Source organism: Bradyrhizobium sp. MI1.11 (genome assembly GCF_055811255.1).
In genome coordinates this window covers 53,728-104,675 of sequence record NZ_JBVVPM010000029.1, presented here as the reverse complement: position 1 = coordinate 104,675, position 50,948 = coordinate 53,728, and the positions used below count along the sequence as shown (strand labels likewise).

The window sequence follows — 50,948 nt, the reverse complement described above, 5'->3', positions numbered from 1 at the left end:
CAAGCGCTGGTGCCGGCACCATCGTCTGCTCACCGAGGACGTGCTGCTCGATCTCGCGGTCGGCAAGGAGACCGCAGTCGTGTCCATCCGTGAACTGCGCGACCTTGGATCTCTACGCGAATTCTGCCTGGTCACCCTGCTTCGCTATGTTCTTGGCTTTTCCTGCTGGGCCGTGGATTCCAGGATCGCGCTCCGCGCCGCGGAATTCCCGTACGCCGAGCCCGGCCATGTCTCGGTCTATCCCACCATCTTTTGCCGAAACATCCGCTTCGATGCGGACCGTGCTTCCATCACCTTCGACAAGCATTATCTGTCGCTGCCGCTCACCCGTAGCGCGGCGGACCTCGACAACATGCTCAAGGGCGCGCTGCGGCTGACAGTGCTCCCCTATCGGCGCGACCGGCTGCTGGTCGAGCGCGTTCGCCGCGTGCTCCGCAATGCGCGCGGACGCAGTCTCGGAGCCGAGGATGTCGCAAGCGAGCTGGCACTCTCTACCCGCACCATGCATCGGCGCCTGAGCGAGGAGGCGACCTCATTGCGCGATCTCAAGGAAGAGGCAAAATTCGAGCTCGCCAAGCAGGAGCTGATGCGCGGTCGCAGCCCGATCAAGCGGATCGCGGAGATCGCCGGCTTCCGCAACGAAAAGAGCTTTTCCCGCGCCTTCCGCAGCTGGACCGGTACCTCGCCGCGCGAGTTCCGCGGCCGGTATCGCTGACGCGCGGGCTGTCGTGCCGTTGCGGCCTCCGAGATCCAACTCGGAGGCCGCAACATTTCGAAACCGGTCTCGATCAGTTCGAGTTGGTCTGCCCGCCCGGGCGCAGCTTGGTGCGCGAGTGCGTCTGCTTCGGCTGGAAGGCCAGCGCGTCTGTCGACGTCTTCGCGCCGCCGCTCTGCGAGCACGAGCCGCCGATGCCGCCGGCCGCCGCCCGGCAGGCCTCCATCGTCGGATATCCGCAGCCATGCGCGGCCTGGGCGCCATTGGTGATGCAGTAGTCTTCTGCCTGGGCAGCCGGCGCGGTCATCATGAGAAACGCAGATGCAAACAGCGTCGCAGCGGATGCGACGAACGTCTTCGAGATCGAGGTCATGTTGTCTTTTCCTGCTTCAGGGTCCCACAAAAGAGGCCTCGGCATGCGATGCAGGCTGAGGTTCACACCTCGCATGTAGGCCGGCGCCAGGAACCGGCAATCACGGCTCGGCGCATTGCAGGACTTCCCAAATCACATGTCACAGTTAGGTGAGTTACTTATCTTTTTATCCGCCTTATCCGAACTTCTATCCCAGCAAGGGAATAACCCCCGCGCCTTCAGACGTTTGGATGTCGTTGTGCGAGCTACGTTCTGGGACAGTTGCCGCCGAACTATCCTGCCGCCGCGATCTTCTGCAACGGCAGCGGCACGTCCTTCGCTACGCCCAGCACCGGGAAGCTGCGGACGTTCTTCACGTTCGGCATCGCGGCGAAATGCAGGAGCTGCTGGCGCATGCTCTCGACGCTCGGCGCCACGCATTTGAGAAGATAGTCGGTGTCGCCCGAAATCCGCCAGCACTGCTGGATGCGCGGGATCGCGGCGATCGAGCTCTCGAACGCCGCCAGCACCGGCTGGGCCTGGCTGCCGAGCTGGATCGAGACGAACGACACCACCTCGTAGCCGAGCAGCCGCTCGTCGATGACGGCGCGCACCGCCCGGATCACGCCGCGGCTGAACAGCGATTTCAACCGCCTGACGCAGTTGGGCCCGGACACCCCGACGCGCAGCGCCAGCTCATTGTTGCGAACCCGCCCGTCCTGCTGCAACTCGGAGAGTATTTTCAGATCGACGCCGTCGAGCTGGTCACGCCCGGCCATACCCCCACCTCGCCATGAGCCTGTCTTGCGCGGCAGCGAAGCACGGAGCGGAATGGCTGCCAAGGGCAGGACGATGGGAAGAACCCGCGTGGTTGCCCGGGCTTATTCCGGCCAGCCGCGGGCTTTCACGCGGGGCTAAAAACAAGGATGCCCGGGACCCGGCTCCACCAAGGCTTCGCAGGGCATTCGGTGTTGGGCCGGCGAAGCTTCAGCGAAGACGGCAAGCCCGGGCATGACCAGAGTCTCGACGCGTGGCCCGCCCTCAATGCGTCCAAGGCTCGCCGCGGCGGAACGAGAAATTGTCGGCATAGGCGACCGGACGGCGCACCGATTCCTTTGGCTCGATCACCTGGTAGGCGATGCCCTTGCGCTCGCAATAGGCGACCGCCTCTTCCTTGCTGTGGAAGTGCAGCGTGATCTGCTGCTTCATGTCGCCGGACGAGGTCCAGCCCATCAGCGGCTCGACCGCGCGCGGCTGCTCGGGCTCATAGTCGAGCTGCCATTCCTTGGTTTTGGACCGGCCGGATTGCATCGCGTTCTTGGCGGGCTTGAAAATGCGTGCGGTCATGGATGGTCCGGGCCTCTTGTTCGTCTTTTCGTTCGATTTCGATGCGGCACGGTAGCAGTTGGTGGAAACCGCGGGCATAGTATAGAGACACCTTTAGGGAACTGATCCGTGATTCCGGCCCTCGGGATGCCTCGCCGACGGGTATAATCATTATGCTGCATCGTGACAATTGCGTACCCGCCTTCCGCGCCGGGATCTCGCCCGGCGGCCCTGCTTCGTTGACGCCCACCTGTCCGTCCCCTCCGAAAGCTCCCGTCGCATGTCCTTCCTGAACATCAACGCCACGCTCCCCGAAAAGGGCCGTGACCTCAGGCTCGACCTGTTTCGCGGTATTGCGAACTGGGCCATCTTCCTCGACCATATCCCCGACAACGTGGTGAACTGGATCACCACCCGCAATTACGGCTTTTCCGACGCCGCCGATCTGTTCGTCTTCATCTCCGGCTACACCGCCTCCTTCGTCTATGCACGGATGATGCTCGAGCGCGGCTTCCTGGTCGGCGCCACGAGGCTGACCAAGCGGGTCTGGCAGCTCTACGTCGCCCATATCATCCTGTTCGTGATCTACATCGCCTCGATCAGCTATCTGGCGCTGCGCTTCGGCGATTCCGAGATGATCAACGAGTTCAACGTCGCCGGCCTGGTCGACAATGCCACCGAGACGCTGCGCCAGGGCCTGTTCCTGCGCTTCAAGCCGCTCAATCTCGACGTGCTGCCACTCTACATTGTGCTGATGGGGCTGTTTCCGCCGGTGCTGTGGTTCATGCTGCGCAAGCCGGACCTGACGATGGCATTGTCCATCGTGCTTTGGCTGACCGCGCGCCATTTCGGCTTGAACCTGAACGCCTATCCGGCCGGACAGTGGTACTTCAACCCGTATTGCTGGCAGGTGCTGTTCGTGTTCGGCGCCTGGTGCGCAATGGGCGGCGCGCGGCGCTCGATGGCGCTGATCAATGCGCCGGTCACGCTCTGGCTCTGTCTCGGTTACATGCTGTTTGCGCTGGTCATGACCATGGCTGGCCGTTTCCCGACCCTCGGCGGCATGTTCCCGGAATGGCTGTTCTCGGCGTTCAACCCGAACGACAAGACCAACCTTGCGCCCTACCGCTTCATCCACTTCGTCGTGATCGTGATCCTGGTGATCCGCTTCGTGCCGAAGGACTGGCCGGGCCTGGAATGGAAAGGGTTCGATCCCATCATCGTATGCGGCCAGCAGTCGCTCGCCGTGTTCTGCGTCGGCGTGTTCCTGTCCTTCGTCGGTCATTTCGAGCTGTCGATGAGCTCGGGCTCGCTGTTCGCGCAGATCTTCGTCAGCGTCGCCGGCATCGCGATCATGACGACAGTGGCCTATTACATCTCCTGGTCGAAGAGGCAGGACAAGCCGCTGAAGCCGCCGCCGCCCAAGCCTGCCGCGGCAAAGGCCGCTTGAGGGGGCAGCGATACCGCGCCGGACGACAGCGACGCCGCTTCAGGCTGCCGCTTCGCTGTCGTACTCGGTGAATTTCTTGTAGATCCAGTCGCGGCCGTCGTGGCGGCGCCAGACCTTGCCGTAAACCAGCTGCCCGTTGATCGAGCGGCGCGGCACGAACACGGTCCAGAGATGCCAGATCTCGGTCCAGCTCGCCTGCGGACCGATGGTTCGGACGTTGCGATCGAAAGACATGATGCAGAACTCACAGGATACGAGCACTGCGACGAACTGTGATATCATGTGAGCACGAATTTCAGGCAGCCGTCGCGAGCCGGACCGATCTGATAACAGTCACGAAGACGGCCGCAACAACCGCTCGTCCTTAACCTAACCGATCAACCTTACTTCCTGTGCGCGCGCGGCAAGACCGGTTGAAAGCGGTCGCCGATTTTCCTAGACTGTGTGTGATTTGAGAATGAGCGCGTCGTTTTGAGGACGTGCGGTTATTTCCAGGCTGACGCAAATTTTTGAAAACTATTAATGGGCGGGGGCCACCACGATGAATTTGCAATGTGCATGTCTGCGCTTGGCGCTGCGTTCGACGCCGCCTGCTCTGCCCGCGAAGACGCCGGAGCAAGACCCGCGGAAGGCCGCCAACGACAATCAGCTGGCCTGGCCGTTCCTGCCGTTTCCGTTCGGCTGGTACGCGACGAACTGATGGTCGGAAAAGCGTAACGCCGCGCAAGCGGAATATCATCGCTTGGCGGCGCCCGTTAGGCATTGGGCGCTGAAATCCCCCAACACCTATACGTGCATGGCGACGACAAAAGGTTCGACAAAGTTTTACGATTTCCGCACCGCCCGATCTGCCCAATGGCTTGAAAAATCGCGCAGAAGTCGCGTTGGGCAGGGAATGAGCGCCGAGGGTTTGGAGGGCTTTGGCAGCTCCGGGCATCGGCACTGAACGCGCACCATGCTCGGCTGCTGCGCTCTCGCCTGGATCGCCTGGCGCCTCGCCGACGGGCTGTTGTTCTCTGGTGCGGTTCCGACCCACCTCCGGACTGGTCGGGGCAGCTGGATTCGAACCAACGACCTGCAGTACCCAAAACTGCCGCGCTACCAGGCTGCGCTATACCCCGAATGTCCGGCGAGCCCCGTCGATACACGCTTCCCAAAGCGCCAGCAAGCCTTCCAACGGCACCAGCAAGCTTCCCAAAAGACCTCAGGACGGGGGCAATAGCCCTGCCAATAGCCCCTTGACCCGCCTACTTGCTGCCGAACAGCGGGTGGCCGACGCGGTCGCCGGCGCGGATGCCATATTTCTGCGCCGTCCCTGCCACCACCTCCAGAACAGCCCGCGCGGGCCCCCTGGATGAGATGATTTTTGTCGACATCGGCTCGGTATTTTCGGCGATGCGCAGGATTCGGCCGTCGGCGCGAATGAAGATCATGTCGAGCGAGACATAGGTGTTCTTCATCCACATCGACACCTCTTGCTCGGGATTGAAGTCGAACAGCATGCCTTTGCCGTCCGCCAGTTCCTTGCGGTACATCAGGCCGGTCTGCTTCTCCTCCTCGGTCGTCGCGATCTCGACCGAGAACACCTGCACGCCGTTTTTGGTGACGATCTCGAGCGGCTGGAAACTGGCGGCGCGGACGGGGGCGCTCGCGACGGCACAGCCGGCGATGACGAGGATGGCGGCGAGCCAGCCCTTCGCAACGGCGAAGACGGCCTTTCGATCGAAATTCATGGATGGCTCTCGAGGCGTGGGACTGGACCAGTCCTTACGTGGCGATCGCCGGAAAAGCCAGAGGCGCGCCGGTCAGCCAGCGCGCCTCTGCTCACGATCGCGGGAATAGAATTAGTGGGACGAGACCGGCGATCCCGTCTCGGGATGGATCTCTGCCGCCATCATGCCCTTGGAGCCGGGCCCGAAGCGGACCAGCACATACTGGCCGGGCCGCAACTCGGTCATGCCGAAGCGGCGCAGCGTCTCCATGTGCACGAAGATGTCGGGCGTGCCCTCGCCGCAGGTCAGGAAGCCGAAACCGCGCAGCCGGTTGAACCATTTGACCTGGGCTCGCTCCAGCCCGCTGGTCGCCGTCACCGTGACATGGGTGCGCGGCGGCAGCATCTGCGCCGGATGGATCGCAGTCGACTCGTCCATCGAGACGACGCGGAACGCCTGGTAGCCCTTGGCCCGCTGGATGCACTCGACGACGATGCGGGCGCCCTCGTAGGCGGTCTGGAAGCCATCGCGCCTAAGCACGGTAACGTGCAGGAGCACGTCGGGCCAGCCATTGTCGGGAACGATGAAGCCGTAGCCCTTTGAGGCGTCGAACCATTTGATGACGCCGTGAACCTCGACGAGGTTGGCGCTGCTCTCACCAAGTCCGGTGAATGGACTGAGAGCGCTGTCGCGACCGCCACCGCCGTGTTCACCCACCGCGGGAACTCCGACCTTCTTGGACTCAAATCCGTCGGACGACCCCATAACCCCGGACCCCACACATGCCATGCAACCCGCCTGAATGGCGGCGCCGAATCACGCGTCTTTAGAGAATCTTCTCAACTCGACGCGACGCGAATCTTTCGACTCAAAAGATAACACTCCCGGTTGCGACGCATAGACAAAAAAGAGATTCGCCGGAACCTATGAACAGCTTGCACAGCCGCGAATCAAATTGCTGCCTCAATTACCGACAAAGGGCCCGAGCGTTTCGCCGATGTCGTGGCGGATCACGAGATCGGCGACGTCGTCCTGCTCGGTGGACTCGCGATTGATGATTACCAGGCGTGCACCTGCTTCCTTCGCCATCATCGGAAAGCCCGCGGCCGGCCATACCACCAGCGAGGAACCGATCGCGATGAAGAGGTCGCAGTCTTGCGACAGCGCGGTGGCGCGCTGCATTTCATCCTCGGGCATCGTCTGGCCGAAGGAGATCGTGGCGGTCTTCACCGGCTCGTCGCACACGGGACAGTTGGGCGCGGCGCCCTCCTCGTCGAAGCGGCGCTTCACCCAATCAAGCGGATAGGCCTGCCCGCATCCGATGCAGCGCGCATACGTGGTGTTGCCGTGAAGTTCGATGACGTGGTCGCTCGCGACGCCGGAGGCCTGGTGCAGATTGTCGATGTTCTGGGTGATGATCGCGGGAACCTTGCCGGCGCGGTAGAGTGAGGCGAGCGCGCGATGGCCGCGGCCGGGCCTGGCCGCCGCAAAGACCTCCTCCATCGCGAAGCGCCGGCGCCAGGATTCGTCGCGCGCCTCCTGGCTGGCGACGAACTCGTCGAACGGGATCGGGCGGTTGCGCGTCCAAATTCCGCCCGGCGAGCGGAAGTCGGGGATGCCGCATTCGGTCGAGATGCCGGCGCCGGTGAACGGCACGATCCGTTTGGCTTCGGCGATCATGTCGCCGAGACGCTCGACGCCGCTGCGAAGATCCGATGCAATCAACGCGGCCTCCCGTTTTGCTTTGCCGATTGGTTTGGCCGATTGGTTCTGCTGATCGGTTGGTGATTTGTTTTTGCGCTAGCTGCAACATGCGCAAGCGACAAGATTATTGACGCTGTTATCCACTGCCGCGCAAGGCACGGTCGGCAATTTTTTCCGACCCTCGCTTATCACAATCCTGCAATGCCTCCTCCCCATTGACGCCCCAATCAGAAGCGCCAATGCATGTGTTGACGCGACTCAACGTGATTGCGGCGGCAGTGCTTGAGTTCAGTAGGACACATACTCACGTGCAGAGGGGATTTGACATGACCGAGGACGAACAACGCAAAATCCGCGAACGCGAAGAGATCGCCGCCCGTGTCGCCGCCTTCCGTGCCACGCAGGAAAAATTCAAGCGCGAACGTGAAGAGTATTTCGTGTCGACGCTCGACAACGCGCGCAAGGTGGAACGGCCCTCGCTCTGGCCGTAACGACACCAGATCACCGAGCATGAAAAAAGCCCGGAGCATTGCTCCGGGCTTTTCATTTGTTCAGGCGTTACCAGTGACGGTAATAATGGTGGCGGCGGTAGTACGGTCCATCGCCGTAATAGGCGTACGGACCGGGGCCGTAAGCATAGGCCGGGCCGCCATAGTAGCCATAACCCGGGCCGTAGCCGTAGCCATAGCCGTAAGGATGCGACGCGGCGACGGCGCCCGCGGTGATGGCGCCGGCGGCGAGGCCGAATGCGAGGCCCGGACCGATACCGCGGCCGCGCGCCTCGGCGGGCGCAGGCGCCGCAACCGCGGTCAGGCCGACGGCTGCAACGGTAGCCAGAACTGCCAGTGTCTTCCTCATCATGAATCTCCTCCTTCGTATCTCGGATGGACAACGCCGGCGCGTTGCGATGGTTGCGCGCAAGCTTGTGGAACCGAGCTCGGAATAAATCCGGCCACGCATGGAACAGGCGCGCGTTCCGCGAATTGTTTGTGCAAGTGCGGATGCCTCTGCCATCCGGTTGAGGCAACAGCACGAAGACCCCGTCAGCATCACCAATGCTGGCGGGGTTTTCAGTTTCACGGACAGCAAATTGGCAACGCAGCCCAATTGCTGCCAGCGGGGAGCGCCTAGGAGGCTAAAGTGCCGATATCCACGCTGCTGGCCCGTATCCGGAGGCTCGTTCCCAAATCCGGCGATCAGCATTACGACGAGATCGTCCGCAGTTTCGGTGTCGGCACGCTGCGCCCGCCATCGACGCCGATGAGCGACGGCGAACTGGCGCGGGCTATTGCCGAGTTCCTTAAGGAGCAGCCGTCGAGCGAGTCCGTAGGCGTCCTCGGCCGGCGGCTCGACCCCACCACCCCGCTTTGAGGCGCGGCGCCTTCTTGTCCGGGAACATGCGCTTCGCGCGCACGTTGGCGTAGCCTTCAGGGAGAAAAGAGGCCGACATGCCCGTTTGGCTCGAAGTCCTGCTCAACCTGTCCGGCTATGCCGGCTTCGTGGCGCTCGCCTCGCGGGGCACCGCCTGCCCAGGCAATTGCGCCGACCATCAGATCTCCGGCGAGGACCGTTAATTCGTGTGCGGTGGCTGGCCCGCCGTGCGCATCAGCCTGTCGGCTTTGACCGCGACACGCGTCTCCTCGAGCTGTGGCCGCAGCGAGACGCTGATCACCACGAAAGCCAGACAGAACAGCGTGCCGACGATGGCAACGCGCCGATAGGTGTGGCGGTCGCCCTGATAAAAGCTCGGTTCTGAAAAAGGTGTCATGAATTCGTTCTTGGCAAAATTGCTTGTTGGCAAAGTCGTTTCCAGACGTCGCCAGACACACCTATCCCAAGCAGCGGCAAGCGCAATGCGATCGCGCTTTTAACCTAACCGAATACGGTTATCGGCTTCGCGGCAAGCTTCCGTTAGGAGTGCGCGAAGCGTCTCCAGAAGTCGGCGAGCCGCCTCAAGCCCGCGCGAAAGCCGAGGCTGCGGAGCTTCTGGCGATCCGCCATCCGGCTTTGTTCCAGCTTCGCCCGCCTTTCGTTCTCGAAGAGCGAATCGGAATCGCAGAAATCGACGCGAAGCAAATCTTAACATTTCGTTTGCACACAAACGAGCGCAGTCGCCAACGATCGCGCACTCACATCGCGTCTTGGGATTTCGACCGCGGCGACACCTGCGGCACCGACGGCCTGCCTTTGCGCAAGCGCGGATGCCGATCATACCAAAACACTTTCGCGATCTCGGCGAACATCTCAAGAAACCAGCACGCATCCATGTCGCGTCTCCTTCGCCTGATCTCGTAGCGAGGACACGCGGGAGGGACCGTGCGAAGCATCACGCTGGCTTGGTTTGGAAGCGCGTGTCCCGCATCGACACAGAAGGCACGGCTTGTTCTGCATCCGACTCCATTTCGTTCGCAAGGAACGAATCGGAGTCGAGAAATCAGCGCAAAACGATTCCTAACGATCGGTGAAGGTGGGGGAAGATGGCCCGTTATCATCAACGTAGTGCGACGCTCATCACGCCGCTCGCTTCGCCGTGCCCTTCCCCGACAGATCTTTCTCCGAAAAGCATTCGAGGATCTGGATGCGGAGTTCTTCCGCGGCCGGGCCGTCGAGTTTCCTGAGTTGATTCCAGAGCCTGATCACTTCGCGTTGTTTCTCGACAGTCATGGGCACCTCCAAATCAATGTCGCTGCCAAAAGGGATGCCCCACTAGAACAAAATAAGAACAAAAAGTCCAGCCCCTCCCCGCAAAATTCGCCGGCCACATCGCCTCAGGCTTCCGCGCGCCGCCGCGGTTGCTTTTTGGGTTTTCAACCTTAAGTGCGAGAACGCGGCCGGCGGCCAGGCGCTGAAATCCCATCGTCGCCAGCCAAGAAGACCCCATGCGAAAGCGCGGGGTTTTTCTTTTGGGGAACGCGCCATCGCCCTCCCCGTTAGTCATTCCGGAGCGAGGGACCGTGACCAGAAAATTCTACGCCGTCGAGGTGGTGCGTCAGATCGAGGAGACCGTGGAGATCATGGTCGAAGCGCCGGACCGGACCGCCGCACATGATGCAGCGCTCGCGCACCTGAAGGCGCGCGGCTCCGAATATCAGTGGCTCAATCCCAAATGCGATCTCGTCGTCTGGCGCGAGCGCAAGGTCGATACGCCGGCGATCATCGACGTGTCCGTGTCGCCGGACTAGCGGCCGGAACGAATTTTCCCGTCTCACGTTATCAAGCCGAATTCAGTGGTGCTGGCGGCACGTCGCGACGCGGGCGGCCAGCTTGAAGAACCCCGGTCCCTAAGCCCGGGGTTTTTCTTTAAGGCGGTCGCCATCCAAGCGGTGGCCCGAACAGCAAAGCAGCCACCCGGGCGTTACGCCGGGTGGCTGCTTTGAGAACTGTCGACGCTCGCCTCTTAGACCATCGCAGTCAGACCGGCAGATTGTCGGTCATCCCAGGCGGCACTTCGCCTTGCTTGGTCCGCTCGGCGAGAAGCTCCTTTTCGGCCTCGTACCAGAAGGTGTCCATCGTGCCCGCAGGCTCGCCGGCCTCTTTCCAGAGGTGATAGGCCCGATTTCGAATCTCTACTTCGCTGAGACCAGTCATGTGATTTCTCCCTCTCGGAAGCAAAGCCTGACGATCGCCCAGAGTTCCTTATTGGTTCAGCACAAGCAAGCAGTCATTGCAGCACTCCGCGGCAGCACTCCGCAAAAAGGAGCCGCCGCAACGAAAATGCGAACCCTTAGCGAGCCCTTAGACGGAGTCCTTGGCCACCTTCAGCGGCGAGGCCTTCACCGACTTGCTCGCCGGTTTCGCCGCGAACTGCATCGGCTCCTTGGTGAAGGGATTGACGCCCATGCGGGCTTCTGTCGCCGGCTTGTTCACCACCGACATCTTCACGAAGCCGGGAATGACGAACTCGCCGGACTCGTTGAGCTCCTTGTAGCCAACGGTCGCCATGTACTCGATGACCGACTTCACGTCGTTCTTCGACAGCTGCGTGCCCTCGGCAATTGCATCAATCAACTGAGTCTTGGTCATCTTCGCCATGTCTGAATTTCCTTCTGTGCGCGCGAGCAGGCTTTGCTCAGGACGCGGTCCAACCGCGCAACGCGCTTCTGATTCATGCCAACTTTCATGAAGTGACGGGGCTTAGAACCCATCGACGCCCAAAACGCAAGCAGGGGTTCTGCGGGGGGCCGGACGCCGTGGGAACGATGCCGCAGCCTTCGCCGTTTTCGCGTTGAACCATTTTCTCCCGGAGGCGTCTAACTCTTTGAAGTCCCCAAGCTTCACCCCCATCGGAGAGCCCCGCTTCCCCCAGGCGGGGCTTTCGCCTTTTCGGGGACCTGGCCGCGCAAAGCCGATCAGGCTGGCCCCCGAGGTCTGCGCCCGGGCCACACCGGTGACCGTCACAAGGCAGGTTCTCTTTTCCGGCCATCTCCTGCATAATGCGGCATGGCAAAAACAAAAGTGACCTTCAAAACCGTCCGCATTGCAGACAACGACTGGAAAATCCTGGCGGATTACCCGGACAGCGAACAGCGCGAAATCAAGGGCTTCACCAGCAAGGCAGACGCCGACGACTGGATCAACGGCGACCGCAAGATCGCGTGGCTCCGCTCCCAGGGATACGCCAAGTAAAGCGCGCATAAGTCACGCGTGTATCGCGTGACGCCCGTATGGGTACGAGGCGCGCTTCGTCCCTCCCCGCTCCAGATGTCCTTCCCGTGCCGGCGCATCGCCGAGCAGGCGGCAACGCCCGCGCGTCTATCGGCCTGACGGGGGCGCCTGGTCGATAAACCTGTGGCTGGGCATAGGCCGTTGAGACTTCAGTAACCTAACGCCTCCAAGCTCCTCTCAGTATCGTTGCGTTGGAGTACCCCACAGTGTTGGATTTTAACGAGCTGCGTGAACTCGCGGCCGATGTTCGCGTGTTCGTCGAAATTGCCGAAGACAAGGCCGAAGCGCTTCGGGCCGTCATCACGGCTTATGACGTGGTGCTCGCGATCTTCCCGTCCGGAGAGGGCATGGGCCTCCACGTCATCAAGGGCGGCGAGATCCTGGACCGGATTGCAAACTCACGAACCCATGCGAGCTACAGCCACACGGCCATTGCGGTTCCCGACCTGGAGCACGCGGAAGTGCTCAAGCACCTGACGGGCCCGACCGACCAGCGGCTTGCGGCGTAGGGCGTTTTCAAGTTCGCGCGAAGAAAACGCGTCACAACAATCCGGAGCGGTTCTGAGTCAATCAGAACCGAAAGTACCCTCGTTGCAGACGAGAATTTTTGCACTCCGGAACACCTTGTTTTAGGAACACGGTTTCTGCGCTCCCGTTGGCCCACACAACCAACCAGGAGTTTGAGATGAAGAAGCTCGTCATTGCGACCGCCGCCCTCGGCCTCATGTGCGGCTCCGCCTTTGCGCAGAACCAGACCGGCCCCGCCGCGCAGACCGACAACATGCAGAAGCCCGGTATGACCAACACGGACAAGGGCACGATGAGGAGCGGCACCACCGGCATGAGCCATGACGGCATGGGCAAGGGCGGAATGGTGAGGCCCGACGCCTCCGGCCAAGGCGGCTCCGGCCCCGGCAGCGACCAGGGCGGCACCAGGACCCGCAGCAACATGAAGTAAGCCGGTTTCCTGTACGGCTTGCTTCCCGGCCGCGTCGCTTCCCACAAGGCGGCGCGGCCATTTCATGACCCATCATGACGCGGATCTTTTTGGAACCTGTCGCCAATGCACGCCTCACAATCGTGCGCGCACCGGAACGGTCAGGTCTCGCCGCGAGTTGCCCCATCTCCAGCAAGGGAGATCGTCATGAGCGTTGAAGGTAAAGTGAAGGAAGGCGCCGGATTCATCAAAGAAGAGATGAACGAACACGGCAAATCCCGCGAGAGCCAGAAGAAGGCCCAGGAAGGTCGCGACTTGCGCAACGAAGGCCGGATCGAAGACGGCAAGCCGCCAAAGACGACCAAGCCCGGCACCGGTCACTAGGGCGTCTCGCGCGAAGCGAATATCGGTCGCGATAATTCTCTGGCCAGATTTTCGAGAACCGCCTCCGGCAATCGGGGGCGGTTTTTCGATTCACGCGCCGTCGCGTGCGGGACTCTCGCACATGAAGAAACATGTGGCTGGAAGCTCGACTGCGGCCATCCTTCGAGACGCCCGCCTGCGGCGGGCCCTCAGGATGAGGAATGAGTAGGCGGCAGCACTTCAACGGAGACGGATGCAGCTGAGCCTCATCCTGAGGGGGCCGCGAAGCGGTCGTCTCGAAGGATGAGGCGCTTGCTCAGGCGCCGCTGAGAAGCACCCGCATAGCAGGGCAACGCCGTCAATGGTCGTGCCTTCGATGACAGGCTCAGCAAAATGTATCCGCCTTGAGATGCATGTCTCATCGCCAGCGCATCCAGCAGCCATTCTATCGCATCAGCGCAACTGTTCCTTAATGGGTTTCTCGCCTAGATTGCGTATCAATAAACGTGGCGGGGCTTGGTGCGGATCTTCGCGGGTATACAGGCGATGCGCGGGGTCGCTGCGCTGTCGGTGGTCTGCGGACACGCAATCAGTGCGCGACCCGATAGGGTCGGCCCCGAGCTCGCCGAGGGCGCGCTGACGATTCTCGCGAGCGGCGTCGACATCTTCTTCGTGATCTCCGGCTTCATCATCGCGACCACGGCGACGGCACAACACAACCCGCTGGATTTCGCTTTCAGACGGGCGCTCCGAATTTTTCCGCTCTATTGGCTGGTGTTGCTGGCGGCGTTTATCAGCTCTTCCTGGATCGCGCTGGCGCCGGGCGACCGCCCCGCTCTCGACCTCGGAACCATCTTCGCATGGACATATCCGAATTGGTACCTCGGGCCGGCGTGGTCGCTGGCTTTCGAACTGCACTTCTATGTCGCCGTCGCGGTCGTCTTGGCGATCAAGCCGGACCGGCTGTTCGAGATCTTGTTCGCTGGATTCGGCCTGGTCATTCTTGCTCTCGTCTTCGGCCTTGAGTTCGGGATCTACTTTCATCCGCTGGTGCTGGAATTCGGTGCCGGCGTTGTCATCGCCTATCTCCAGAGAAGCGGACGATTGCGCTTTTCGCGCCACTTCCCAGCCGTTTCCGCGGGCCTGTTCGTGGCCGGCTGGTACTGGATTTTCGTGCACGGCGCGATCGACGCGCAGTTCGCGCGCGTCCTGACCTATGGCGTAGGTGCGGGATTGCTGATCCATGCTGTGATCGCTGTCGAGACCGAAGGACGATCCTTCTCACCGATCCTGCAATGGCTCGGCAAGATTTCGTACGCGCTGTATATCGTCCATTATCTGGTGGTGAAATGGATCGCCAGCTTTGACGGACTGTGGCGTCTGTCGATCGTCGGGACAATCATCGCCGGCATCCTGCTCTCCATCGGTCTCGCCGCCGCCTTGCATGTCGCGGTTGAGGCACCGATCCTCGATTGGGGGCGCAAGGCAAGTCGCAAGATAGGTCTCATGCGCAGACGCCGATCGCTGCCGGCCGTTCCGTGATCATCTCCCGACGCTGAATCGGGGCAAGTGCGGCCCTTGCTGCGTCATGGGTCAGCCACGAACAAATAAGGAACAAAAGGCGTCAGCCGGCATTGAACCTGAAAAGGAGAGATCGCCGTGACTGACAACAAGATGGCGGACAACACCCAAAAGGATCCGAAGGATTGGGTCTCCGGCGACGACCCGATGACCGGTGCCCAGGAATCTTACCTCAAGACCCTCGCCGAGCAGGCCCACAAGGAGCTGCCCAAGAAGGATCTGACCAAGGCAGAGGCCTCAGAGCTAATCGATACGATGCGGCAGAAGGCCGGGCTCGAGAAGTAGATATCTGGCATCACCGTCATTGTCAGGTCACTTCGGCGAACCGCGAATTGCCAGCTTGACGACCGTGAGGACGACGAAGGCGGGCGCCCCGTAAACGATGGCATTCACGGCCCAAGTGATGGCGATGCCCAGGAAAACGGAACTGCCGACAGCTCCCCAGAAAAGATAAGCTGCGGATATGCCCGGCATCTCCCATGCCATCACAGCGATGGAGTAGTCGGTGAGCTGCTCCATGACGAGCAGCACCGTCGAGACGGGCGCCCCGATTGCCAGTGCGGGGATGAGAACGGATTTCATTGTCTTCAAAGGCCCAACAGCCCCATCAGTATCGGAATCATAAAAAAGGCTGCCAGGCCGAGGAGGCCTCCTACGGCAACCTTCACCCAACGCCGTTGGATTTTCGGCTCGAGCCATGTCGCCAGTTTGACCCAGAGCGCATACGCCCATCCAGCAACAATCGAGCGGATAAGTGCGAACAGAAGCTCGCCTAGAATATTGGCCATGGCGGTTAGTCGCGTCATCTCCGCGAGGAGTTCATCTGCCAACGGCTAAACAAGCCTGTCCACCCGTGAGTGAGGTGGCCAAATTCCGCGGTTTTGGATCACCGTTCTGAGGGCCCGGTTAGCGCTGTGGAGGTGCTTCGCGTGAAGGGGCTCGTCTTCTAGCGCTTGATCTTCTGCGCACTCCCGCTCTTGCACATAGCAAGACTATTCCAGCGGCGCGCAGAGGCATCGGCACCGTCACCGTTGAAACCGCCCTTCGCTTCCTCGGCTTTGCAGCAGGCTTGCGAGAAGCCAGCCTGCAGGCAGAGCGTCATGCTGCCCGCAGCCTTTGCCGTGTCCGGAGCCGCACACCACGGCGCCACGAGTGAAGCAACCAAAAGTGCCGTTCTAAAACGCATCAATATCTCCCGGGAGCTTGCAATTGAGTCCCCCTTCGGTCGACCGGCGCGACGCCCCGACCTCCAGCGACCTGAAGAGTCTCCAACGATCGACTATCTGGAAAGTTGAGCGTTCTGACAACAGCGCCTTGTAGCTTTGTTTACGGCGGCTATTGTACAGGCGCTTCATTGGGAGATTTCATGAAAACAATTATCGCTGTTTCCGCATTGCTGCTGTCAACAATCGGCGCCCACGCCGCCTCGAACAGCACCCCTCATGCGCTCGATTGCATGGCAAAGAACGGCTTCACGCGTGACATGTGGGTTGCGAAGCGAGCCGGGACCAACGCCCAGGTTCAGTCCTACATCGCCTGCCGCGACGGCATCTCGGTTGAGAAGGCCAGAGCTGTCGGTAAGAAGGACGGCAACTTCGATACCTGGACGCCCAAGCGTTGAGTCATCACGGGGCCCGTCTTCCTTGGAGGCTGGGCTTAGGCCTCGAACGAACTGGCGCGCTGCCCATGTGACTCTAAAATTGCGGTGACGGTGCAGTCCAGCCCTTTCACCGGGATCATCGTGTCTCACTTGAGGCGCAGTCCAGCATTGCCATCGCAATTCATGCCCGTAGTTCGCGCGCTCGGCACGGCATCGTGACTGCTGACATCAGGGTGGCAGCAGCGGTGTGCGACGAGCCCCGCGATGCCGCTCAAATCTGCGGTCAACCAAAGGACATGCCATGAAGTTCGCCTCCACTCGCCTGATCGCCTCCGACATCAACATCATGGTCTCGTTCTATGAAATGGTCACCGGAGTTTCCGCCGAATGGCTCGCGCCGGTGTTCGCCAAGATCGTAACGCCGGGCGCCAACCTGGCAATCGGCGCTGCCGAGACGGTCGCGCTCTGGCAAGAAAACAGTGCCGAGCCCGGCGCAAACCGCACCGCCGTGATCGAGTTTCAGGTTGAAGACATCGATGCGGAGTATGAGCGCCTGAAAGACAAGGTCACCCTGGTTCATGAGCTGAAAACGATGCCATGGGGCAACAAGACGTTCCAGTTTCGTGACCCCGAAGGCACCGCAGTATCGCTCTTCATGCCGCCGATCGAGCAGGCCGGAAAGCGCCTCGCGGCGCAATAGGCCGCGGCAGCAGACCGGCCCGCATACGTTGCCGGTGGCGCGTGTGCGGCACTGGATTTGCGGTGAAAGTGCATTGAAGTCGCCGGCTGATTTGCTTCATCAGCGGGCTTCACCCTCACGCACACGTGCACCCACCCTTTGCCCCTCCCCCCAATTTCCTGCTATCTCCTTCTCCGCCGTCTCGGCCCAAAGCAAAACCCCATCCGTTCAAGGGAGCAACAACCATGCGATACCTCCACACCATGCTGCGCGTGCGCAATCTCGATGTCGCGCTGAAGTTTTACCAGGATGCGTTGGGGCTCAAGGAGGTGCGGCGGATCGAGAACGACAAGGGGCGTTTCACGCTGGTGTTCCTGTGCTCGTCGGACGATCTCGAGGCGCTCAAGAAGCAGCCATCGAGCCGCGGCGCGCCGCTGGTCGAGCTCACCTGGAATTGGGACGAGGAAAAATATGGCGAGGATCGCTTCTTCGGCCATCTCGCCTATGAGGTCGACGACATCTACGCGACCTGCGAGAAGCTGATGAAGGCGGGCGTCACTATCAACCGCCCGCCGCGCGACGGCAACATGGCCTTCGTCCGCTCGCCGGATCTGCACTCGATCGAGCTGTTGCAGAAGGGCGACCCGAAGCCGCCGCAGGAGCCGTGGTCGTCGATGCCGAACACCGGCCATTGGTAGGCTCGCCGCTGGAACAAGCCCGTGCCAGCAGCGTTCTCTCTTCGACAATGCAATTGGAGGAGGACGCGATGGGACGCGGAATTTTGTTGTGGATGCTGGGTGTGCCGATCCCGGTGATCATCTTGCTATGGCTGTTCTTCGGCCGCTGATCGCCTGACCAACTTGACCCTGCACGAAAGCTCCGCCTCAGGCGGAGCTTTTTGCATGCGGACCTTTTGCATGAGAGGATCGGCGCAATCGCGCGTCGCTCGCCGCAGTGGATTCCGCTATCACCCGCGCTTGTCGGGTGGAGCGCACGCGTCGTCCGGGACTGACGCTGCCGAAGCACCCCGGATTGCGCTTCGTTCCATCCGGGCTACGACACCAAGAAAAGCTTGGGGAGGATGATGTGCCGGACCAAAAGCTGACGATCTGGGGCCGCGCCAATTCGGTCAACGTGCAGAAGGTGCTGTGGTGCCTCGCCGAGCTCGGCCTGGCTTACGAGCGCATCGACGCCGGCATGGCCTTCGGCAAGACCCGCGAGGCCGACTATCTCGCGATGAACCCCAATGCGCGGATCCCGACGCTGGTCGAGGGCGACTTCACGCTGTGGGAATCCAATTCGATCATGCGCTATCTCTGCCTCGCGCACGGGCGCGGCACGCAAATCTATCCCGAGGCGCCGAAGCTGCGCGCCAGCGTCGACCGCTGGCTCGACTGGACGCTGTCGATGGTGCAGCCGGTCGACCGCCCGGTGTTCTGGGGCCTCGTGCGCACGCCGCCCGCCGAGCGCGACATGATCCAGCTGCAGAAGGATGCGGATGCCGCCGCCGAGGTCTGGGCCATCGCCGACCGTCTGCTCTCCACGCGTCCGTTCATGGACGGCGATGCGTTCACCCTCGCCGACATTGCGATCGGCGCCTATGCGCGGCGCTGGCTCGGCGTCGAGGGCATCACCCGGCCCGCGCAGCCGCATCTGACGCGCTGGCTCGCCGAGCTCGGCAAACGGCCCGGTTTTGCGCAATTTGTGGCACCGCCGATGTCGTGAGCGGTGATGCGGCCTAAACTCCGTTGAGAGCACGATGAATCCGCACTTCGCCGCGCGCCGCCGGGAGGTGGCGGCTACTGTGCATGGGGTTGTTTTCGCGTTTTTTGTTTAAGGCCAGCCGCGCTCGAACAGCAGCACGCAGAAAATCAGCACGAGCGTGACGGCCGCGGTGGCGAGCCGCGCGGTCCAGCTCAGGCCGCGGCCGACCCACCACAGCAGCGCGCAATACATCACGAACGGGACGATGATCTCGGGCCGCATGATGTCCGGCGGCATCGACGTCAGCGCCTGACCGTGGTCTCGATGCTGATCGAGCCGCCGATCTTGACGCAGGTGCCGGTGCTCTCGACCAGATGGAAGCCGCGGCCATAGGCGGCGCAAGAGCCCGCTTTCGCGCTCCCGCCGGCACCCTTCAGCGGCAAGTCCTTGCCGGCCTGTGGGCGCTCCGCAGGCGGGAGACGCAAGGCTTCCGCCGCGGCCGCGGACGTCGTCAGCAACGAGATCAGGATGAGGAGCGGCGCACGCATGCGGGCCGTTCTAGCCCGGACCGGCGCCGCGCGCCATCGGGGGTCGCTTCAGATGAACTTGATGCCGGCCGATTTGCCGCGGCGCCACACCACCTGGCAGCTCCGCCCGGTCCGCGCATCGCGTGCGAATGCCATCCGGATCACGCCCGGGAGCTGGCTCGCATCCTCGTCCAGCGTGATCTTGGCGCCCGTGGCGGAGATGTCCTGGACCAGGCATTGCCGCGCCGCGAACCCGCCCTCGAGCGTGATCCAGGCATGCTGCGACAGCGACTTGCGGGCTGCGCGCTTCTTGGGCGGTGGCATCGGCTTAAATTCTCCCCGTCCAGCGCTAGCTCAGGGAACCTAAGAAACCGTTGAATTTGCCCCGACTGATCCTGGGGCGGGAGGCTATCCACCGGTGCCAAAAGACCGTTCCCGAACGGCTTGCCCAGGGCGCCAAAGGCCATTATAGGTTCGCCCGCTGCAGCCGCCGGGCATGACTCGGGCGGCCAGCGGCCGTGCCGCGAAAAGCGGCGGGGCCCTGGGTTTGCTCCCTTCGTCTATCGGTTAGGACGCCACCCTTTCACGGTGGAGAGAGCGGTTCGATTCCGCTAGGGAGCGCCAAAGCTTCTAGCAAATTCAATGTGTTAGCGTCGAAATTGGCTAACCCGGTTTTGGGGTTAGCCAAACTATCCATTGCTGTTTGCGCCAAACGCTTCTGGCTCACCGCTTTCGTATACGTCTCGATCTCGGCCAAGTTATCGTGGCCCGTGATGGCCTGGATCTGATGCGGGGTGCAGCCTGCCTCAGCCAGCCGAACACAGATGGCGTGCCGCAAGCCATGAGGGCTGGAATCGTTCGGCAGACCCGCCTCATGGGCGGCGCTGCGTATCCAGTTCGTCGCGCCCTTGGCGCTCCGATCCTTGTCCCACTTGGTCCGCAGGAAGGTCCGCTGGTTGCGCGGGGTGTCTTTGATGTGGTGCCAGAGCGTTGGGTGGATCGGAATGTTCAGCGTCTTCCGGTGCCGCGACTTGACGGTTGTGATGGTAAGCCAGCCGTCTCTGACATGATCCCACCCGATCCTTACAGCGTCGCTGCGGCGGAGACCGGTGTGGATGAACAGTTCTAGCCCTAGCCGCTGCGGCGTGCCTTCGGGCCAGCGCCTCCGATAGGCCTCAACATCGAGATCCGTCCAAGCGCGGTGAGACCGCTTGACGTACTTGACGCGCTTGGCCCGCTTTATCGGGTTTTCCGTGAGCGTGCCGGCGCCGATGGCGTACTCAAACACGATGTGCAGCAACTTCCGCAGCTCGTTTGCGGCGGCTGGCTTGTCGGCCTTCTTATCGATGATTGCATTGATGTGCTTGGTCTCAAGCTTGGCCAGAGACTTCGTTCCGTGCTCCTCGCGAAACCGCTCAAGAATGCGCCTGCGATTGCTGCGGGAGCTGGCGGCCAGCTGCTTGTATTCAGCGCTGCCATAGTAGCCCGCGATTGCCGCTGACACGCTGCCTGGCGGGTTACGGTCTTCTGGCTGGGCTGCCGCGTTCAGAACGGCCGCAGGAACGCCCTGCGCGGCCCGGTGGTAGGCTTCCCAGAACTGGTAGCTGAACAGCGGCCCGGCCAGCGGAACGCGCTTCTCGCCCGGCTTGCGCAGGTATATGCGTTCGTGGCCGTGGCGATCAGTGTAGACGTGCAGGTGTCTCGGTTTCTTCGTCATGGCGCAGAACGCTATCCCATTCGTTGTCGTTTGCTGGCTGACGAGCGCCGTCAAAGACAGCATCCAAGGCCGTTCGATCCCATACGTTCACGCCAAATAGATCCATCGGCTTGGGCACGGTGCCAGCCCTCACCTGCTTGTCGAAATGCGTCGCGCTGATGCCCAGATATCGGGCCGCATTGGCACGGCGTAGGCCGCGCGGCTGCACGCGGACGTTGTCGTTGGCGGGATTGGGCAAGAGCGCGCCCCTGCGGAAATTGCCTGCTTACCTCGCCGGCTGAGGCCGACGCACGTACTGATCTTTATACACGGTCGCCTCGCGACAAATGCGGCGCAAACCTACGTTGGAGCTGAATTGTAACACTTCGTTACTAATCCAGCGAAAAGCGCCACCTCCGGCTGCTCAAGGGAAAGCAACAGCCATAACGAAAAAGCCCCGGACAATGCCGGGGCTTTGACGTCTAAACTTGCGTTCGGATCAGTACTTCGCGACCACCGGACCGGTCCAGTTGAAGCGGTAGACCAGCGAGGTCGAGATCGTCTGGTTCCAGCTGTTGGCGCGGACATCGTGCCCGCCCACGAACGGGAGGTTTGTGACATTGTCGAGCTCGGCCTGGCTCTTGGCGTTGTAGAAGGCCGAACGATATTCGGTCTTCATGAACCAGCCGGGCGAGTTGATGCCGAAGAAGTTCAGGCTGTTCTCGACGCCGCCGCCGATGAACCAGCCGTTGCGGTTGTAGCCGTTGAGATGCACACCAGCGTCAACGCCAGCGAGGTCCATAAAGTTTGTGCGGCCGAAGTGAGCGCCGGAGTAACCACCATTGACGTAGGTGAGAACGTTCGGAGCAGCGAGCCAACCGAGGCGTACGCCAGCGGCCCACGAAGTTTCGAGCTTCTGGGTGCCAGTGATGTCGAAGATAGGGTCCTGGATGGTGGCGCGGATGCTGCCGAACTGGCCATCGGCGAACACACCAGCGACCCAGGTGCCGCTGAACTGCCAGTCGTAGCCGAGACCGACGGTGCCGAACCAACCGGACCCGCCCTGACGCTGGTCGATCGTCAGCGGGATGCCCGTGGCCGTGTCGTTGATATGCTGGTCGGCATTCGAGAGACCGCCGCCGCCGCCGCCGAAGATGTAGAAGCCAGTCCAGTTAGCGACCGGAGCCGGCATCGGCGCCTTCACGTAGGGACGGGCGCCAAGGTCAGCGGCTGAGGCCGAACCGGTCATCGCCGCAATGGCGGCCAGCGCGAGCAAAGTCTTTTTCATCTTCATGTCCCCAAGTGGAAGCGGTCAATATCTGATGGTGGTAACCTAGATGCATCCGCTAGAAATGCTGTAGCTCGGCGGCCACAGTGACGGACAAACTCTTAGTGATGCTGACAGGCGATGAGGCAAATATAGCCGATTTGGTCCGCGATAATCCGGCGGCAATATCGGCCTATCTGACTGAACAATTTGCAGAAAATGACCTACTGAAGGCAAAGAACGCGCTTAGCCGGGTCATGAAAGCCCAGAACGTCCAGATATTGGCGCGAGACGCTGGTTTGCGGCGAGACGCACTCTACAGGACGTTTGGAGGGCGAATCGACCCGCAGCTAAGCCGAATACTCAGGCTGTTTAGCGCAATAAACGTAAGGGCCTCCGTTGTGCCTGTGTCCGGCACTGACAGCCCAGACGGGGCCGCGGCTCGCCTGAGTGAGGCTTTCGCTTGCGAGAATCCGGCGGATGCCATTCGAGGACTCAGCAGCGTCGTGAAAGCGCAAAACGTGACCGCGCTTGCGCACAAACTCGGGATGTTGCGAACGAATGTCTACAAGACATTTGGCGGGAAAGTTGACCCGCAGCTAAGCCGGGTTTTTAACCTCTTCACCGCCTTACAGGTGAGATTCGTGATCGAGGGCATGCAGCCCAAGGCCAGGGCTCCTCGTCCGAAACTTGGTCGTCCGCGAAAGATATCCCATGCCTCCCGCGACTAGATGCGCGCCTTGGAGAATGGGGAAGTTCAATGCGGCTGCTTCTGACAGCCATAGGAACCTAGCATCACTGCCCGGCTTGCTGTCTCGCTAGCTGTCTCCCCGAGCTGGCGGAGCGGCCCCGGCATCAACCCTCAGGCCCCCCAAGCCGGGGTCGCCTCTAAGCCGCCCACTGAGGCGGCCCTACTTCTGGGTGTTCCGCTCATAAATACACGCTCTTGGAACAAACGAAGATTTATTAAAATCACAATCTGTTCTCGCCCGGAGAACTGCGGGCCCGCCTCTTTGACTGGCCAAATAGGCGAGTGTCCATCTAAGCAGATCACCTATGCCTATTTTCTAAGCAGGAAAAAATGGCAATGGTCAGCAAGTCTGACTACGGTGGCGAAGGCATGAGGAAGCAATAATCCCCAGCCTTTGGGAGAAGTGCGCCCAAGGCCCCAGTCCTAGCCAGCCCCGGGCTGGGGCCGCTTCTGTGCCGCTCAAGATTCGACGTGGGCGCCAGCACGAACCCGCGGCCGAGCAAGGCGCCGTCATCAACCTGTGGCACAGTCATTGCACATTCAAAACAGAGTGGGATTTCAGTGCCCAGTCTGAGACAAGAGCGCCGCCGGGGGGACTGGCATTTCGAGCCCGGCAGCGCTCTCCTTTACTGTTCTGGCTCGCCTGCGGAGGGCCCGGCCCTCTTTCAAGGAGCCGGCCAATGGGCAAACCAGGGTTACTCCGCCGCCTGCAGAACAATCGCCGACCGTCTCGCGGCTACCTCAGCACGCTCGTCATCAGCCAGCTCATTGGCATGGCCGAGGGCCTCCTCAAGCTCCGCCTCCACGTGGTCCGCCGTCCAGAGCAACCTTTTGATCATCTCGGTGGTGATCTCTTCCTCTGTCTCGCGAAGGTCGTAGAGCAGTCTTCGAAGGACCTCAAAGCCGTCGCGTAGGTGGGAAATTTCCGCGGCGACCCAGGAGCGTGTGGGCCGGAAGTCAGTGGGATGGGTGGTCATTGGTGATGCTCTGTGTCGGGCTTATCAGGGCCCATGCAGCGGGACAGCCGCTGCAGCCGGGGGCTGATAACGTGCCAGAGCGACACGCCGAGCGCTTTTAAGGGAGGGACTGGGAAGTCTTACCCTCTGGACAGCACGCCCGACCCCGGCCATAAAGGCAGGGTTCGGAGCCGCACCGCCAAGTGCGTCCGTCGAAAATGCCAAGAGTTGGCACTTTCATTCAGCCGTCACCCCCGACGCCAATCGGGAGCATCCTGACCAAGGATGTGCGGCTATAGCTCTGGTCCGGGTTATCAGGCCCACGGACACCTTGCCCTGATTCGGTAAAAAATCCACCCCTCCTTTCGGGGCGCTTCGGCGCGTCAGTGCTTGGCTATGCCCACATTCCATCGGCTTCCGACAACCTCTCGATGAGGGGTATATTCCCATCGCGGAAGGCCGGCGCGTCGAGAGAGACAGTGTACTTCTGCTCGCCGTAGAGGTTGCTCGCGTATTTTTTCCCGACCTTTTTGATGTCGGCGAGGCGGATCTTGCCATCCAACACATCAAGGACGACCATGCCGATCACCTCCATACGAATGTCGCGCGGCAAAGCACGCGAGACAACGTCATCGACCATGGTGAACAAATAATCCGAATTGCCCGCGATCTGGCCCGTCAACCCTGAAGCTTTTAGGTTGGTCGAACGCGGTAGGATATGTGCACTCGGTTTTACGATCGTTGTTATGGTCGGATTGATGATCCGGCGCATCTTGCTTTGGTTCATCAAGACCATCTCGTTAAATCCAGGTACATGCAAGCGCATGGCCCTGACTACCCTGAATTTGCAGAGGTACCCGGGCAGCTGAGATGTGGTGAATTGCCTGACGGGCACGCCCGCCCTCAAGAGTTGCTGCGCCTTTTCGATCACTTCGGAGGAAGGTAGAGCTTTCGGAGCCTTGTAGGATTCACCCACACACGCGGTGCAATACCGGTAAGCGCGGCCGCAATGATTCTTCCGTAGAATGCCGTAGATCGCGTAGGGATGGCCGCTCTTACAATGCGCTCTGCCCCCTTTCCATCCCTTTGAGGCATCGGCAGCCTTGAAGTTGGCCTCGACCAAGCGCCTCGCCTCCACATCCCACTCGGGGTGCAACTCGCAATGCTTCTTGAAACGCTGAGGGGTGACCAATGCAGGGCCGCATCGCTTGTCGCCTGACGTGATCCTCCGCAGCGTCTCCCCTGCCCGCAACCGCCGCATGAACTCGTCCGCAAGCTCGGGTGTCATGCCGGGAGGCACGTTCATCCACTTCCGCCTGGCCGCGCTACGCTCTTCGTGCGATCGATATGCTTGGACACGCGACATGCTCGCCTCCACAGCGCTGGATTGCGCGATGGAAGGCGGCTCCTGAGTCGGGGCGCGATATTGGCGAATCAGCGCACTATTCTGCCCAAGTCGCCCGCGCTAGGATCGTTGGATATCCCGACCTCGCCGATTCGAGCTCGTGCTTGCTGCCCTGCTGCTGGCCGGATGGGCGTTTTATCGCTGGCTTCACTGAGGAATTATGGACGCACCGCAACAGCTCCCGCATCCCAAACCGGTCTTGGATCCAAAAGAGCAATTGGAAATGCGCGTGCGCGTAGCTGAGCGCGCGCACGATCTGGAGACAGCGTTTGGCAAGAGCGCAAATGAGGCTGCTGTTAAGGCAGGGGAAGAAGCCATAAAGGCCATGATCCTAATCAATGGCGGCAGTTCGGTCGCTATGCTCGCCTTTATCGGAACGATGGCTTCGAAGTCTCTCTTATCGATTGACCAGCTTGCGCAGATAAGTGAGCCGCTGATCTGCTTTGCGAGTGGGCTAGTGGCGGCGATGATCGCGACCGCAGCTTCCTATTTTACTAACCTGATGATCGCCAGCAACTCGAGCCGAAAGCAGCGTGAATACGAGTTTCCATTTCTGCGCCCTACGCCGGCCTCCAAACGCTATGGCGTGATTGGGGAGGTTTTCCGATATGTTGCCGTCTTGGCCGCCGCGACTTCGATTGGCTGCTTTGCCTGGGGCGTAGTGGAGGCTCACTCCGGGTTCGCAGTTTTTTCTAAGTCGAAGGTAGCAGCGCATGGCAGCATCTGATCCCGATTTATTTGCTCGCGTGATCTCGGGGGTGGCACTGCTGATTTCTGGCGCCACCTTTGTTTGGACCCGTGTGGACAAGCACCGCGAACGTAAAGCTGCTAAGCAGAGTCAGCTTCCCTCGATACGGATGCGCTGGAACTCGCAAGTTGATCAAGAGGGTCGGTACTCCTTGAAAATTGGCTTCCGTGACATAAAAAGAGCAATCACTTTCAAGCAGGCCAAGCTGATAAAACCGCACGGGGAAATTATCGACGCGATGAAATTGGAGTCGCCCCAGCATCACACGATCCCGCTGAATTGGAGCCTTGATGTTTCGGTCAATCCCGCAGGGGGCGCTGATGCAGTTTCAGGAATGCTACGTTTAAAGTCGGATAGCCCGGGCGACAGAGTGATAGTTGAATTTTCCGGCCACTTTCGCGATGGTTCGCTGGAACCAATAAAGCTCAAAGTCGCCGCGCCTCGAGAATGATTTGTGCGAATGCTCCTGACCAGCCGCTCATCCAGGCGCCACCATCGTGGCCGCCGAACCAGCGGGCGCGCCTTCGCGCAATGGCCCGGTTAACCCAGCGCGCTCCCTGTACGCAGCCCAATCAATCGGCACCGGCTCAATGCGCTCGCCGGGTCGATCTTCCGGCCACACGTGCACAACGCGCTGCTCCACTCCTGTGGCTGTGATCGTGGACAATACCGCAAGCCCGCCGACAACGTGACGCCCCTCGAAGCGTTTGCGACGCTGAATCTCCATGCAATGCAGCAAGTAAGATCCGGGGTCGACCTTCTCCACATCGGCAATCAAGTCAAAGCCTGCCTCTTTAAACTCCTCACGCGATGGCGGTGGCATCGCAACAATCGATAACTCCCTCAAACTGACGGCAACGTGCTTCTCCTCAACAAAACCGGCGTTCTGTCTGAGCGATATTGCTTTTGGAGAGCCGGACGTCTGTAACTCAACACAGTATATCGCCGGCCGATTTTCCTTTTCGTGCCAGCCCGCCAGCACTATGCAGGAGACCGCGTCGTTATCGCAGAATTCGCGCGCGTAACGATGAAAGAAATGTTTGATTTGCCAATCGGCAGTTTCAATCAAATCGTCAAAGGTCCGGTATACAAGGCGGGTCGACATCCATTCGCCGAGCTGTGCCGGACCAGTGGCTGACAGCACGGCATTCAACCCGTGCAGCCGATGAGCCTTGTTGAGAGTCACATCCTGTGGGATTCCCTCAACATACGAAAGGCCATCTGTAAGCAGGAATGCCGCGTTGCTTCGAACGTAACCGTTGATTGCACTCACTTCCCAACCTCCAAGTCAGCGCGCGCCGCCGCAATAGCCCCCGCACCCCTACCCTGCGCCTCAGCCCCAGCGTTGGTCGTGGCGATGTACTTGTTCAAGGATTCCGTGGCGCGATCGTATGCGTCTGCAGCTTCGTCACCGTCCTTGCGCTTCGGTAAGTGCGCAGCATTGGGGTCAGCATTATTAGCCGACGCTGGCCGGGCAGCGGGAGTAGGCACGCCGCCTGGAAAAGCAACTTTCGACTCCGCCTCAGCTGCAGCCTTCAGCATCTCTGCGGCTAGCTGCGCCTTAGCTCGGATCAATTCCAGCGCGGAGACGATCTCTGGGTCGCCCTTGCCAGACTTGTTCAGCGCATCAATGGCGCGACTGACCTGGTCGACGTCCTGAGCTGCGCCGCGGAGGTTCTTTTGGAAAATGTCCGCGGAGTCTGCGTACCTATCGAATAGGCTCTGCCCACTGCCAGACTGAATATTCTGCGAGGCAAGTGCCGTCTTAACTAGATCATTGGCTTTATCGATCAGTTCGTCCAGCCAGCCGCCGATGTCCGACGAAACCGACTTAAACTGTGCGGCAAGTTGCGCGGAGGACTGTTTCCACGCACGGTCAAACGCAGCAGCCTTGGCAACTGTAGCGCCGTCGATGATAACGCCTGCTGCGTCTGCACTCTGTGCAATCTCTTCGAACGATTTGCTGCCGTTACGGATCGCCTCAACCCAACCCTCGGAAAGGCCGAGCATCTGCGCGGCCTTCGTCTTTTCGGGTAGAGAATCGAACTTGTTGATCAGTCCGCCTGCGATCGTCAGCAATTCGTTAAGGCTGATGACCTGACCGTTGCGATCCTTGTATTTGATGTTGTTCGCATCAAGCAGCTTCGTGAGAGAGTTCTCATTTTCCTTGGCATCTGCCAGCAGCGAAGCCACCTTCCGAAGATCGTTGACGGAGTCCTCGGACGAAACTCCGCCCTGTCCTGCGGCGAACTGAATTTGTTGGAAGCGCTCTGCCGTCAGCCCAGTAAACTCAGCGTTCTTCTGAAGGTCGGCAAGTTGGCTGTTTACCTGAGTGATCGCGGCAAGCAGTCCGCCGACAACACCAGTGACGCCAGCCGCTGCCGTGCCAAGTGAAGCGAAGCCACCAGCTGTCGGGTTGAGGCTCGCGAACGACTGCTCAATCCGGCTAATGGCGCTATCCGCCATATCGCCGGCCTGATTCATATCGCTGGCGAATTGATCCAGCTTCGCGCCAAGTTGTACTACGAGGTCGTTTGCCATTGGTTCCTGTCGGTGAAGACGCGATTCAAATAAATCGCGCGTTGGTTGGATAAGTGCGCGGCTTGCGAATTGCGCACTATATTGTTAGACCGCGCCCTCAACATCGAAGGAGCGTCACGTTGGCCAAGAAGACAAAGCAGAAGACTGTTCGCCGCGAGTGGACCAGGTCCGACGTCAAGGAACTTAAGGCGCACTCAAAGGCGCGTACGCCTGTTATCAAGATAGCCAAGATGACAAAGCGAACCGAGGGCGCGCTACGCCAGAAGGCCATCGTGCTGGGAATTGGTCTGGGCCATCAGCGGTAAACGAAAGCTGGATTCCGCTATTGGCTCCGATATGAAACACCGCGCCCATACCCTCGTCTGGCTTCAAAGCCTCCGCGGTCCGGCGGCCGAAATCTGGTCACCGGACCATTTTGATCTCTATCGAAAACGCTCTGAGCACAAGATCCTCATTGTGAGGAAATTAACCGAGGCGGAGAGCCAAGAACCGCTTGATGCGCTCGCGCGTAAATATCCGGCTCCAACGAACTAGAGATCCTAGCGCGCAGACCGAGCCTTGCACGAGGCCGATTATGGTTAAAGCGCCGCCGCATCCCGAAAGAATTGATCCACCTGATCCGACGTCATGCCGTAAGCCGTACCGATGGCGATCGTCATCGGGTGGTTGCGTTCAAATATGGTCGCGCCTGAAACCAGCATCTTGGCCGCGAACTGTTGATCGGGCGGCATGGCTTCGATAATCGCGAGCAGCGGCGGCGGGATGACGGCGGCGTTCGAGGCCAGCGCCTGATCCTGCGTAATGATGCCAGCAGCCGCGAGTTGTTGAAAGAACTGCCGGTCACTGATCGAGGACGGAATCGGCTCTGGCAGCGGCTCCGGAGCGGCCGGCGGGGTGTAGACCGAACCAAGGATGCGACCGCCGATCTGAAACACCTGCGATGATTCCTCGACGACGGAATGCCCCTCTGGCGCGGTCCACGCCGCGCCATCATCAAGCACGATGCGATTGACGATCAGTCCGGTCTCTTGGTCGACTACGGCAAAGATGCTCATCGTGCTTGTCCCTATTGCGAACAGAATTCGGTGATGATGACGACACCCGGCGAGCCGTCGCCGCCGGCAACATTCGCCGTGACACCGTGTTGTGATCCGCCGGCTCCGCCTCCGCCGTAGCCTTGAGCGAACCCGCCGAGCGCCACACCCGCGTTAGAAAACACGCCCACACCACCCGCGCCGAGATGACTGTCACCGCCTTTGGCTGAAATCATCGAGTTGACAACAGAGGCAGCGATCGACAATCCGCCGTTCCCAGGGGCGCCGGAAGTCGTGATATCGCCGACGCCAGCGACGCCCCCTATTCCTCCAGAGGGCATCGCGAAGCTGTTCGTTCCACCGCCGCCGTTACCGCCATTCGCAATGCAGAGTCCGCCCACACTCGTCTGCCCGCCATTGCTGCCGACGTTATTACCCGCTGCGGCTCCGTTGCCTTTCGCGCCGATAGTTACCGTTTTCGATACTCCGATCGTCGCTGCCGAAGCGATTGTGCGCGAATAGCCGCCCGCACCGCCGCCACCCCCGCTTGCAGCATTCGCGGAGTTACCCGCCACGCCACCGCCGCCGCCACCAGCGCCGAAGCACTCAATGATCGCATAAATCAGATGCGCGTCCGGAGTATAGGGGCCGGACGAAGTGAATACTTGCTTTTTGACCGCTCCTAGGGCGCCGAGATTCGAACGCGCCGCTGCTGCGTCCGTAAGATCGGACAGATTGTTCGCCGCCGAAACCGCGCCGAGATTGTTTAGCGCCGTCGCCGCATCCGCGAGGTCTGAAAGGTTCATCGCGGGCTGCAAGCCGTAGGGCGAACCAGTAAGCACCCACGCGCCGCCGGTTTTCAGCCACCACTTACCCGTGTCCGGCTGGAACGCGTATTGACCATCGGCGCCGTAAGACGGATCAGGAGCGGTAGCGCCCGGAGCGACGAAGAAGAAAAACCCCTGCGTTTTGAGAGCGGTCAGCATCGTGCCGACATCTTGCGCAGCCGCGACACCCAAGATGCGGCCATTGTAATTCTGCACAATCGAGTACGCCCCGCCGCTGACGGTCGCGCCGGGCCATGGCGTGATGGTCAAATGCGTGTTGTCGGTGACGGCCGTGATCAGTGCAAAGCCATCGGAGCGGACGAAAAAATCGCCTTCCTTGGCATTGGCGCCGGACCAGATCGCGCCGGAGGCGGTTACGGTTGTGCCGCCGTTGGCAACTGAGACAGTGCCGGTCGAGTAGGTTGGGAGAGTCATGCTTGAACGCCTTTCCGCGACTTTTCCTTCGCGAGCCAAATTTCAATTTCGGCGTAGAACGCACGATGATATTCGCCGAGCGCCTGTTCGTAGACATGCTGACGATTGCCCAACATCTGGAGCGCCTCAAGCTTGCCCGCCTCGATCTTCGCCGACATCTCGGCCAGACTCTCCGCGGATGCGGTCATCAGCCGTCGCCCAGCCTCACGCCCGTTTCGTCGACCGTCGCTGGTAGGATTCCATAGGCCGTAGGTCTTTTCGGAATCCGAGGAAATCAACGCGTTCATTTCAGATTTCTCCAAGTCGTTCTGACGGGATCAGCGCCCGCTTTGAGCGGGCAAGAGTGCTGGTGGCTGAAGGCTTCTCACCGATCTCTTTCAGCAGTTGCGCCCTCAACGCGAGCACGACTTCCACCGGCTCGCGGTCACAGCCGAGCAACGATCTCGGTTCGCGATCTAGCGGGCTGGCCCGGAATTTCGAGCGGCCAAGCGCGGCGGCTAAGGCGATCCTGAGGGCCTGGTCATTTGGCGCGCGAATGCCCTGCCGAAACAGGGCAGCGGCCTCGCTGGTTATGTGCGACGTTCTGCGCCGCCGATCTCGTCTGGACCGCGCGGGCATCAAGGCGGCCCGAATGTGGTCAAAGCCCATGGCGGCCTTAGCGCTGGATGGCGCGGAGGCAGCGTCCGCATGAACTCGGCACCCAGGCGTTGCCAGGCTGCGCGCGCAACCTCCAGATCGGGTCTGTCGTAGGCGTCAAGGATGATGCCAGCGCCTTCGAGGTCGCGATCAAAATCAAATTGGCATTCGAACACGCTTCTCCACTCTTCGAGGCCAGCCGCCTGCTTACGTCTATTCTTGCGCGCTCTGACCGGCATTAGCGACGAGCCCCATAATCTGCGGTTCTCGGCGCGCGCGGCGCCTCTGGCCCGTCTACCCCATCAAGCGCCAGCTCCCGCAGCAATCGGGCGAACGAAATCCGGGCGTTTTGCAGGATACCGACCTCCGGCCGCTCCTTCGGCTGGCCGAAGCGATCGAGAAAGGTCTGCCCGTCACGGTCAAGAACTTCACGCGCGGTCTGCGCCTGGTCCCAGGCTTCCGCCGCCAATTGCAGCAAACGCAAGTGATGCGGCTCCAGCTCAAAGTCCGCGACAACACTTGCCCACCATTTCCGGGTCGCGGGCTTGAGGTGCGAGGGTGGTTTTGGGGTGGTCAATTAACTCTCCAAATTTTTGTTTTGAACCGGGGCACCCATCTCGCGCGTTCGAGGAAGGCGCCGGTAAGCGAAGGCGAATTTTTGCTGAAAACTGACCCAGCCCTCCCCCTACCCGCCTACAAAATGCCGCGGGCGCGCATGGCTTCACGTCTCGCGGCTATCCGACGTTGAGCTGCCTCGTTGTTGCTGGACGCCCGGCTAATCTGGGCCGAGGTGCCGCTGCCATATGCTCCCCACAGCACCAAGCTAATCTCGAAAAGCTTAGCCTCGGTGATCAGCCGCTTAGGTAGATCCCCATCGTCCGTCCATTCCTCAACCACGGGCGTGAATGAGACGCTGACTTCGGTGACTGTGCCATTGCCCACGGTGGCCAAGGCCTCCTGCCCTAACGGCGCCTCAGGATTGGGCTCTAGCGAGTAATAGAGTCCAATTGCGTCCGAGCGCAGCTTGAGGCTCCCGTTGCTGATGCGCCCCAGTGGCCTGCTTTGATCGTGCGCCCATAGCGCGGCGACATCTGGATTCTGCGCGAGGTGCTTGTCAAATGCACCGCGCGCAAAGCGTTCCTCAAACAGGCCCGCGATGACAGCCGGCCTGTTCCAGGAAATGGCGAATCCTGAAATAGTTTCAGCCATTGCGCTGCGTCACCCGCAATCTCTTCTCGCGCTTTGCTTGCATTAGCTTGCGCGCAATCACGGCTGGTGAGTCCGAGCATTCGGAGTGTCGGCTTTCGCCAGGCATCTTGACGCTGCGTCGGACTGGCTTTCTGTCCGAGACGTCGGACGTGCGCTCGGAACCTTTAGACATAACCCGCCTCCTTCATTTCCTTTACAGCGCGCGTCAGGTGACCGTCGTGGCGATCTCCCAAAAACCCCAGAGACATTGGCACCAGCGACGTCCAAGCGACGTCTTCGGCCTCGAATTGATTTCTCAGATCGTCGTAGTCCGCTCGCGCTTTGGCGAGAGCTTCGAGCGCCTTCACCACAGCCACAACACGACGACCGTATTCCGGCCTGGAAATCTGGCACGCGGCCACGCTCGCTGGCCCCTTCGCTTCGGTAAGACGCCGCCTAACGATCTCGATGGCGGCTTCCACGTCAGCGAGTTCCTTGCGGATGTCCCCCGCCTGTTTTCGAAGCATCGGCGCAGAGTCGGGTGCGTCGCCCAGCAACTCGGCTACTCGCGTTGAAACTCGCGGGCCCCTATCGCCGGTCGCGTCGATCTGCTTCTGCATATCCCGCAGCTCGCCATTGAGCTTGGATTGCAGTACGTACAGATCGCTCTGCTTTTGCAGTAGCGCTGCATATTCCGGGCTTGCTTCCGCCAATGAGGGAATGCGGAATTCGTCGGCTGGTTTCTTCGTGAGAGGTGCCATCAAAACAAGTCCTTCATCAAACTTACGAATGCATCGCCCTTGACCACGCCGGCAACTCGGTGCGGCGCCTGTTGATGCGACGCTAACTGTCCCGGCAGAACAAACCGCGTAACGGTGCCCTCGGGCGTGTATGCTGCAAGTTCGCGCCAGCCATGAACGAACTCGAATCGATGGCCCCGAACATCATCGACGGCATCGGCAGTCCCGCTCACAGTGATTTCGGATTTCAGTTCCAGATATTCCAGCGCTGATCGCGGGATGCTGTTGGGTGCGGCGGCCGACAGGACAACGCCACCCGGCGTCATGACGGAATAGGCGTGCGCGTGTTCCACGGCTTCAGGCAACACGGGAGCAGACATCAGGACGGCGAGCAAAAGGCAAACGTCTCGCTGATCCAGTTCAGGCGCAATGCCGGGTCCACCGAGCGGGAGTAGACGCGCCTCCTGGAGGCGCCTTCCGACGCTATAGCCACGCGAACGTGGGAAGCCGACATGACGCTGGATGGCGTCAAGCGTTTGGTTGAGCGTGGCCAATTGGCCATCCTCCTCGTGATTTGTGTGGTGTGTTGCAAGTTGTGGTGCCAAAAAATCGCCGGACTAAGCCGGCGCAAGTTGCACGTCACGTAAGGGCAGAAATTGCTCGAAGCAGCATCGAGGAATTTTCAGTACCCTTGCCCTCTAGAGGCGAGAGGCAGGTTTTTTCAGTTCTCAGGCCGCAACCTGTAAATATTTTTGAACCGCCATATCGACATAGCCTTCGGCCTTAGCGCGGCTGACACCGATGGCGTCCGCAATCTCGCCTGTGGTCGAGTCTCCCGCGGCTAGATCCAGTAGCGTGCAAACAGCTCGCCCGAGCTTTTCTCGAATACGCTTGGTGTCGATGGCACCAGCTATTTTTTCCTCTTCACTCATGTCGTCAACAGCCCAATCCGGTGCAGCTGCGGAGTGCTTGCGGTCAAAACTTGTTCCGCCAGCGATGGGGCGCCATTCGCCTTTGACCGGCTTACCGACGCTGTCCCGTTCGGTGACAACAAATACCTCTTGGCTGCCTTCGCGGTAATGCTTGCCCGGCTCTGTTTTCTCCAGGGCGACCGCCGCCATGATTTCGTCGGCGTCTACAACATCGCGCTCAACTGTTTCGGTCTGATCGAAGTCAACCGCCGTGTTATCGTTTGCCGCACTCAGGCGCGGCATAGCGTTCCGCACCTGCCAATCCACAAGGCCGGTCACGAGCGCAAGTTTGCCGGCCTTGTGTAGACGCCGGCCCTGTGGCCAAGCGCCCCCCTGATACGCGCGCTCGCCCGACGTTGCTTGCTCCGCCAGGATGGCGCGATGTTGCTCAGGGGTACGGGGTTGGTTGTCGTTTGCTGGTATCTTCACGTGAGTGCACCCATGATGGGTTTCGTCTTTTGCCGCTTAAGCGGTCGTGGTGTGGCCTTGCGGCTGCACACTTAGGAAATCGGCCCCATGGCCAACGCGATCAAGCGCTTACGCGCAAAATCAGGCCCCGAGGAAATCACGGTCTTCTGTCCGGTCAGGCCGCCTCGTCGTCCTCCTCATATTCATATTCAGCGCCCATCCGCGCCGGCCACCCGGCGCCGAGGCTTGTTGCCATCCTCGCCGCGAAATCGCGCGGGCTTTCATTCGGCATAGTTGGTGCCGGATTGGCGTGCCGCGCAGGCTCAGGGTTAACCGGCAAGGGTGGCTCGTCATCCGGCCGGGTTGTTGGCGCGGCGAAGCCGTCCTCGGTTATGATGATGGTACGGGCGTGCAATTCCGAAGAGTCGTCGATTTGCTCAAGGCCGGCCGCATGCACGAGCCTGGCGAATTGGCGCTGGCCCTCGAATTGCGTTTGCATGTCTGGGTGCTCCAAGACAATGGCGTGCTCGTGCTCCATGCCAGTCTCGTCGGTTGCTGTGAAGCGCAGCTCTAACGCCTTTTCAACTTGGACAACTTTGCTTGCAGTAATGCGGGCCGTTATCGGCGCGGCAGCCTTGGCGGGTGTGACTATGGTTGATGTGGTCGCGCAGGCCTTGAGGTTGGTCTTGGTGGCGCGCTCAACCTTCTGGAATCCACGCGGCGGGTCCTCATCGTAACGCTCCTCGCGCAACCAGGTGGCCAGGTGCTTGCGCGGCGCATCTGGCTTGCCTTGCGCGCCCCATGAGGCTCGCCATGCCGAGGCGGCCCTAATCACGGCGGCGCGGTCTACCTCGGCCGGGAGCGCATCCCATGCCGCCTTGGCTTCCCTCTTGCCCTTGAGGCAGTCATACGTGCGGTAGCATAGCTCAAAGGTTGGCTTGGCTTGGGAACTCGCCAACTCTTCCACCGCCGTCCCCCCAGCCGGGGTGGCCGCAAGGCCAGCCCCGTGCGGGGGCGCCGTAGGCGGGCGCGTGTCATCTCTATCTTTCTGTATCTCGGCCTTGTAGGCCGGATTCAGTAGATAGGATTCGGTATCGTCAGCAATACCGCTAGAGGCGCTAGAGGTATCGTGGGCAATACCCCCAGTGGTATCGCTAACAGAACCACTAGGCTCATTGGTGCTAGTGGTATCGTCAGCAATACCGCTAGAGGGAAATTCGAAGTTCAAGGAAAATTCGGAAGGGCGAGTCCCCTGACCTTGCCGAACCAGAACGATGGCACCTTGCTCAGCGAGGCGGCGAACCGATGCGATGACGTTGGGGCGACTCGCTCCCGTCGCCCGCTCTAGGTAGCGCAGGCTGGCACGGCCATTGCCATGCTTTGGGTAATAGCGGTCGATGATGTGGCGGGCCACCTTGTGGTCTAGGCGCGTTGCCCACGACGCATCGATGATGGCACCCAGCAGATTGTATTGGTCTAGAAGGCCGCCGGGCTTATGAGCTTTACTGTCGGCCATGGCCACGCCCCCCAGCCGCTATCGCGGCGCGCGCAATGTCATCAGCAACGGCTCTGTCAAAGCGGACGCCAGCGCCAAACACGCGCATTGAGCCGTCAGGCTTGCGAGTAACCGAGATGTCTACGGCTCGGACTCCTGGGGCAAGCTCTATATCTATTTTTGCAACATGCTTGGCGTCCCAACCGGGACGCACATTAATAATCCTCACTCAAAGGTCTCCTGATAAAAAGCTAGAGATAGACAACGCCAGCAGCAGTATTCGCTGCCGCGTATTGCGGTTTCGGCTCGAAAAACAGTTCGCCGTCCAGCTCGCACATGATGAATCCTCTGCGGTCCATCTCGGCCGCCGTCAAGGCGAGCTGTCGGTGCATATCTGTGAGCCGCGGGTCCGACATGACGCGACATGCCCACGCACGACGCTTGGCGCGATTACCCATGAAAGCCTCCGTTGTTGGTCTGGTAAGAACTATTGCGGTTTTGACGCGCGCCCACTAAGGGCCGCCCCCCTATTTGCTGGCCGGCGCGGCAAAGCTGCGGGGAAGATTGCGAGGTGCGCAGCGTCACTGGTCGTTCGGCGGACGGGTTGCCAGTAGGGGAATTTCTTCAAGGATTACAGCGGGCGAATTGCTGGCTAACCGACCAGCTAACGCATTGAAAAGGCTTATTAAGTTTGTTCCGCTAGGGAGCGCCATCATCCGGACGTTTGGATGACGCGGCGAAATCTGCCGCCCTCGCAATGAACCTCCTTCCCCCTCGCCTCCGACCAATGTCCAGACGGAACCAGATGCAGGCCCATGGCGCAGCATAAATCTCCCTCGGACGACCAGGCCGGGATTGCCTCGCCGGCGCCGCCGCCATGGATCCACCGGACGGCAGCCTACGCGCCGGAACGGCGCGCCAGAATGCTGGAGCACATGGCGCGCGCCAGATCGCTGTCTCGGGCCACGGCTGCGCCGTCGCCTACGGCCGGCACGAACATTCTCGCTGACGCCTACGGCTACGCCGTGCTGTTCGGCATCATCGCACTCCTGTTTCAGTCGCGCGTTCCGCTCTACCTCGGCGCCTTCCTCTTCTTCAGCGATGGCGAGCGCATCGAACTCGCTCTTGGAAAGATCGGCATCCGTATCGAGCCCGGCACGATCGGGCCCGAAATCATCAAGGGCTTCGTATCCCTGTTCGGATGGTTCGCGCTGCTGGCATCGCTGAAAGCGTCCGTTCCCGCGTCGCTCTCGACATGGATGCTTCCGGATACATCGTGGTCCTTCCTCGCCGGAATCGCTCTTTTGTTCGCCATCGTCGAAGCAGTCGCAACGCGCGCGATGCAGCATTCATTGCCGTGGTTCGGATTTGAGAGAAGACCGAGCAGCGTGGCCTGCGCGACGATCAAGCTCGTCATGGCCCTTGGCGTGCTGGCCCTGCTGGTGCTGCTCGGATGACGCGATCGTGAGGTCACGGGACTGATAATCGCGGCGCTATGCCGCCTGTCTCGACCGGCGCATTTACCAAAAATTTACCCCTGCTCGTGAGCGCCGGTATCATTTGCTTAGAATTTGATTGCTACCGTGGAACTACGGAACCCTCCGAACCACGATTGGCGCCCATGTCCGTCGCAGAATTCCTCAGACAGCGTGCCGTGCAAGTCACCGTGAGTGGCAGCTACTCGCTGCCGCGTTGGTACGATTGCGAGGGCAAGCTCCGGACCTTCGCCTGCCGCACCAGCCGCGTCTCGCCGTTCCGCATGATGGTCGACGTTCCCGTGGTCGGCAAAGTCGGCGAGCGCGTGACCTCCTACTTCCAGGACTTTGGCGAATTCCAGTGCACCATCAGCGCGACGCTGAAATCGGGCTTCCTGATGGAGCTCGACATGACGCGGGCCCGGCGCGCCTGGATGTCGGAAAAGCTGACCTGGCTCGAGAAGAAGCAAAAGGACGCCAGTGTCCAGGAGCTGCGGAATGACGCGCGCTTCGTTCCGCAGGTCGCGCACACCTTCCTGACGCTCGCCGACGGCAACACCCATGCCTGCTTCATCATCGACGTCTCCACGGCCGGTGTCGCCATATCCTGCGAATACGATCCGCCAGTGGGAACTCCGCTTGCGGTCGGCGCTTGTGTCGGGCGCGTGATCCGCAAATTCGAAAACGGCTTTGCTGTCAAATTCGCGGAAAAGCAGTCGCGGGACGACGTCGTCCGGCTGATCGTCCGCTCGCCTATGCTGCAATCGGCCTGAACCGCCGGCCTCGCCGCCCTATCGCAGCCCTATTTCGAGATAAGCTTTTGAAGGTCCGCGCCTCGTGCCGGGCATCATTTGCAGACTTGCGATCGGGGGACCGAATGGCAGTCGACAAGATCACGGTCGATAAGATCACCTGGGACAAGGTCGGCCGGGTCACCGAGCCGGGACGCTACATGTACACCTTCGGCTGGCTCACCATCACCGCCGGCGATCTCGATATCTGGAAGCAATACCCGCAGGCAGCGTTCACGCTGATGGCGCAGCATTCCGAGCCGGACGCGTCCATCGGCGAGGAATTCCATCTCGGCGCTTTCGACGTGGCGCCCGACGCACCGCCGCCGTTCACCACGCATTGAGTCAAAGCGGGCTTGGGAGCGGCAGCCCTGCACGTGGTGCAGGCCGGGAAGGAACGCGGTGGCATAGCGGTTGCTTTATCATTGCCATGACCCACATCCCCGCCGTCGATCAGGCCTTCCTGCTGTTGCTCATCGTGCTCTGCCTCGGCACGTGCCTCATACGCGCCTTCTGGGAGGTGGAGCAACTCCGGGCCCGCCGGACCGCGTCGCCATCCCGCGCGACCAGGCGTGACTAGGCCGTCGCCCGGCCGTGCATAGCCCGCACGGGGCAATCCCGGCTCTGGACTTGCCGCGGCGACACGTTCATCGTGAATCGAAGAAACCTGCACATTGCCTTGATCTGACTTACCAATCGCGATCCGATGACAGGCGCGCGACCGTTGTCAGAAACGACGAGGTGGTTCTGTCATGCGATTGATTGCGCTCCATATTCTACACCTCGGCGACCGTCCTAATGAACGTAGGCTGTCGCGCTTGTTAAGCGACGCGACAGCAAGCGCATGACACAAGGTCGCATCGGGCAATGTGGATAAGCGGATCAAGGGAACCTATTTTCGGCGCCGATGTACCTGATTGAAGCTTTACCCACCGTCATCGGAACGGCCGCCATTGCCCCGGCGCTGCTGATGCTGTGGCTTGTCATTGCCGCCGAGGAACGCCCGGGACCGCCGGCCCAGGTCTGGACCGCGTTCCTGCTCGGCGCGGCCAGCATTTCGCTGCTGGGCCTGGCCCGCGCCCCTTTCGCCAAAATGGTCGCGGCTCCGGACAACCCGTGGGCGGCGCTGGCCATGCATTCGATCTTCGGCGTCGCGCTGCCGGAGGAAGCGGTCAAGGTGATCGCGATCGTGCTGGTCGCCTCGACCAAGCGGCGGACCTTCGCCAATCCGATGGACACCGTGGTCTATGGCGCTGCGGTCGGCCTGGGCTTCGCCGCCTACGAGAACCTCGCCTATCTCGTCCAGCACGCGGAGATGTGGCGCTCGCTGGCTGCATTGCGCAGCGTGCTGACCGTGCCATTCCACGGCGCGCTCGGCATCATCGCCGGCGCCTATCTGACCATCGCGCGCGCCGGCACGGCGCTGGGTGCGAACCGCCATCATCGCGACTGGGCCCGTCTCTCCAGCCGGCTGCTGATCTTCGCAGGCCCGCTCGCCCTGCATTCGGCGTTCGACTTCCCGCTGCTCACACTCCAGCGCATGCCGGATCTCGATCCGACGCTGCGGATGTGGTTGGGCGGCGCGAGCCTGCTGATCGGCTTCAGCTCGATCGCCTTCGCCATCCGCCTGGTGCGGCGCGTCGCGCGCCATCACGCGCCCCGGACCGAGGTCGCGCGCGAGCGCCTCAGCCAGCTCCGCCGGATGTGGGCGCTGCTGCTCGCGGGCGGCGGCGTCGGCTTTCTCGGGCTCGCCTTCGTGCTGACCTCAATCCATCACTGGCTCATCAACCCCGAGCGCAATCTGACCCTGGCCCTGATCCCGATCGGCCTGGTCTCGATCCTGCTCGGCCTCGCACTTCTGATCGTCACGACCGCGATCTATGTTCTCGGGCGCAACCGCATCCGCACCAGCGGCGAAGGTTTTTCGTCGGCGCACGGCGGCGGCTGAGCCGCGGGATGGCAAGCGCGGTGTGCACGTACTAGACTGGATCGAGCACACACCTGTCGATCCGGAGCCCGCCCATGACATCGCCTGAGGATTTTTCCCGGCTGCAATCCGCCATGAGCCGGACGGTCAAGGCACATTGGAAGGCCTTCCTGTTCGAAGGCATCCTGCTTGCAGTGCTCGGCGTTGCCGCGTTGATCCTGCCGCCGCTCGCAAGCCTTGCGATTGCGATCTTCCTCGGCTGGATGTTCCTGATCAGCGGCATCGGCGGATTGATCGCCACCTATTGGGCGCGCAGCACGCCGGGCTTCTGGTGGTCGCTGATCTCGGCCGCGCTCGCGGTGCTCGCAGGCATGCTGCTGCTGGCGCGACCGATGCAGGCCGTGCTGACGCTGACCATCGTGCTCGGCGCCTATTTCCTCGCCGAGGGCATCGCCACCATCATGTACGCGCTGGAGCACCGCCGCGAGCCGGGCGGCCGCTGGTCGTGGCTTCTTATCTCGGGCCTCGTCGATATCGCGATCTCGTTCATGGTGATCACGGGATTGCCGAGCTCGGCGGAATGGGCGATCGGCATCCTCGTCGGCATCAACCTGCTGTTCGGTGGCGCCACGCTGATCGGCATGGCGCTGGCGGCACGCAAAAGCAACAGTTGAGGCGCCCCGTGATCCTCACCTCGCTTAGGGGGTGACAACCCGCCGATCGCGCGCTATATGACTGGCCATGATCACCGTCACCACCAGCTTTTATTGGTATTTTAGCTACGACAGCTCGCTGGCGGTGGGAGGATCACGCTCAATCTGACAAATTGCAGCATCTAGTCCGAACAGCCGCCAGACCTGGCGGCTTTTTTATTGGCCGGCAGGGTCTCAAAATGACAAGGAGCCCGCCGTGCTGAGCACGACCGACGATCTTCGTATCCGCGAACTGAAAGAACTGAGCACGCCTGAAGAGGTGATGCGGGAAGTCCCGCGTACGCTCACCGCGACGCGCGTGGTGATGGCGGCACGCAACGCCATCCACGCGATCCTCAATGGCCAGGACGACCGGCTTCTGGTCGTGGTCGGCCCCTGCTCGGTGCATGATCCCAGGGCCGCGCTCGAATACGCCGAGCGCCTCGCGAGCTTGCGCGAAGAGCTTGCCGATCAACTTGAAATCGTGATGCGGGTCTATTTCGAGAAGCCACGCACCACGGTCGGCTGGAAGGGCCTGATCAACGATCCTGATCTGGACGGCAGCTTCGACATCAACAAGGGCCTGCGGCTGGCGCGCAACGTGCTCTCGGCCGTGAATAATCTCGGCCTGCCCGCCGGCACCGAATTCCTCGACATGACGACGCCGCAATACATTGCCGACCTCGTGTCCTGGGCCGCGATCGGCGCGCGCACGACCGAAAGCCAGATCCATCGCGAGCTGGCCTCGGGGCTGTCCTGCCCTGTGGGGTTCAAGAACGGCACCGACGGCAATGTGCGCATCGCGGCGGACGCGGTGAAGTCGGCCTCGAATCCGCATCATTTCATGGCGGTGACCAAGCTCGGCCGCTCGGCGATCGCCTCAACCGCGGGCAACGAGGATTGTCACATCATCCTGCGCGGCGGCAGCACGCCGAATTACAATGCGGCAAGCGTCGCAGCGGCCTGCAACGATCTGGCGAAAGCGAGCGTCGCACCGCTCGTGATGGTCGATGCGAGCCACGCCAATTCGAGCAAGAAGCCGGAAAACCAGCCGCTCGTGACAGCCGACATCGCCGGCCAGATTTCCGGCGGCGAGAACCGCATCATGGGGGTGATGGTCGAGAGCAATCTCGTCGCCGGACGCCAGGACGTGGTGGCGGGGAAGCCGCTCACCTATGGCCAGAGCATCACGGACGGATGCATCGACTGGGCGACCACGGCAACCGTGCTCAAACAGCTCGCTGACGCGGTCGAGATCCGGCGCAACACCAAACGCGCAGGGCTGCACGAGCGCTCCGCCTGACCGAACGATCGCGGGCGGGGTGAGGCTGTCGCACCCTGCCCGCTGCTCCGGCGCCTAGCAGCCGCGGCAGATGCTCTTGATCTTCTTGTCGAGCGCCTGATTTTCCTTGCTGAGGGGATCGTTCGGGTCGCTCAGGTTCTTCTCGCTGGGCACGTCGCCGACGCGCGGCTGGCGATGGCCCACGGGTGCCTGCGGCAGCGATCCGGACGCCGCGCCGCCCGATGTCGATCCCTTCGTGCCGCCGGTCTGCGCGACCGCCGCGCCGCCGAGCAAGACCGCGAGCGATACTGCCACCATGATCTTCTTCATGTCTCTCCCTCCATTCCTCGAGCCAGAATCTCCATCACGACCAATCAGGTCTCGGGCGGATAGAGGTGAACGTCGCCGCAATAATCCACGATACGATAGCGCGTTTCCGATGCCGCATCACCCGCATCAGGTGCGGTATTTTGCATCGGCAACACGTAATTCGGTCCCACCGGCGACTTGCCGGCGCCGCCGGGAATGTCGATGACATAGTCGGGCTGACACAGTCCCGACACCCGTCCGCGCAGCTGCCGCATCAAATCCTGCCCCTCGGCGAGCGTCGTTCGCAGATGCGCCGTGCCGGGCGCGAGATCGCCGTGATGCAGATAATAGGGCTTGATCCGGCATTCGACGAAAGCTCGCATCAAATCCGACAGAGCGGTCGCGTTGTCATTGACGCCGCGCAAAAGCACGGACTGGCTTACCATGGGAATTCCGGCATCGACCAGCCGCGCGCAGGCGGCACGCGCGGGCCCCGTCAGTTCGCGCGCATGGTTGGCATGCAGCGCCACCCAGGTGGTGGCGCCTTCGACCTTGAGCGCCCCGACCATCTCCTCGCTGATGCGCGCGGGCTCGGCCACGGGCACGCGGGTGTGAAGGCGGATGATCTTGACGTGATCGATTCCGGCAAGATCCGCCATGATCTCGCTCATCCGCCGCGGCGACAACATCAGGGGATCGCCCCCGGTCAGGATCACCTCCCAGATCTCGCTGTGCGATCGGATGTAGTCGATCGCGGCGCGATAGGCGCCGTCCGAGAGCGCGTTCTCCTTGCCGGGTCCAACCATCTCGCGGCGGAAGCAGAAGCGGCAATAGACCGCGCAGACGTGAACGAGCTTGAACAGCACACGGTCGGGATAGCGATGCACGATCCCGGGAACCGGCGAGTACGGATGATCGCCGATCGGATCTGCGTTCTCGCCCGGCTGCATCTCGAGCTCCGCGGCAGTCGGAACGAATTGCCGCGCGATGGGATCGTCGGGATCGGACCTGTCGATCAGATCGACCAGCGCCGGCGTGATCGCAACCGCATAGCGTGCGGCAACGCGATCGAGCACCGGCAGCGCTGTGGCTGATACCAGCTGCTCGGCGACAAGTTCGGCCGGCTCGCGCAATGTGCGCGCAAGATTGCTCTTCATCATGTCTCGCTTAACGCTTCATTTGCAGGCGGCGTCCAGACCACCTGATCAATTCGCGATGCGCCGCTCGCCAGCATCACCAGCCGGTCGAAACCGAGCGCGACGCCGCTCGCCTCCGGCATCGCCGCGACCGCGGCCAGAAAGTCCTCGTCCAGCGGATAGGCTTCGCCGTAGCGGCGTTGCTTCTCCGCCATGGATTGCGTGAAGCGCTTGCGCTGCTCCTCGACGTCGGTCAGTTCGCCAAAGCCGTTGGCGAGCTCGACACCGCAGGCGTAGATCTCGAACCGCTCGGCAACGCGGGGATCGCCTGCCTTCACGCGCGCCAGTGCCGCCTCTGGAGATGGGTATTCGAACAGAATGGTCAAATGCCCCTGCCCCAGATGCGGCTCGACATGCTCGACCAGAACCTTGCTGAAGATGTCGGACCAGGTGTCGTCCTCGGCCACACGGACCTTGCCGGCAGCGGCCCGGGCAAGCGCGGCGCGGTCGCCTTCGCCACCGGAAATGGTCGCAAGCAGGTCGATTCCCGCAAACTGCTCGAAGGCGCCGGCCACCGTCACAAGTTCAGGCTCGGCGAAGGGATCGGCGGTCCGGCCGCGGAAGGCGAAGGTGCCAATCCCGGTCGCTTGGGCGGCGCGGCCGATGAGGACGACGCAGTCGGCCATGATGGCGTCATAGGGGGCGCCTGCCCGGTACCATTCCAGCATGGTGAATTCGGGCAAATGCAGGTCGCCGCGCTCGCGGTCCCGGAACACCCGGGCGAACTCGAAAATCCGGGTCTCCCCGGCCGCCAGCAGCTTCTTGCAGGCGAATTCCGGCGAAGTCCGCAAATATCGGCTCACACGGCTGCCGTCGGGTCGCACGATCTCGGTCCGGGGGGCGTGCAGGTGGGTCTCGTTGCCCGGAGAGACCTGGAGAACGGAGGTTTCGACCTCGACAAAGCCCTGCTCGGCGAAAAATCCCCGTAGAGCCCCGGTGATTGCTCCCCTGGCCTGCAGGAAGGGCCGGCGGTCGAGATGCCGCGAGGGGGACCAGAACGGCGACATCGGCTTGTCCCCAGCCATTAACCGGCCGTCCCGCAGGCCAGCAAAATGCTGGCATCCAACGGCAAAACCAGTATGTTGCGGCCCGAAACGGGTGCCGCGGTCTGATTTGGGGCCCCAGGTCCCCCATCAATTTGACCACGTCCTGGCCCGAGCCGGGCCAAGCAAGCAGGAAATACAGCTTTGAGAGTCATCGCCAGTTCTATTCGCAAGGGCAACGTGATCGAGCAAGACGGCAAGCTATATGTCGTCGTGACCGCCGAGAACATCCATCCCGGCAAGGGCACCCCGGTCAGCCAGATCGAAATGCGCCGAATCTCGGACGGGGTAAAGATCTCCGAGCGCTACAAGACCACCGACCAGGTCGAGAAGGCCACGATCGAAGAGCGCAACTATACCTTCCTGTACGAAGATGGTGACGGCTATCACTTCATGAACCCGGAGACCTATGACCAGGTCCAGGTCTCCAAGGACGTGATCGGCGACGCGGCGGCCTATCTTCAGGAGAGCATGACGGTCAAGCTGTCGCTGCACGGCGCCAATCCCGTATCGATCGCCCTGCCGCAGCGCGTGACGCTGGAAGTGGTCGAGACGGAGCCCGTGACCAAAGGCCAGACCGCCTCCTCGTCCTACAAGCCCGCCGTGCTCTCGAACGGCCTGCGCACCACGGTGCCGCCGCACATCGCCGTCGGCACCCGAATCGTCGTGATGACCGAAGACGGCTCCTACTCCGAGCGCGCCAAGGACTGACGGGGCCAACGCGAGCGCAACAGGTGCCGCCGGGGGGCGAGACAGTGGTTGGGAAAGGTTTCCGCTTCGTCTCGCAACTTCTGGCGTCGCTTTCGCTCCTCATTGCCTCTCCGCTCACTGCGGATGAATTCCGCAGCCCCTCGCTCACGGCGCTGCGCGTCGATTGGCGCGCGGCGCTCGATCAGCTGCGCACCGAAATCAACGCCCATCCCCGGGTCGCGGACGATTTCATCTTCGCGCCCCGTCGTTCGATGCCGCGCTATGATCCGCGCACGATGCCGGCGCTGGTGCAGCTCAACGCGATCTCCTCGCAATTCTTCACCGGCATCTCCCGCAGCTCCGTGCCCGTGCTGCTGCCGTTCGACGCTGCTGCGTATTTCGAAGCACGGCGCAATGGTGCGCCAGCGACCGTCGCGCTGTCGCGCTACCAGGCCGACTTCAATTCCGTCGACATGTTCGATGCCGGCCCCGCCGGCTACAGCGCGACCTTTTCGTTCGAGCCTGGTACCGGAGACGGCATGCCGAGCCGGGTCTTCGCAAGACCGGTCGAGGTGCAGATCACGGGTTCGGCGCTCGTCTATGACATTGCCGATCCCTCGGGCGGCAAGGGCGAGCCGGTCAAACCGCTCGCAGCGCTCTACCCGGACCTGCGCAAATTCATCCGGGAAGGCTATGTGCGCTACGCTTTCACCCGTTTCGGCGTCGCCTATGTGGTGTCGATCCAATGCCTCGACAGCGTCGCCAAGCCGCGGCGGCTTGCCTGCAAGGAGGCCTATCCGGTCGCCGAGCGCTTCCTGAAGGCGCTGCGCGTGGCGGGCGGCCAGCGCATGCGGCCGCTCACGGACATCGCTTCCAACATTCTCGATCGTCCCGCGGCGCGTTCCCCGGACTTCACCTATCGGCCGAGCGGCGACATCATCCCGAACACCGGTTATCGCAAGCAGGGCGGCCATCCCGACGTGATGGCCTACGCACAGATCCGCTTTCCTCTCGAGAAGGCGCCCGCTTTCGTACACTCGCAATCCTATGCCAAGCGCGACAAGATGGAGAGCACGACCGCTTACCCCTGGCGCGACAACTTCTGCGAATCCCGCAGTTTCGAGGTCTGGCAATGCGGCGGCGGTTATGGCCATCAGGGCGAGGACATCCGCGCGGCTGAGTGCCCATCGCCTGGTGAAGGCCGCCAAGCCTGTGATCCCAAGCAGCGCGCCATCGTCGCCGTGCGCGATGCGAGGGTCATACGCGCTTCCAAGGACCAGGCCGTGACGCTGCAAATCAACAGCCGGACCGAGCACATCCGTTTCCGCTACATGCATATGAACCCGCAGGCGCTGAACGCCGATGGCCTGCTCAATGGTCGCATCGTATCGGAGGGTGAGAAGATCGGCGTGGTCTCGAACTATCTCGATCATCCCGCCGGCACCTCGATGCACCTGCATTTCGACGTGCAGGTGTTCACCCGCGACGGCTGGATCTGGGTCAGTCCTTACGTCACGTTGGTCTCGGCGTACGAGCGTCTGATCCATGCCCGCGGCCGCGAGGTCGGCCCGGAGATCGCCGGCACGCCGCAGCCCGTGGCACATGCGCTGCCGGAGGACGTGCTCAAGCCGGACCTGCGCGAGGGATCGGGCGGCGACGAGAATTGACGCTGCTTGCGCCATCTAGACAGCCAACCAAACTGTCTGATGACGGTCCTATGACAGCGAATTGCACGCACACCGCCTGACCGGCCCGGCCTCCTTATGACGGAGCCTTCTCTGGCCTCGAAATTGTCTGGCCTCAGAATTGCTTTCCTCCCCGCGGGTAAACAGGATGAAGGGAAGGCACATGCGTTGTCTCACTATAGTGGCCGTTCTGGCCGTCGCGTTCGGCGTGCCGGCTCATGCGCAGGAATTGAGCGGGACCTTGAAGAAGATCAAGGACACCGGCGCGATCACACTCGGCGTGCGCGACAGCGCGGTGCCCTTCAGCTATATCGACGAGAAGCAGAAGACCGTCGGCTACGCCATCGACATCTGCATGAAGATCGTCGAGGAGATCAAGGCCGAGCTCAAGCTGGACAAGCTCGCGGTCAACGAGAACCTGGTCACCTCGTCCAGCCGCATTCCGCTGATGGCGAACGGCACCGTCGATCTCGAATGCGGCTCGACGACCAACAACGCCGATCGCCAGAAACAAGTGTGGTTCACCAACACGCATTTCCTCACGGCGAGCCGCTTCGTGTCCAAGAAGACTTCGAAGCTCGACCAAATCGACGATCTCAAGGGCAAGGCCGTCGTCTCGGTCTCGGGCACCACCAACATCACGCAGCTCAACAAGGCCAATGCGGCCCGCTCGCTCGACATCACCGTGATGAACGCAAAGGATGTCCCCGAAGGGTTCCTGATGGTCGAGACCGACCGGGCCGTGGCCTTCGTCATGGACGACATCCAGCTGGCGGCGATGATCGCCTCCTCGAAGGATCCGTCGCTGTACGCGATCAGCACCGGCGCGTTCTCCGATCCGGAGCCTTACGGCATCATGCTGCGCAAGGACGACGCGCCGTTCAAGGCGGTGGTCGATCGCGCGACCGCAAAACTCTACAAGAGCCCGGAGATCGAGCAGATCTACAACAAATGGTTCATGGAGCCGGTGCCGCCGCGCGGCCTGAACTTTCACGTACCCATGCCGGTGTCGATGAAGAAGTCGTTCGAGCATCCGTCGGACAATCCTGATCCAGCATCCTACGGCGGCTGACGAGAGAGCACGCTGGTAACGTAGCCCGGATGAGCGAAGCGACATCCGGGACTCACGCGACGACTGCCCCGGGTGTCGCTTCGCTCACCCGGGCTACGGATCAATCCAGCAACGTCGTGAGTTGCGCGCCCTCGTCCGCCACGAACACCGCGATCAATTCTGCCGGCTCCGTGGTACTCGCATTGGCCGAGACCAGATGGGTCGAGCCGGGCGGCTCGAAGAAGGACTGGCCGACGCCGAACGTCTCGACCGGGCCGCCGCCGAGCTGGGAGCGGATCTCGCCCTTGGTGATGTAGGCGGTGACGGATCCTGCGTGACGATGCGGCCGCGAGAACCCGCCGGGGCCGTAGAACACGCGCACGATCGTGACGCGCTTGCCGGGCACGTTCGGCAGCGGGTAGGAGCCGATCGGTTCGACCTTGTCGAGCGGCGAGCTTTCGGCGGCGGTGGCGCAGAGCGGCGAGAGTGCGCCGGAAATGGTGTCCATCGTCACCGGCAGCGCTTTGCCGATCGCAAGCGCGCAGGCAAGCCCGCCGACGACGGCGATCGCCATCGAACGCGATGACGCCGGGCGCGGCGCGGTGGGAACACTCATTGCTGTCATCGTGATCTCCCTTCGTTGCAATCAGGACGCTGCGGCATTGGCTTCGACGGGCCGCGTCGCCGGCGTCCAGCGAAACGCCGCACCGAAACGGTTCCAGACGTTGATCGAGGCGACCGCCGAGGTCAGGTACGTCAGCTCAGTCTCGGAGAATTCACGGCTCGCCTCGGCGTACACGTCTTCGCCGACGCCGTCGGGCAGGCAGGTCAGCGCCTCGGCCCAGGCCAGCGCGGCACGTTCGCGCGCGGAAAAGATCGGCGCCTCGCGCCAGGCCACGACCAAATTGAGCTTGTCGACGGGCACGCCGATCCGCTCCGAAAGCAGGATGTGATGCTGCAGGCAGAAGGCGCAGCCGTTGATCTGCGATGCCCGCAGCTTGACCAGTTCGAGAAGCTGCTTGTCGAGGCCGGCCTTGGCCGCGACCTGGCCGAGCGCCAGCACCAGCTCATACGCGTCGGGCGCGATCCTCTTGAAATCCTCGTATTCGCTGCGGGCGTGTGACATTGCCGTTCACCTCGTGGTATTGTAAGAGTGCTGAGACATTATAAGAGCACTTACATGTTGCGCAAGCCGCCTGATATCACGAGATCGCAACCGCGGCGGAAGGCCCCCACGTCTGCCCCGGCGGTGCGCGTGCCAGCCCCAGGGGAAGGCAAGCGCGGCGAGCAGGGCTATCTCGGCTATCTGCTGCGCCAAGCCCACGCCGCGGTCCGTCTGACGATGGAGCGGTCGCTGGCCGATCTCGGTGTCACCTCACCGCAATTCGCGGTGCTGACCATGCTCAACGCCTATCCGGGCCTCTCGGGCGCCGACATTGCCCGCCTCACCTTTCTGACGCCCCAGACCGTCGGCGTCATCATCCGCAATCTCGAACGTGACGGTGCGATTGTGATGACGCCGCATCCCGTCCACGGCCGCATCCAGCAATGGACACTGACGCCGCGCGGCGCGACGCTTTTGAAAGCGTGCCGGGAAAGGGTGATCGCGTTGGAGAAGCGGCTGGCCGCCGGGCTCGATGCCAAGGCCGAGGCAAGCATTCGCCGGTGGCTCGCAGGCATCGCGGCCGATTTGCAGGAGGACTAGCCGAAGCGCGTTCGCCGCTGACGGGCGCTAGTCGCCGCCTCCTCCGTCGCCGCAGCCGCCACCGTCCGAATCCGAGAAGTCACTGACGGTACCGTCGCCTTGAATACCGCGCCCAAAGTTCTCCGCGAGGATCATCAGGATGACGACGAACAACCCGGCGCCGAACGGCCAGGGATTAGCGCGGATGATGTCGAACAGCTCCTGCATTCACGCATTGTGCGCAGACGGAAGCGAATCGACCGTAAAGCGACAGGCCCAAAACTGGGGGTATCCGACCCGCTGCAGGCGCGCCCTATTTCCCCTTCAACGCTTTCTTAACCTCGCCATCGGGCCAGGTCTCGCCCGCGGCAATCACCCGGACGCGGCTTTGATCGGTGTCATTCACCAGCTCATGCGAACTCACCCGGTCGCAGCTTCGCTCCAGGCGCAGGTCGGTTTCGGGCTTCCAGCTCAGCGTGGTCGCGAGATCGCCGGGAAAGATCTGCCATTGCGATCCGTCGTCGAGTTCGACGACATGACTTTCCGCATGCGCGCGTATCTTCATTCCACCCCGAATTATCGATGAACGGACTGCGTGCGACGGCAGGGGGGGGGGGGGGGGGGGGGGGGGGGCGCCCCCGCCCCGCCGGGCGGGGGGGGGGGGGGGAGGGCGGGGGGGGGGGGGGGGGAGAAGATAAGTATAGACTTGT

At 61.7% G+C, this 50,948-nt stretch carries 76 protein-coding genes and 2 tRNA genes (1 of these 78 running past the window's edge); 34 read left to right on the top strand and 44 right to left on the bottom strand.

The window, feature by feature from the left end; genetic code table 11:
• A protein-coding gene (locus AC0L30_RS26555; protein ID WP_219680217.1) for an AraC family transcriptional regulator crosses the window boundary here: on the top strand, positions 1 to 715 show its 3' portion. Its footprint begins 314 nt before the window's first position; the window shows 715 of its 1,029 coding nt (coding positions 315–1,029); its start codon lies off the left edge, out of view; it ends in the stop codon at positions 713 to 715.
• 73 nt (positions 716 to 788) lie between these two features.
• Here AC0L30_RS26555 and AC0L30_RS26550 read toward each other — a convergent pair whose 3' ends face one another.
• The 3 genes from AC0L30_RS26550 to AC0L30_RS26540 form a co-directional block, all read right to left on the bottom strand.
• Positions 789 to 1,088 (bottom strand): DUF3551 domain-containing protein, encoded by a 300-nt coding sequence (locus AC0L30_RS26550; RefSeq protein ID WP_007591343.1) that lies wholly within the window; start codon positions 1,086 to 1,088, stop codon positions 789 to 791.
• 272 nt (positions 1,089 to 1,360) lie between these two features.
• Positions 1,361 to 1,846 carry an Lrp/AsnC family transcriptional regulator gene (locus AC0L30_RS26545; RefSeq protein ID WP_219680218.1) on the bottom strand — a complete coding sequence of 162 codons (486 nt, stop codon included), beginning with the start codon at positions 1,844 to 1,846 and terminating at the stop codon, positions 1,361 to 1,363.
• Positions 1,847 to 2,108: 262 nt separating this feature from the next.
• Positions 2,109 to 2,414 carry an ETC complex I subunit gene (locus tag AC0L30_RS26540; RefSeq protein WP_007591346.1) on the bottom strand — a complete coding sequence of 102 codons (306 nt, stop codon included), beginning with the start codon at positions 2,412 to 2,414 and terminating at the stop codon, positions 2,109 to 2,111.
• Positions 2,415 to 2,673: 259 nt separating this feature from the next.
• Between AC0L30_RS26540 and AC0L30_RS26535 the strand changes: the two genes are divergently transcribed.
• A complete protein-coding gene (locus AC0L30_RS26535; protein WP_007591348.1) occupies positions 2,674 to 3,843 on the top strand; it encodes an OpgC domain-containing protein in 1,170 nt (389 codons plus the stop codon).
• 39 nt (positions 3,844 to 3,882) lie between these two features.
• On the opposite strand, the gene AC0L30_RS26530 is transcribed toward AC0L30_RS26535, so the two are convergent.
• On the bottom strand, positions 3,883 to 4,077 hold the full coding sequence (locus AC0L30_RS26530) for a hypothetical protein (protein WP_007591350.1): 195 nt from the start codon (positions 4,075 to 4,077) through the stop codon (positions 3,883 to 3,885).
• A gap of 334 nt (positions 4,078 to 4,411) precedes the next feature.
• Between AC0L30_RS26530 and AC0L30_RS26525 the strand changes: the two genes are divergently transcribed.
• Positions 4,412 to 4,543: a hypothetical protein gene (locus AC0L30_RS26525; RefSeq protein ID WP_256375792.1), complete on the top strand. Its 132-nt coding sequence runs from the start codon at positions 4,412 to 4,414 to the stop codon at positions 4,541 to 4,543.
• 344 nt (positions 4,544 to 4,887) lie between these two features.
• On the opposite strand, the gene AC0L30_RS26520 is transcribed toward AC0L30_RS26525, so the two are convergent.
• The 4 genes from AC0L30_RS26520 to AC0L30_RS26505 form a co-directional block, all read right to left on the bottom strand.
• Positions 4,888 to 4,964 (bottom strand) — tRNA-Pro (locus AC0L30_RS26520).
• Between the two features lie 126 nt (positions 4,965 to 5,090).
• Positions 5,091 to 5,576 carry a DUF192 domain-containing protein gene (locus tag AC0L30_RS26515; protein ID WP_007591354.1) on the bottom strand — a complete coding sequence of 162 codons (486 nt, stop codon included), beginning with the start codon at positions 5,574 to 5,576 and terminating at the stop codon, positions 5,091 to 5,093.
• A gap of 111 nt (positions 5,577 to 5,687) precedes the next feature.
• Positions 5,688 to 6,320, bottom strand: a complete 633-nt coding sequence (locus AC0L30_RS26510) for a cold-shock protein (RefSeq protein WP_018457757.1) — start codon at positions 6,318 to 6,320, stop codon at positions 5,688 to 5,690.
• A 198-nt stretch (positions 6,321 to 6,518) separates the two neighbouring features.
• Positions 6,519 to 7,280: an SIR2 family NAD-dependent protein deacylase gene (locus AC0L30_RS26505; RefSeq protein WP_007591358.1), complete on the bottom strand. Its 762-nt coding sequence runs from the start codon at positions 7,278 to 7,280 to the stop codon at positions 6,519 to 6,521.
• Positions 7,281 to 7,585: 305 nt separating this feature from the next.
• Between AC0L30_RS26505 and AC0L30_RS26500 the strand changes: the two genes are divergently transcribed.
• Positions 7,586 to 7,750, top strand: coding sequence for a hypothetical protein (locus AC0L30_RS26500; protein WP_015686271.1), 165 nt, complete (start codon positions 7,586 to 7,588; stop codon positions 7,748 to 7,750).
• Positions 7,751 to 7,817: 67 nt separating this feature from the next.
• On the opposite strand, the gene AC0L30_RS26495 is transcribed toward AC0L30_RS26500, so the two are convergent.
• Positions 7,818 to 8,117 (bottom strand): hypothetical protein, encoded by a 300-nt coding sequence (locus tag AC0L30_RS26495; RefSeq protein ID WP_035992730.1) that lies wholly within the window; start codon positions 8,115 to 8,117, stop codon positions 7,818 to 7,820.
• Between the two features lie 282 nt (positions 8,118 to 8,399).
• Here AC0L30_RS26495 and AC0L30_RS26490 point away from each other — a divergent pair, with 282 nt between their 5' ends.
• Entirely contained in the window at positions 8,400 to 8,630 is a 231-nt protein-coding gene (locus tag AC0L30_RS26490; protein WP_007591360.1) for a hypothetical protein, read from the top strand.
• A gap of 77 nt (positions 8,631 to 8,707) precedes the next feature.
• The gene (locus tag AC0L30_RS26485) at positions 8,708 to 8,833 is read left to right on the top strand and encodes a hypothetical protein (protein ID WP_007591362.1); all 126 of its coding nucleotides are present in this window, start codon (positions 8,708 to 8,710) and stop codon (positions 8,831 to 8,833) included.
• On the opposite strand, the gene AC0L30_RS26480 is transcribed toward AC0L30_RS26485, so the two are convergent.
• Complete coding sequence (locus AC0L30_RS26480) at positions 8,830 to 9,027, bottom strand: hypothetical protein (protein WP_007591364.1); 198 nt, start codon at positions 9,025 to 9,027, stop codon at positions 8,830 to 8,832. The two genes, AC0L30_RS26485 and AC0L30_RS26480, sit on opposite strands and share 4 nt — an antisense overlap.
• A gap of 23 nt (positions 9,028 to 9,050) precedes the next feature.
• Here AC0L30_RS26480 and AC0L30_RS26475 point away from each other — a divergent pair, with 23 nt between their 5' ends.
• Positions 9,051 to 9,554, top strand: a complete 504-nt coding sequence (locus tag AC0L30_RS26475; protein WP_219680221.1) for a hypothetical protein — start codon at positions 9,051 to 9,053, stop codon at positions 9,552 to 9,554.
• 216 nt (positions 9,555 to 9,770) lie between these two features.
• Here AC0L30_RS26475 and AC0L30_RS26470 read toward each other — a convergent pair whose 3' ends face one another.
• Positions 9,771 to 9,923 (bottom strand): hypothetical protein, encoded by a 153-nt coding sequence (locus tag AC0L30_RS26470; protein ID WP_219680224.1) that lies wholly within the window; start codon positions 9,921 to 9,923, stop codon positions 9,771 to 9,773.
• 290 nt (positions 9,924 to 10,213) lie between these two features.
• Here AC0L30_RS26470 and AC0L30_RS26465 point away from each other — a divergent pair, with 290 nt between their 5' ends.
• Positions 10,214 to 10,441: a hypothetical protein gene (locus AC0L30_RS26465; RefSeq protein ID WP_219680227.1), complete on the top strand. Its 228-nt coding sequence runs from the start codon at positions 10,214 to 10,216 to the stop codon at positions 10,439 to 10,441.
• Between the two features lie 229 nt (positions 10,442 to 10,670).
• Here the strand turns inward: AC0L30_RS26465 and AC0L30_RS26460 are convergent, their stop codons facing one another.
• Positions 10,671 to 10,847 carry a DUF2934 domain-containing protein gene (locus AC0L30_RS26460; protein WP_106943511.1) on the bottom strand — a complete coding sequence of 59 codons (177 nt, stop codon included), beginning with the start codon at positions 10,845 to 10,847 and terminating at the stop codon, positions 10,671 to 10,673.
• Between the two features lie 147 nt (positions 10,848 to 10,994).
• On the bottom strand, positions 10,995 to 11,291 hold the full coding sequence (locus tag AC0L30_RS26455) for an HU family DNA-binding protein (protein ID WP_007591377.1): 297 nt from the start codon (positions 11,289 to 11,291) through the stop codon (positions 10,995 to 10,997).
• A gap of 408 nt (positions 11,292 to 11,699) precedes the next feature.
• Between AC0L30_RS26455 and AC0L30_RS26450 the strand changes: the two genes are divergently transcribed.
• The 6 genes from AC0L30_RS26450 to AC0L30_RS26425 all read left to right on the top strand — a co-directional run bounded on the left by AC0L30_RS26450 (position 11,700) and on the right by AC0L30_RS26425 (position 15,090).
• On the top strand, positions 11,700 to 11,885 hold the full coding sequence (locus tag AC0L30_RS26450; RefSeq protein WP_007591378.1) for a hypothetical protein: 186 nt from the start codon (positions 11,700 to 11,702) through the stop codon (positions 11,883 to 11,885).
• 245 nt (positions 11,886 to 12,130) lie between these two features.
• Positions 12,131 to 12,433: a hypothetical protein gene (locus AC0L30_RS26445; RefSeq protein ID WP_219680230.1), complete on the top strand. Its 303-nt coding sequence runs from the start codon at positions 12,131 to 12,133 to the stop codon at positions 12,431 to 12,433.
• Between the two features lie 176 nt (positions 12,434 to 12,609).
• Positions 12,610 to 12,882 (top strand): hypothetical protein, encoded by a 273-nt coding sequence (locus AC0L30_RS26440; protein WP_007591383.1) that lies wholly within the window; start codon positions 12,610 to 12,612, stop codon positions 12,880 to 12,882.
• A 186-nt stretch (positions 12,883 to 13,068) separates the two neighbouring features.
• A complete protein-coding gene (locus AC0L30_RS26435) occupies positions 13,069 to 13,245 on the top strand; it encodes a hypothetical protein (RefSeq protein WP_007591393.1) in 177 nt (58 codons plus the stop codon).
• 498 nt (positions 13,246 to 13,743) lie between these two features.
• A complete protein-coding gene (locus AC0L30_RS26430; protein ID WP_311985791.1) occupies positions 13,744 to 14,766 on the top strand; it encodes an acyltransferase family protein in 1,023 nt (340 codons plus the stop codon).
• Between the two features lie 132 nt (positions 14,767 to 14,898).
• On the top strand, positions 14,899 to 15,090 hold the full coding sequence (locus AC0L30_RS26425; protein WP_219680320.1) for a DUF3072 domain-containing protein: 192 nt from the start codon (positions 14,899 to 14,901) through the stop codon (positions 15,088 to 15,090).
• A 27-nt stretch (positions 15,091 to 15,117) separates the two neighbouring features.
• On the opposite strand, the gene AC0L30_RS26420 is transcribed toward AC0L30_RS26425, so the two are convergent.
• The 3 genes from AC0L30_RS26420 to AC0L30_RS26410 form a co-directional block, all read right to left on the bottom strand.
• On the bottom strand, positions 15,118 to 15,387 hold the full coding sequence (locus tag AC0L30_RS26420; RefSeq protein WP_219680235.1) for a hypothetical protein: 270 nt from the start codon (positions 15,385 to 15,387) through the stop codon (positions 15,118 to 15,120).
• A gap of 5 nt (positions 15,388 to 15,392) precedes the next feature.
• Positions 15,393 to 15,635 (bottom strand): hypothetical protein, encoded by a 243-nt coding sequence (locus AC0L30_RS26415; protein WP_245285858.1) that lies wholly within the window; start codon positions 15,633 to 15,635, stop codon positions 15,393 to 15,395.
• A gap of 116 nt (positions 15,636 to 15,751) precedes the next feature.
• Positions 15,752 to 15,991 (bottom strand): hypothetical protein, encoded by a 240-nt coding sequence (locus AC0L30_RS26410; protein WP_007591404.1) that lies wholly within the window; start codon positions 15,989 to 15,991, stop codon positions 15,752 to 15,754.
• Between the two features lie 180 nt (positions 15,992 to 16,171).
• On the opposite strand from AC0L30_RS26410, the gene AC0L30_RS26405 reads away from it, so the two are divergent.
• The 5 genes from AC0L30_RS26405 to AC0L30_RS26385 all read left to right on the top strand — a co-directional run bounded on the left by AC0L30_RS26405 (position 16,172) and on the right by AC0L30_RS26385 (position 18,809).
• Entirely contained in the window at positions 16,172 to 16,426 is a 255-nt protein-coding gene (locus AC0L30_RS26405; protein WP_007591405.1) for a hypothetical protein, read from the top strand.
• 280 nt (positions 16,427 to 16,706) lie between these two features.
• Complete coding sequence (locus AC0L30_RS26400; protein ID WP_007591406.1) at positions 16,707 to 17,105, top strand: VOC family protein; 399 nt, start codon at positions 16,707 to 16,709, stop codon at positions 17,103 to 17,105.
• Between the two features lie 224 nt (positions 17,106 to 17,329).
• The gene (locus AC0L30_RS26395) at positions 17,330 to 17,782 is read left to right on the top strand and encodes a VOC family protein (protein ID WP_219680237.1); all 453 of its coding nucleotides are present in this window, start codon (positions 17,330 to 17,332) and stop codon (positions 17,780 to 17,782) included.
• Positions 17,749 to 17,931, top strand: a complete 183-nt coding sequence (locus tag AC0L30_RS26390) for a hypothetical protein (RefSeq protein ID WP_157158543.1) — start codon at positions 17,749 to 17,751, stop codon at positions 17,929 to 17,931. The genes AC0L30_RS26395 and AC0L30_RS26390 overlap by 34 nt, the downstream gene beginning before the upstream one ends.
• A 239-nt stretch (positions 17,932 to 18,170) precedes the next feature.
• Positions 18,171 to 18,809, top strand: coding sequence for a glutathione S-transferase family protein (locus AC0L30_RS26385; RefSeq protein WP_007591409.1), 639 nt, complete (start codon positions 18,171 to 18,173; stop codon positions 18,807 to 18,809).
• Positions 18,810 to 18,917: 108 nt separating this feature from the next.
• On the opposite strand, the gene AC0L30_RS26380 is transcribed toward AC0L30_RS26385, so the two are convergent.
• From AC0L30_RS26380 to AC0L30_RS26370, 3 genes are read right to left on the bottom strand one after another with little or no spacing between them, the layout of a single operon-like run.
• Complete coding sequence (locus tag AC0L30_RS26380) at positions 18,918 to 19,085, bottom strand: hypothetical protein (RefSeq protein WP_007591410.1); 168 nt, start codon at positions 19,083 to 19,085, stop codon at positions 18,918 to 18,920.
• A 5-nt stretch (positions 19,086 to 19,090) separates the two neighbouring features.
• Positions 19,091 to 19,336, bottom strand: a complete 246-nt coding sequence (locus AC0L30_RS26375; protein ID WP_007591413.1) for a hypothetical protein — start codon at positions 19,334 to 19,336, stop codon at positions 19,091 to 19,093.
• 48 nt (positions 19,337 to 19,384) lie between these two features.
• The gene (locus AC0L30_RS26370) at positions 19,385 to 19,639 is read right to left on the bottom strand and encodes a PilZ domain-containing protein (protein WP_007610106.1); all 255 of its coding nucleotides are present in this window, start codon (positions 19,637 to 19,639) and stop codon (positions 19,385 to 19,387) included.
• 225 nt (positions 19,640 to 19,864) lie between these two features.
• Between AC0L30_RS26370 and AC0L30_RS26365 the strand changes: the two genes are divergently transcribed.
• A tRNA-Glu gene (locus AC0L30_RS26365) sits at positions 19,865 to 19,939 on the top strand.
• Here the strand turns inward: AC0L30_RS26365 and AC0L30_RS26360 are convergent.
• The 3 genes from AC0L30_RS26360 to AC0L30_RS26350 form a co-directional block, all read right to left on the bottom strand.
• Positions 19,899 to 21,032, bottom strand: a complete 1,134-nt coding sequence (locus AC0L30_RS26360) for a tyrosine-type recombinase/integrase (protein ID WP_473405584.1) — start codon at positions 21,030 to 21,032, stop codon at positions 19,899 to 19,901. The genes AC0L30_RS26365 and AC0L30_RS26360 overlap by 41 nt on opposite strands.
• Positions 20,995 to 21,270: a hypothetical protein gene (locus AC0L30_RS26355; protein WP_473405583.1), complete on the bottom strand. Its 276-nt coding sequence runs from the start codon at positions 21,268 to 21,270 to the stop codon at positions 20,995 to 20,997. Before AC0L30_RS26355 ends, AC0L30_RS26360 begins: the two co-directional genes overlap by 38 nt.
• A gap of 240 nt (positions 21,271 to 21,510) precedes the next feature.
• Entirely contained in the window at positions 21,511 to 22,299 is a 789-nt protein-coding gene (locus AC0L30_RS26350) for an outer membrane protein (protein WP_007590580.1), read from the bottom strand.
• A gap of 86 nt (positions 22,300 to 22,385) precedes the next feature.
• Here AC0L30_RS26350 and AC0L30_RS26345 point away from each other — a divergent pair, with 86 nt between their 5' ends.
• Positions 22,386 to 23,009, top strand: a complete 624-nt coding sequence (locus tag AC0L30_RS26345; protein WP_473405582.1) for a transcriptional regulator — start codon at positions 22,386 to 22,388, stop codon at positions 23,007 to 23,009.
• Between the two features lie 715 nt (positions 23,010 to 23,724).
• Here the strand turns inward: AC0L30_RS26345 and AC0L30_RS26340 are convergent.
• Positions 23,725 to 24,006 (bottom strand): hypothetical protein, encoded by a 282-nt coding sequence (locus tag AC0L30_RS26340; RefSeq protein WP_473405581.1) that lies wholly within the window; start codon positions 24,004 to 24,006, stop codon positions 23,725 to 23,727.
• Positions 24,007 to 24,379: 373 nt separating this feature from the next.
• A complete protein-coding gene (locus tag AC0L30_RS26335) occupies positions 24,380 to 25,291 on the bottom strand; it encodes a hypothetical protein (RefSeq protein ID WP_473405580.1) in 912 nt (303 codons plus the stop codon).
• A 259-nt stretch (positions 25,292 to 25,550) separates the two neighbouring features.
• On the opposite strand from AC0L30_RS26335, the gene AC0L30_RS26330 reads away from it, so the two are divergent.
• Together AC0L30_RS26330 and AC0L30_RS26325 are read left to right on the top strand one after the other, a co-directional pair.
• Positions 25,551 to 26,117, top strand: a complete 567-nt coding sequence (locus AC0L30_RS26330; protein ID WP_473405579.1) for a hypothetical protein — start codon at positions 25,551 to 25,553, stop codon at positions 26,115 to 26,117.
• Positions 26,104 to 26,589, top strand: a complete 486-nt coding sequence (locus tag AC0L30_RS26325) for a hypothetical protein (protein WP_473405578.1) — start codon at positions 26,104 to 26,106, stop codon at positions 26,587 to 26,589. The genes AC0L30_RS26330 and AC0L30_RS26325 overlap by 14 nt, the downstream gene beginning before the upstream one ends.
• 27 nt (positions 26,590 to 26,616) lie before the next feature.
• Here the strand turns inward: AC0L30_RS26325 and AC0L30_RS26320 are convergent, their stop codons facing one another.
• Complete coding sequence (locus AC0L30_RS26320) at positions 26,617 to 27,411, bottom strand: hypothetical protein (RefSeq protein WP_473405577.1); 795 nt, start codon at positions 27,409 to 27,411, stop codon at positions 26,617 to 26,619.
• Positions 27,408 to 28,679, bottom strand: coding sequence for a hypothetical protein (locus tag AC0L30_RS26315; protein ID WP_473405576.1), 1,272 nt, complete (start codon positions 28,677 to 28,679; stop codon positions 27,408 to 27,410). The genes AC0L30_RS26320 and AC0L30_RS26315 overlap by 4 nt, the downstream gene beginning before the upstream one ends.
• A gap of 119 nt (positions 28,680 to 28,798) precedes the next feature.
• Between AC0L30_RS26315 and AC0L30_RS26310 the strand changes: the two genes are divergently transcribed.
• Positions 28,799 to 28,984 carry a hypothetical protein gene (locus tag AC0L30_RS26310; protein ID WP_473405575.1) on the top strand — a complete coding sequence of 62 codons (186 nt, stop codon included), beginning with the start codon at positions 28,799 to 28,801 and terminating at the stop codon, positions 28,982 to 28,984.
• Between the two features lie 273 nt (positions 28,985 to 29,257).
• On the opposite strand, the gene AC0L30_RS26305 is transcribed toward AC0L30_RS26310, so the two are convergent.
• From AC0L30_RS26305 to AC0L30_RS26255, 11 genes are all read right to left on the bottom strand, one after another.
• On the bottom strand, positions 29,258 to 29,734 hold the full coding sequence (locus AC0L30_RS26305; RefSeq protein ID WP_473405574.1) for a hypothetical protein: 477 nt from the start codon (positions 29,732 to 29,734) through the stop codon (positions 29,258 to 29,260).
• 11 nt (positions 29,735 to 29,745) lie between these two features.
• Positions 29,746 to 30,975 (bottom strand): glycine-rich domain-containing protein, encoded by a 1,230-nt coding sequence (locus AC0L30_RS26300; RefSeq protein WP_473405573.1) that lies wholly within the window; start codon positions 30,973 to 30,975, stop codon positions 29,746 to 29,748.
• Positions 30,972 to 31,262, bottom strand: coding sequence for a hypothetical protein (locus tag AC0L30_RS26295; protein WP_473405572.1), 291 nt, complete (start codon positions 31,260 to 31,262; stop codon positions 30,972 to 30,974). The genes AC0L30_RS26300 and AC0L30_RS26295 overlap by 4 nt, the downstream gene beginning before the upstream one ends.
• A 1-nt stretch (position 31,263) precedes the next feature.
• Positions 31,264 to 31,623: a hypothetical protein gene (locus AC0L30_RS26290; protein ID WP_473405571.1), complete on the bottom strand. Its 360-nt coding sequence runs from the start codon at positions 31,621 to 31,623 to the stop codon at positions 31,264 to 31,266.
• 226 nt (positions 31,624 to 31,849) lie between these two features.
• Positions 31,850 to 32,188, bottom strand: coding sequence for a P27 family phage terminase small subunit (locus AC0L30_RS26285; RefSeq protein WP_007591172.1), 339 nt, complete (start codon positions 32,186 to 32,188; stop codon positions 31,850 to 31,852).
• Between the two features lie 116 nt (positions 32,189 to 32,304).
• Positions 32,305 to 32,820 carry an HK97 family phage prohead protease gene (locus tag AC0L30_RS26280; protein ID WP_473405570.1) on the bottom strand — a complete coding sequence of 172 codons (516 nt, stop codon included), beginning with the start codon at positions 32,818 to 32,820 and terminating at the stop codon, positions 32,305 to 32,307.
• A 164-nt stretch (positions 32,821 to 32,984) separates the two neighbouring features.
• Positions 32,985 to 33,560, bottom strand: coding sequence for a hypothetical protein (locus AC0L30_RS26275; protein WP_473405569.1), 576 nt, complete (start codon positions 33,558 to 33,560; stop codon positions 32,985 to 32,987).
• Complete coding sequence (locus tag AC0L30_RS26270) at positions 33,560 to 34,093, bottom strand: hypothetical protein (RefSeq protein ID WP_473405568.1); 534 nt, start codon at positions 34,091 to 34,093, stop codon at positions 33,560 to 33,562. Before AC0L30_RS26270 ends, AC0L30_RS26275 begins: the two co-directional genes overlap by 1 nt.
• Before the next feature lie 174 nt (positions 34,094 to 34,267).
• Entirely contained in the window at positions 34,268 to 34,939 is a 672-nt protein-coding gene (locus AC0L30_RS26265) for a hypothetical protein (protein ID WP_473405567.1), read from the bottom strand.
• Positions 34,940 to 35,093: 154 nt separating this feature from the next.
• Positions 35,094 to 36,434, bottom strand: coding sequence for a hypothetical protein (locus tag AC0L30_RS26260; RefSeq protein WP_473405566.1), 1,341 nt, complete (start codon positions 36,432 to 36,434; stop codon positions 35,094 to 35,096).
• A 230-nt stretch (positions 36,435 to 36,664) separates the two neighbouring features.
• The gene (locus tag AC0L30_RS26255; RefSeq protein WP_143273880.1) at positions 36,665 to 36,871 is read right to left on the bottom strand and encodes a hypothetical protein; all 207 of its coding nucleotides are present in this window, start codon (positions 36,869 to 36,871) and stop codon (positions 36,665 to 36,667) included.
• Positions 36,872 to 37,228: 357 nt separating this feature from the next.
• On the opposite strand from AC0L30_RS26255, the gene AC0L30_RS26250 reads away from it, so the two are divergent.
• From AC0L30_RS26250 to AC0L30_RS26225, 6 genes are all read left to right on the top strand, one after another.
• The gene (locus tag AC0L30_RS26250; RefSeq protein ID WP_219680240.1) at positions 37,229 to 37,870 is read left to right on the top strand and encodes a hypothetical protein; all 642 of its coding nucleotides are present in this window, start codon (positions 37,229 to 37,231) and stop codon (positions 37,868 to 37,870) included.
• A gap of 164 nt (positions 37,871 to 38,034) precedes the next feature.
• Complete coding sequence (locus AC0L30_RS26245; protein ID WP_007591418.1) at positions 38,035 to 38,661, top strand: pilus assembly protein PilZ; 627 nt, start codon at positions 38,035 to 38,037, stop codon at positions 38,659 to 38,661.
• Positions 38,662 to 38,765: 104 nt separating this feature from the next.
• Positions 38,766 to 39,023 carry a hypothetical protein gene (locus AC0L30_RS26240; RefSeq protein ID WP_007591419.1) on the top strand — a complete coding sequence of 86 codons (258 nt, stop codon included), beginning with the start codon at positions 38,766 to 38,768 and terminating at the stop codon, positions 39,021 to 39,023.
• 563 nt (positions 39,024 to 39,586) lie between these two features.
• Entirely contained in the window at positions 39,587 to 40,627 is a 1,041-nt protein-coding gene (locus AC0L30_RS26235) for a PrsW family glutamic-type intramembrane protease (RefSeq protein ID WP_007591420.1), read from the top strand.
• 74 nt (positions 40,628 to 40,701) lie between these two features.
• The gene (locus AC0L30_RS26230; protein WP_007591421.1) at positions 40,702 to 41,280 is read left to right on the top strand and encodes an HdeD family acid-resistance protein; all 579 of its coding nucleotides are present in this window, start codon (positions 40,702 to 40,704) and stop codon (positions 41,278 to 41,280) included.
• Positions 41,281 to 41,515: 235 nt separating this feature from the next.
• The gene (locus tag AC0L30_RS26225) at positions 41,516 to 42,601 is read left to right on the top strand and encodes a 3-deoxy-7-phosphoheptulonate synthase (RefSeq protein ID WP_007591423.1); all 1,086 of its coding nucleotides are present in this window, start codon (positions 41,516 to 41,518) and stop codon (positions 42,599 to 42,601) included.
• 54 nt (positions 42,602 to 42,655) lie between these two features.
• Here AC0L30_RS26225 and AC0L30_RS26220 read toward each other — a convergent pair whose 3' ends face one another.
• Genes AC0L30_RS26220 through epmA form a run of 3 tightly spaced genes read right to left on the bottom strand, consistent with a single transcriptional unit; the run spans position 42,656 to position 45,110 of the window.
• A complete protein-coding gene (locus tag AC0L30_RS26220; RefSeq protein ID WP_007591425.1) occupies positions 42,656 to 42,910 on the bottom strand; it encodes a hypothetical protein in 255 nt (84 codons plus the stop codon).
• A 44-nt stretch (positions 42,911 to 42,954) separates the two neighbouring features.
• Complete coding sequence (locus AC0L30_RS26215; protein ID WP_035992751.1) at positions 42,955 to 44,049, bottom strand: lysine-2,3-aminomutase-like protein; 1,095 nt, start codon at positions 44,047 to 44,049, stop codon at positions 42,955 to 42,957.
• Entirely contained in the window at positions 44,046 to 45,110 is a 1,065-nt protein-coding gene (gene epmA / locus AC0L30_RS26210) for an EF-P lysine aminoacylase EpmA (RefSeq protein ID WP_354128185.1), read from the bottom strand. The genes AC0L30_RS26215 and epmA overlap by 4 nt, the downstream gene beginning before the upstream one ends.
• A gap of 162 nt (positions 45,111 to 45,272) precedes the next feature.
• Between epmA and efp the strand changes: the two genes are divergently transcribed.
• The 3 genes from efp (at position 45,273) to AC0L30_RS26195 (ending at position 48,575) form a co-directional block, all read left to right on the top strand.
• On the top strand, positions 45,273 to 45,839 hold the full coding sequence (gene efp / locus AC0L30_RS26205) for an elongation factor P (RefSeq protein WP_007591435.1): 567 nt from the start codon (positions 45,273 to 45,275) through the stop codon (positions 45,837 to 45,839).
• Positions 45,840 to 45,862: 23 nt separating this feature from the next.
• Positions 45,863 to 47,485 carry a M23 family metallopeptidase gene (locus tag AC0L30_RS26200; RefSeq protein WP_473365752.1) on the top strand — a complete coding sequence of 541 codons (1,623 nt, stop codon included), beginning with the start codon at positions 45,863 to 45,865 and terminating at the stop codon, positions 47,483 to 47,485.
• 181 nt (positions 47,486 to 47,666) lie between these two features.
• Positions 47,667 to 48,575 carry an amino acid ABC transporter substrate-binding protein gene (locus AC0L30_RS26195; protein WP_007591441.1) on the top strand — a complete coding sequence of 303 codons (909 nt, stop codon included), beginning with the start codon at positions 47,667 to 47,669 and terminating at the stop codon, positions 48,573 to 48,575.
• Between the two features lie 100 nt (positions 48,576 to 48,675).
• Here the strand turns inward: AC0L30_RS26195 and AC0L30_RS26190 are convergent, their stop codons facing one another.
• Both AC0L30_RS26190 and AC0L30_RS26185 read right to left on the bottom strand, forming a co-directional pair.
• Positions 48,676 to 49,179, bottom strand: coding sequence for a cupin domain-containing protein (locus AC0L30_RS26190; RefSeq protein WP_219680250.1), 504 nt, complete (start codon positions 49,177 to 49,179; stop codon positions 48,676 to 48,678).
• A 21-nt stretch (positions 49,180 to 49,200) separates the two neighbouring features.
• Positions 49,201 to 49,680, bottom strand: a complete 480-nt coding sequence (locus AC0L30_RS26185; RefSeq protein WP_219680253.1) for a carboxymuconolactone decarboxylase family protein — start codon at positions 49,678 to 49,680, stop codon at positions 49,201 to 49,203.
• 54 nt (positions 49,681 to 49,734) lie between these two features.
• On the opposite strand from AC0L30_RS26185, the gene AC0L30_RS26180 reads away from it, so the two are divergent.
• Complete coding sequence (locus AC0L30_RS26180; RefSeq protein WP_219680258.1) at positions 49,735 to 50,259, top strand: MarR family winged helix-turn-helix transcriptional regulator; 525 nt, start codon at positions 49,735 to 49,737, stop codon at positions 50,257 to 50,259.
• A gap of 27 nt (positions 50,260 to 50,286) precedes the next feature.
• On the opposite strand, the gene AC0L30_RS26175 is transcribed toward AC0L30_RS26180, so the two are convergent.
• Together AC0L30_RS26175 and AC0L30_RS26170 are read right to left on the bottom strand one after the other, a co-directional pair.
• Positions 50,287 to 50,466, bottom strand: a complete 180-nt coding sequence (locus tag AC0L30_RS26175; protein WP_219680260.1) for a hypothetical protein — start codon at positions 50,464 to 50,466, stop codon at positions 50,287 to 50,289.
• Positions 50,467 to 50,551: 85 nt separating this feature from the next.
• The gene (locus AC0L30_RS26170) at positions 50,552 to 50,803 is read right to left on the bottom strand and encodes a hypothetical protein (protein ID WP_219680262.1); all 252 of its coding nucleotides are present in this window, start codon (positions 50,801 to 50,803) and stop codon (positions 50,552 to 50,554) included.
• Positions 50,804 to 50,948: the final 145 nt, after the last annotated feature.

Coding starts and splice junctions, on each gene's coding strand:
- AC0L30_RS26240 (WP_007591419.1), top strand. CDS start 38,766: ATGGCAGTCGACAAGATCACGGTCGATAAGATCACCTGGGACAAGGTC.
- AC0L30_RS26340 (WP_473405581.1), bottom strand. CDS start 24,006: ATGACCACCCATCCCACTGACTTCCGGCCCACACGCTCCTGGGTCGCC.
- AC0L30_RS26175 (WP_219680260.1), bottom strand. CDS start 50,466: ATGCAGGAGCTGTTCGACATCATCCGCGCTAATCCCTGGCCGTTCGGC.
- AC0L30_RS26360 (WP_473405584.1), bottom strand. CDS start 21,032: ATGACGAAGAAACCGAGACACCTGCACGTCTACACTGATCGCCACGGC.
- AC0L30_RS26370 (WP_007610106.1), bottom strand. CDS start 19,639: ATGCCACCGCCCAAGAAGCGCGCAGCCCGCAAGTCGCTGTCGCAGCAT.
- AC0L30_RS26540 (WP_007591346.1), bottom strand. CDS start 2,414: ATGACCGCACGCATTTTCAAGCCCGCCAAGAACGCGATGCAATCCGGC.
- AC0L30_RS26545 (WP_219680218.1), bottom strand. CDS start 1,846: ATGGCCGGGCGTGACCAGCTCGACGGCGTCGATCTGAAAATACTCTCC.
- AC0L30_RS26405 (WP_007591405.1), top strand. CDS start 16,172: ATGAAAACAATTATCGCTGTTTCCGCATTGCTGCTGTCAACAATCGGC.
- AC0L30_RS26335 (WP_473405580.1), bottom strand. CDS start 25,291: ATGAACGTGCCTCCCGGCATGACACCCGAGCTTGCGGACGAGTTCATG.
- AC0L30_RS26400 (WP_007591406.1), top strand. CDS start 16,707: ATGAAGTTCGCCTCCACTCGCCTGATCGCCTCCGACATCAACATCATG.
- AC0L30_RS26260 (WP_473405566.1), bottom strand. CDS start 36,434: ATGGCCGACAGTAAAGCTCATAAGCCCGGCGGCCTTCTAGACCAATAC.
- AC0L30_RS26380 (WP_007591410.1), bottom strand. CDS start 19,085: ATGCCGCCGGACATCATGCGGCCCGAGATCATCGTCCCGTTCGTGATG.
- AC0L30_RS26515 (WP_007591354.1), bottom strand. CDS start 5,576: ATGAATTTCGATCGAAAGGCCGTCTTCGCCGTTGCGAAGGGCTGGCTC.
- AC0L30_RS26470 (WP_219680224.1), bottom strand. CDS start 9,923: ATGACTGTCGAGAAACAACGCGAAGTGATCAGGCTCTGGAATCAACTC.
- AC0L30_RS26410 (WP_007591404.1), bottom strand. CDS start 15,991: ATGCGTTTTAGAACGGCACTTTTGGTTGCTTCACTCGTGGCGCCGTGG.
- AC0L30_RS26425 (WP_219680320.1), top strand. CDS start 14,899: ATGGCGGACAACACCCAAAAGGATCCGAAGGATTGGGTCTCCGGCGAC.
- AC0L30_RS26230 (WP_007591421.1), top strand. CDS start 40,702: ATGACATCGCCTGAGGATTTTTCCCGGCTGCAATCCGCCATGAGCCGG.
- AC0L30_RS26395 (WP_219680237.1), top strand. CDS start 17,330: ATGCGATACCTCCACACCATGCTGCGCGTGCGCAATCTCGATGTCGCG.
- AC0L30_RS26440 (WP_007591383.1), top strand. CDS start 12,610: ATGAAGAAGCTCGTCATTGCGACCGCCGCCCTCGGCCTCATGTGCGGC.
- AC0L30_RS26330 (WP_473405579.1), top strand. CDS start 25,551: ATGGACGCACCGCAACAGCTCCCGCATCCCAAACCGGTCTTGGATCCA.
- AC0L30_RS26255 (WP_143273880.1), bottom strand. CDS start 36,871: ATGGGTAATCGCGCCAAGCGTCGTGCGTGGGCATGTCGCGTCATGTCG.
- AC0L30_RS26250 (WP_219680240.1), top strand. CDS start 37,229: ATGGCGCAGCATAAATCTCCCTCGGACGACCAGGCCGGGATTGCCTCG.
- AC0L30_RS26485 (WP_007591362.1), top strand. CDS start 8,708: ATGCCCGTTTGGCTCGAAGTCCTGCTCAACCTGTCCGGCTATGCCGGC.
- AC0L30_RS26180 (WP_219680258.1), top strand. CDS start 49,735: ATGTTGCGCAAGCCGCCTGATATCACGAGATCGCAACCGCGGCGGAAG.
- AC0L30_RS26280 (WP_473405570.1), bottom strand. CDS start 32,820: ATGGCTGAAACTATTTCAGGATTCGCCATTTCCTGGAACAGGCCGGCT.
- AC0L30_RS26375 (WP_007591413.1), bottom strand. CDS start 19,336: ATGCGTGCGCCGCTCCTCATCCTGATCTCGTTGCTGACGACGTCCGCG.
- AC0L30_RS26510 (WP_018457757.1), bottom strand. CDS start 6,320: ATGGGGTCGTCCGACGGATTTGAGTCCAAGAAGGTCGGAGTTCCCGCG.
- AC0L30_RS26535 (WP_007591348.1), top strand. CDS start 2,674: ATGTCCTTCCTGAACATCAACGCCACGCTCCCCGAAAAGGGCCGTGAC.
- AC0L30_RS26170 (WP_219680262.1), bottom strand. CDS start 50,803: ATGAAGATACGCGCGCATGCGGAAAGTCATGTCGTCGAACTCGACGAC.
- AC0L30_RS26195 (WP_007591441.1), top strand. CDS start 47,667: ATGCGTTGTCTCACTATAGTGGCCGTTCTGGCCGTCGCGTTCGGCGTG.
- AC0L30_RS26350 (WP_007590580.1), bottom strand. CDS start 22,299: ATGAAAAAGACTTTGCTCGCGCTGGCCGCCATTGCGGCGATGACCGGT.
- AC0L30_RS26460 (WP_106943511.1), bottom strand. CDS start 10,847: ATGACTGGTCTCAGCGAAGTAGAGATTCGAAATCGGGCCTATCACCTC.
- AC0L30_RS26450 (WP_007591378.1), top strand. CDS start 11,700: ATGGCAAAAACAAAAGTGACCTTCAAAACCGTCCGCATTGCAGACAAC.
- AC0L30_RS26245 (WP_007591418.1), top strand. CDS start 38,035: ATGTCCGTCGCAGAATTCCTCAGACAGCGTGCCGTGCAAGTCACCGTG.
- AC0L30_RS26300 (WP_473405573.1), bottom strand. CDS start 30,975: ATGACTCTCCCAACCTACTCGACCGGCACTGTCTCAGTTGCCAACGGC.
- AC0L30_RS26455 (WP_007591377.1), bottom strand. CDS start 11,291: ATGGCGAAGATGACCAAGACTCAGTTGATTGATGCAATTGCCGAGGGC.
- AC0L30_RS26530 (WP_007591350.1), bottom strand. CDS start 4,077: ATGTCTTTCGATCGCAACGTCCGAACCATCGGTCCGCAGGCGAGCTGG.
- AC0L30_RS26235 (WP_007591420.1), top strand. CDS start 39,587: ATGTACCTGATTGAAGCTTTACCCACCGTCATCGGAACGGCCGCCATT.
- AC0L30_RS26190 (WP_219680250.1), bottom strand. CDS start 49,179: ATGACAGCAATGAGTGTTCCCACCGCGCCGCGCCCGGCGTCATCGCGT.
- AC0L30_RS26500 (WP_015686271.1), top strand. CDS start 7,586: ATGACCGAGGACGAACAACGCAAAATCCGCGAACGCGAAGAGATCGCC.
- AC0L30_RS26215 (WP_035992751.1), bottom strand. CDS start 44,049: ATGATGAAGAGCAATCTTGCGCGCACATTGCGCGAGCCGGCCGAACTT.
- epmA (WP_354128185.1), bottom strand. CDS start 45,110: ATGGCTGGGGACAAGCCGATGTCGCCGTTCTGGTCCCCCTCGCGGCAT.
- AC0L30_RS26220 (WP_007591425.1), bottom strand. CDS start 42,910: ATGAAGAAGATCATGGTGGCAGTATCGCTCGCGGTCTTGCTCGGCGGC.
- AC0L30_RS26275 (WP_473405569.1), bottom strand. CDS start 33,560: ATGGCACCTCTCACGAAGAAACCAGCCGACGAATTCCGCATTCCCTCA.
- AC0L30_RS26305 (WP_473405574.1), bottom strand. CDS start 29,734: ATGAGCATCTTTGCCGTAGTCGACCAAGAGACCGGACTGATCGTCAAT.
- AC0L30_RS26420 (WP_219680235.1), bottom strand. CDS start 15,387: ATGAAATCCGTTCTCATCCCCGCACTGGCAATCGGGGCGCCCGTCTCG.
- AC0L30_RS26480 (WP_007591364.1), bottom strand. CDS start 9,027: ATGACACCTTTTTCAGAACCGAGCTTTTATCAGGGCGACCGCCACACC.
- AC0L30_RS26435 (WP_007591393.1), top strand. CDS start 13,069: ATGAGCGTTGAAGGTAAAGTGAAGGAAGGCGCCGGATTCATCAAAGAA.
- AC0L30_RS26185 (WP_219680253.1), bottom strand. CDS start 49,680: ATGTCACACGCCCGCAGCGAATACGAGGATTTCAAGAGGATCGCGCCC.
- AC0L30_RS26295 (WP_473405572.1), bottom strand. CDS start 31,262: ATGAACGCGTTGATTTCCTCGGATTCCGAAAAGACCTACGGCCTATGG.
- AC0L30_RS26550 (WP_007591343.1), bottom strand. CDS start 1,088: ATGACCTCGATCTCGAAGACGTTCGTCGCATCCGCTGCGACGCTGTTT.
- AC0L30_RS26290 (WP_473405571.1), bottom strand. CDS start 31,623: ATGGGCTTTGACCACATTCGGGCCGCCTTGATGCCCGCGCGGTCCAGA.
- AC0L30_RS26495 (WP_035992730.1), bottom strand. CDS start 8,117: ATGAGGAAGACACTGGCAGTTCTGGCTACCGTTGCAGCCGTCGGCCTG.
- AC0L30_RS26315 (WP_473405576.1), bottom strand. CDS start 28,679: ATGGCAAACGACCTCGTAGTACAACTTGGCGCGAAGCTGGATCAATTC.
- AC0L30_RS26325 (WP_473405578.1), top strand. CDS start 26,104: ATGGCAGCATCTGATCCCGATTTATTTGCTCGCGTGATCTCGGGGGTG.